Below are 55,553 nucleotides of genomic sequence, written 5' to 3' on the forward strand. Positions count from 1 at the left end.
GCTCACCGGCGACGTCATGACCATGCCGGGCCTGCCGAAGGTGCCCGCCGCCAACAACATCGACGTCGACGCCGACGGCACGATCAGCGGCCTGTTCTAGCCGACTCGCCCGAGCTAGTCGGTGGGGTGCTCGCCTGCGGGCGGCTCCTCGGCACCGCTGCCGCCGTCGGCGCTGGTCGGCTCGGCTGCGTCGCCGGATTCGGGCTCGTCCGCCGTGGAGCCGGCGGTGTGCGCGCACACCGGTTCCTCAAAGACGAAACAGAATTGGTTCTGGGGTTCGCTGGTCCATCGCCACAGGCTTCAGCCGCAACGGGTGGAGCTCGACAGTTGCCAGCCGAACTGTCCAAGCGCGACGCATCGGGACAGCCACTCGACTCCAAGATCGACGCGGTTGGAACCGTTCCCGTGGCCACCTCATCGCAGGAAACCACAGAGCCACCAGACGGGAGTCAGGAAGCTGCTGCGACCTCAGCGACCAACACAGGCATGGCAACCGGCGGTCCAAACTTAGGGGATGACCCCACTGCCCACATTGGGCGCGAACGCGAAGACGACGACGGGTCGCTGTTCTAAAGCGCCTGCTGGGTCAGTTCATTCGCCCTTCGGCCCCCGAGTAGACCTCACTGGCTTCGCACCAGCCCCATTTGAGCGTGCGTGCAGTGACCACCGACTCGACCATCTTCGTCAGCTCTTTTCGGGCATACTCTTCGTCACCACGCAGCTGGCACGCGAACACGCGAACGTTGTCGTCGGTGACTTCTTGGGGTAGCTGGTCCAAATTCTTGGGTCCCACGGTCATTCCCACGCAATAATTTTCGGGGGCACATTTCTCGGCCTGGACAGAGAGCCCGGGCAAGCGCGATTCAAGCTTGGCCGCCAGCGGAAACCGGTCGCCGCCCAACCAGCTAATCGAAGCGATCGTGTTTCCGCGCGACATCCAGCCGGGACTGTGTGAGACCACATTCACGGTGAAGTTGAAACAGGCCCGTTCGAGAAGTTCGGTGTTCGACTGGTCACCAGCGGAATCGGGGGCGGGGTCGCTACCTCGGCCAGACTCATAAGCCTTCACAGCACTACGGAGCCTGTCCAGCTGTCCGCAAACTTCATAACGTAAGTCGTCTGGTGTCAGACGCAACCAGTCATCACCGGGGTCGGCCTGTGCAATGAGCGCGTCGACGTTGGGCTGGTCGTGCCAGATAGCCCGCAGGTTTTCGCGAGCCAGATCGTCGACGTTCGCAGGGCTGGAAGAGAGCCACTGCTGCACGCGCGCGGCCACTTCGTCTGCAGTCTCGCCTGCGGTCAGGAATGGTCGCCCCCAGACGTGAACGGTAGATTCCAGTGCCCCTTGCCGGGGCGCTTTGAGTGCCCAAGCCTTGGCGCGGTGGCGGATGACACGCATCATCATGGCATATTCGGCCCATGGTCGTAGGTCAATTTCTGACGCGTCGCCTAGCACATAGGCCGAACAGACTTCGACGGCTCGAGGATCCAGGATCAGGAAGTTCGTGTCGTATCCCATATGTACCATATTGGCACAATCGGGAGTGGTGTTGAGTAGGTCGAAACGCTTTACTGAGTCATGTCCAGATCGAGCGCACGCGCTGTTCCACGGGTCATTTCGGCAACTGCGACCGTGCCCAGACCCTGCAGGGTGACGTTGCGACGGTTCGCAAAAAGGTGCATCTCGAAGACGCAGTACTCCTTCTCGGATGACCCGACCGCACTCGGCGCACCTCAGGGCCATACCCTGCACGTGCAGCGCCTCCTGCCGCGCACGGGAGCTGGCTTTGTCGTGGTGCTCACCGGCGACGTCATGACCATGCCGGGCCTTCCTAGGGTACCCGCCGCCAACAACATCGACGTCGACACAGACGGTACGATCAGCGGCCTGTTCTAGCGCTAGTCGGTCGGGTGCACGCCCGCGGGCGGCTCCTCGACGCCGCTGGTAGCGCCCGCATCCCCGCAGGTGGGCTCGGCTGCACTGACGGAAACGTCGGCGGTGGACCCCGGCCACCCCGGGTACAGCGGCGGTGTGCCGTCGAATGCGGGGCACAGCTTCTGGAAGGCGCACCAGTTGCAGAGCTTGGAGGTCTTCGGGCGGAAGTTGCCGCTGCGCCCGTCGGCCTCGATCTTGGACCACAGGTCGCCTAAGTCGCGCTCGAAGTACTCGAGTTCCTCGCGGGATGGGGTGAGGAACATCGAGTCCATCACCTTCAGATACATCAGGCGCAGCTGGTGCGGGATGGTGCCGAATAAACGCCAGTACACAAGCGCGTAGAACCGCATCTGGAACTGTGCTTCGGCGGAATAGCGGGGCAGGGGTTTCTTGCCGGTCTTGTAGTCGACGACACGGATTTCCCCGGTCGGGGCGATGTCGACGCGGTCGATGAAGCCGCGCACAGGCACGCCGTTGGGCAGGACGGTGTCGACGTACATTTCCTGCTCGTGCGAGTCGAAGCCTAAGGGGTTTTCCATGTGGAAATAGCCGCGGAGGAGATCACGGGCGTCCACGAACAGTTTGTGTTCATCGGGGATGGGGTCGGTGACGGAGGGGTCGTCGTCGATAAGCTGCGCCCACGCTGGCTTGATCTGCTTGACCGCGGCGGGGAAGGTGCGCTTCTCGCGTGGCCATGCGTGCATTGTCTCGAGGACGGCGTGGACGAGCGTGCCTTTGACCTGCGCCTCTGTTTTCGGTTCGGGGATGCGGTCGATCGCGCGCAGGCGGTATTTCAGCGGGCATTGCTGGTAGTCGTTGGCGCGGGAGGGGGACAGGGCGAGCGGTCGTGGAGTCATATCGGACTACATCCTAGAGTAGGAAGCATGCAGATCAGCGATTTCGCAGAGTTCCTGGCGGCGAGCCCGAGCGCGTTCCACGCGGCGGAAAATGTGCGCGACGCCCTTGTCGCGGCGGGCTTTAGCGAGGACGCGGGTACTGAGGCAGGCGGCCATGTGCTCGTGCAAGGTGGCGCTGTCATCGCGTGGTGGATCCCGGAAAACCCGCGCCCGCGTATGCGCATCATCGGCTCGCACACGGATTCGCCGGGGCTCATGCTCAAGCCTGACCCGGACGTGGTGCGCGAAGGGTTCCGCCAGCTCGCGGTCGAGGTCTACGGCGGGCCGATCCTCAGCTCGTGGTTCGACCGCGAGTTGCGGTTTGCAGGGCGAGTAGCGCTTATCGACGGCTCCACCCACACCGTTTCCACCCCTCCCATCGCCCGCGTCCCTAATCTGGCGATCCACCTCTACCGCGGCGACGCCCCCGAGATCGACCGCCAGGTGCACATGCAGCCGATCATGGGCGTGGACCGTCCAATCCTAGAGATCGTCGCCGAGCAGCTCGGTGTGCCGGCTGAGGATATCGTCGCCCACGAGCTGATCTCTGCTGATGCCCAGAAACCTGAGGTGCTCGGCGACACCTTGGCGGCAGGTCGCATGGACAATCTGAGCAGTGTGCACGCGTCGCTTAAGGCCATGCTGGCCGCGAAAGACGACGCGGAAGACGTGCTCGTTCTCGCCGCCTTCAACCACGAGGAGGTCGGCTCTGCCTCGACGACGGGCGCCGGCGGGCCTTTGCTGGAACGGGTGCTTACCCGTCTCGCACGGGAACTCGGCGACCCGCTCGAGGTGTACGCGAATTCGCTGCTCGTCTCGGCTGACGCGGCGCACGCGGTGCACCCGAATTATCCGGGCAAGCACGACCCGACACACCGTCCGCTGATGAACCGAGGGCCGGTGCTGAAGATCAACGCGAACCAGCGCTACGCCTCGGACGCGGCGACTGAGGCTGCGTGGATTCGGGCGTGCCGGGCGGCCTCGGTGCCGGTGCAGACTTTCGTCGGGCACAATGCTGTGCCGTGCGGCTCGACGATCGGGCCGATTTCAGCGACGCGGCTGGGCATTCCCACCGTCGATGTGGGTGTGCCGTTGCTGTCGATGCATTCGGCGCGTGAGCTGGTGGGCATTCAGGACCAACTATGGTTCACCGACGCGCTTACGGCATACTTTGCTGGCGCATAAGACACAGATCCACGAAACAGGAGAGCGATGTACTCCGGACCATTTCAACCCGGCGACAAAGTCCAGCTGACGGACGCGAAGCGCCGCCACTTCACCATCGAGCTGACCCCGGGCGGGCAATTCCACTCGCATAAAGGCATCGTCAACCACGACGACATCATTGGCGCGGACGAAGGCACCGTGGCCAAGTCGACGCTGGGCGCCGACTTTCTCTGCTTCCGCCACCTGCTCGTGGACCACGTCCTGTCGATGCCGCGCGGCGCTGCTGTGATCTACCCGAAGGACGCCGGGCAGGTGCTCGTGGAGGGTGATATCTTCATGGGCGCGCGCGTCCTCGAAGCGGGAGCTGGTTCGGGCGCGTTGACGATGTCGCTTCTGCGCGCGGTCGGTCCGACGGGCCACGTGTTCTCTTATGAGATCCGCGATGACCACCTGGCGTTCGCCCGCGACAATGTCGCCGATTATTTCGGCGGTGCACCTGATTGGTGGACTCCGAAGCTGGGGGATTTCGAGGAGATCACAGCAGAAGAGCTCGGCGGGCCTGTGGACCGCGTCATTCTCGACATGGTGGAGCCGTGGCAGTTCATCGACACGGTCAAAAACGTGCTCATCCCCGGCGGCGTGTTCATGACGTACGTGACGACGGTGCCTCAGCTGATGAATATCGTCGAGACGATCCGCGAGGCGAAATGCTTCACGGAGCCGCGTTCGTGGGAGACGCTGCTGCGTGAGTGGAAAGTCGAGGGGCTGGCCACGCGCCCGGAGCACCGGATGAACGCGCACACCGCGTTCCTCGTCTGGACGCGCAGGCTTGCCGACGGGGTGACCCCGCCGCGGCCGCAGCGCCGGGCCCGTCGATAAGCTCGGAAGGCATGACCCACCCCGATCCGGCCGAGCTGAAGGCCCAGAACCGCGCACTGTCCGCCCGCAATAAGCAACTCGCCGAGCTGCTGAAGTCGTCGCGGGACAAGCTGAAGGATCTCAATGCTCAGGTGGAGGCGCTGGGGGACCCAGCGTCGACGTACGGCATCTACCTTGGCCCGGCGCGTCGCGGTCAGGAGGCGGAGGTGTTCACCTCTGGCCGTCGCATGCGTCTTCATGTGTCGCCGGCAGTAGAGCCGGGAACGCTGACTCCGGGCGGGCTGGTCCGCCTCGGCGAAGGTTCGGTCGTCGTTGAGGCGTGCGGGTACTCCACGACGGGACAGCTGGCGACGTTATCAGAGCGGATCGGGCACGACCGCGCGATCGTCGCGGACATGCAGGGTGCGGAGCAGGTCGTTCACCTGACACAGAAGCTGCAAGAGAAAGCCCGCGCGGGCGACACTCTGCTCATCGACGCGAAGGCTGGCTACGCCTTCGAGAGGATTCCGAAGACGGAGGTCAACCAGCTCTCCCTCGAGGAAGTCCCGGGTGTCACCTACGACGATATTGGCGGTTTGCGCACCCAGATCGAGACGATCCGCGATTCGGTGGAGCTGCCGTTCACACATCCGGATTTGTACAAGACCTACGACTTGAAGCCACCGAAAGGCGTGCTGTTGTACGGTCCGCCGGGCTGCGGCAAGACGTTGATCGCGAAGGCGGTGGCGAATTCGCTGTCGTCGCGGATCGGGGACGGAGGTGCGGCGCACTTCCTCAACGTCAAAGGCCCGGAGCTGCTCAATAAATACGTCGGCGAGACGGAGCGCCGGATCCGCCTCATCTTCGAGCGCGCCCGCGAGCTTGCAGGGGAGGGGCGCCCGGTGATCATCTTCTTCGACGAGATGGAGTCGATCTTCCGCACGCGTGGCTCGGGTGTCTCCTCCGACATGGAGACGACGGTGGTGCCGCAGTTGCTCACCGAGATCGACGGCGTCGAGGACATCGCGAACGTCATCGTGATCGGTGCGACGAATCGCGAAGAGCTCATCGACCCAGCGATTCTGCGCCCCGGGCGCCTGGACATCAAAATCCGCATCGACCGCCCAGATCGCGCGGAGGCAAAAGAAATCTTCGCGCGTTACCTCACCGACAGCGTCCCAAGCGAGGACAGCACGGAGATGCTTATCGACGCTGCCGTCGATAAGCTCTTTGCTCCCCGCCCCTATGTGAAACTCACGTTGGTGGATGGCTCGGAAGAGACCCTGCATTATGCGGATTTCATCTCGGGCGCGATGATCGCGAATATTGTCGACCGCGCGAAGAAGCTCGCGATCAAAGACGAGATCGATGGGCGTGGCCGCGGCGTGACTGTGGAGCACCTCCGCGCGGCAGTGCGCGCCGAGCAGGACGAAAGCGAAGACATGCCGAATGTCTCTAATCCGGACGAATGGGCCCGAATTACTGGCCGAACAGGAAAGCGTGTTGTCGCAGCTGAAGTGCTGTAGCCAGTGAATTGCCAGAACGTTTTTACGGAAATCAACGATATATTCGTAGACAACACTGTTTCTGACCCCTAACATTGCGAAGCAAGTCGACGGCATTACGGAACCGCGACGTAGAAATTGCACATGAACCCCGGAAAGCGTCCGGGAAACTAGAAGGAGATAGCAATGAAGCTCACTAAGATCAGCACCGGTATTGCCGCAGGTCTGCTGACCGCATCCCTCGCTGTCGCACCGCAGGCGTTCGCGCAGTCTGTGGCCAACGACGAGCTCACCGCCGCAGACGATCAGCAGTCCAGCCTGTCCTCCGACGGTGGCAAGGACGGCGAAGGCAGCAGCAACGGCAAGGACGGCGAAGGCAGCAGCAACGGCAAGGACGGCGAGGGTTCCTCCCTCGACGACAAGCAGAAGAAGATCATCGGCGGTGTCTTCGGTGGCCTGGCTGGCCTGGCACTGCTCGCCGGCATCGTCAACTTCCTGCAGTCCCAGGGTGGCAAGCTCCCGTTCTAAGTCGAACTGCCGCTTCGCATCACCTCCAGCACTTTGCGGAAGTCTGACTCGCTAAGGTGAGCGAAGCTCACGACAAGGCCGTCATCGCGTCCTGACCACAGGGCGTCGAGGCGGCCACTTTCTATGCCTTGGTCCGCCAGCTGGCGTGCAAAGGTATCGCGTGCGGACGGGCTCGGGAAGGTGACGGCGAGGTCGACGCCGTTGGATTCAGCCATCTCGGTGACTGTGGCGCCGTGCCGCAGCAGCTGCGGGATGATCTCGGCGGCAACGATCTCCCGGCGTTTGGCGAGGCGGTTGTGCACTGCTTTCGTGTTCCGGCGCACATGCCCGTTGCGCAGCAAGTGGGCGATGGCCAGCTGCGTGACTGCGGCGACGGGCATGCCCATGACCGCGCGGGTGCGGCGAATGTCCTCCGCCGGGGGCGACGTCGAGGCCACGTAACCGGCAGCGACAGACCTAGTGAGCAGGGTTGAAAATGTTCCCAACGTGACCACATGCGCGCTGGTCTGCAGGGCTGCGAGCGGCGGGACAGGGGAGGTGCGGTAGCGCAGTTCAGCGTTGAAATCGTCTTCAATGATGACCGTGTCAGTTTCGGCGGCCCAGTCAAGGAGGGCGCGCCGCCGCGTAGCGGGCATCGATGCGCCGAGGGGGTACTGGTAGGACGGGGTGACCAGCAGTACATCGAGATCGTTCGGCAGTGTATCGAGATTCACACCGGCGTCGTCGACAGGGCATGGCACTGACGTATGCCCCGTTAGTGGAATGACGTTGCGTAGCCCCGGGTGGCCGGGATCTTCCACGCCGACGCGCAAGCGGTTCCCGCCCGCCACCGCAGTAAGCACAAGGACGAGGCCTTCGCGGGTTCCGCCCGTCACCACGACATCACGCTTATCGACGTTCAATCCCCGCCCCATCCGCAGATGCTCCGCGATCGCTTGGCGCAGCTGTTGTTGACCTGTCGGTTCCGTCACGACGGCGGGGTCCGCGGCCGCTTCGCGCCACGCCTGCCGCCACGCCGCAGGGCGGATGGCTCCGGCATGTCCGGAGGACGGTTTCAGAGAGATCACCGACGGGGAGCTGCGTGGCGGGCGGGGAATTGCTTTGGCGCTCGGTGTTGGCGGGACTGGTTGCGCGGAACGCGAATCAGTATCGGGCAACGACGGGTTCACTCGCGTTGGCGCTCCCTGCGTGGCGGTGAGGTAACCCTCGCTGATGAGCTGGTCGTAGGCCGTGACGATGGTGCCGCGGGACACGCCTGCTTGGCGGGCGAGCACGCGGGTCGACGGAACCTCGTCGCCGGGGCGGAGTGCACCAGAGGAGATGGCGGACCGGATTGAGGCTGCCACTTGGGTGGTGAGGGGGATGGGGAGGGAGCGGGTGACGTCGATAAGCAATGCAACTGGTCCAATAAAATAGCGAACTGCTGGCTCTTGGAATCTACCAGTCGGCGGGCGATGCTGGGGCGCATGACGTTTACAACAGATATGTCCAAGACTGAATTGACCGATTCGTTCCGCGGCGGGGTGATCATGGATGTGGTCACGCCGGAGCAGGCGACCATCGCGGCCGAAGCTGGCGCCGCCGCTGTGATGGCGCTCGAGCGCGTTCCCGCTGATATCCGCGCGCAGGGCGGTGTCGCGCGCATGTCCGATCCGGACTTGATCGAAGGAATCTTGTCCGCGGTCGATGTGCCCGTGATGGCGAAGGCGCGCATCGGCCACACGGTCGAGGCGCAGGTTCTGCAGCACCTGGGCGTTCACTACGTGGATGAATCAGAGGTCCTGAGCCCGGCGGACTACGTCAACCACATCGACAAGAAGGCGTTCGATGTGCCATTCGTGTGCGGCGCGACGAATCTGGGGGAGGCCCTGCGACGCATCAACGAAGGTGCGGCAATGATCCGCTCCAAGGGTGAGGCCGGCACGGGCGATGTGTCGGAGGCGACGAAGCACCTGCGCACCATCACCGCTGAGATCGCCGGACTGCAGGCGAAGTGGAACGGCAACCGCGACGAACTCTACGTCGCCGCCAAGGAACTTCAGGCGCCGTACGAATTGGTCGCGTGGGTCGCAGAGCACGGCCGTCTTCCGGTACCGCTGTTCGTCGCCGGCGGTGTGGCCACTCCGGCGGATGCCGCGCTGATGATGCAACTCGGTGCGGACGGCGTGTTCGTCGGTTCCGGCATCTTCAAGTCTGGCAAGCCAGCCGAGCGCGCGGCCGCCGTCGTGAAGGCGACGAAGAACTACGACGACATCGCGGCAGTCGCGGAAGCTTCGCGCGGCCTGGGCGAAGCCATGGTCGGCATCAACGTCGCTGATCTCCCAGCGCCGCACCGTCTCGCAGAGCGCGGCTGGTAGCGCACCGGAAACTCAGATCAGAGCCTTATTTCGAGGTTGAACGCGAAGGCGAGTGCGGATGCGAGCTGCTTCTCCTGGGTGAAAGAGAGGTAGCCGACGTGGCCTAAAACGTCGTCTCTGGGGACGGTCATCACGTTGTCGGTGTTGGCGACGCTGACATGGTCGAGCCCGTTGGCTTCGTCCAGCACGACCTCGGTGGCCAATCCCCGAATCGTCGACGTGACCGGCAAAACGGTGACAGTGGACAAGCTTCCCACGGCTAGTTGACGCGTGAGAATCACTGCTGGGCGTACCTTATCGAGTCTGACCAGCCTGATCTCGCGGCGTTCGTGGGCGCCGTCCGCGTTAATCGTCAAAGCTGACACGCCCTTTCGCCGCGTTGACGATGAAGTCGATCTCGGGGTCGGGATTCGCGGCAATGGTCTCCAGATCCCGCAGGGTGATGAGGCGGCGGAGTTCGCGCTCGACGGCTCCGTCGACAAGCTCGGCCCGGCTCCGCACCAGGCCGGACTTGACTGCTTCATCCATCGCACTGACTAGCGGCTCGGAAATGCGGAGGGAGATTTGCCTGGTCGGAGTACTCATGTAACAGATCGTATCCCATAATGGGATGCAATGGAACTCCGATCCCTTGAAACGGCGAGGGGATAGGCCACATCAGCTCTTCCGCTAGTAGCTGGAGCGGAGTAGTGTTTGCTCCCGTGAAAAATTCGCCCATTATCGGGCAAATCAGCCCGGCGCGTCTGACTGCCGTGGGCTTCATCGTGCTGATTCTGGCGGGCACATTCCTGCTGACTCTGCCTATCTCGGCGGTGGGCGACCAGTGGACGCCGTTTTTTCCGGCGTTCTTCACCGCGACATCGGCGGTGTCTCTGACGGGATTGATCGTCGAAGACACGGGCACGTACTGGACTCCCTTCGGCCAGGCGGTGGTCCTCCTGCTGATCCAGCTGGGCGGTCTGGGAATCATGTCGCTGGCGTCGCTGTCGGGAATGGTGATCACCGGAAAGGTGAGTTTGCGGTCGCGGCGCACAGGTGCGGCTGAGGGGCGTCCGATGACCAGCGGCGGTGTGAAGCGCACGCTGGTGTTCACACTGCTTTTCACTGTGGCGGCTGAAGCTGTGATCGCCGTGGCGCTGACACTGCGGTTCGCCCTGGAGTATCACCACTCGCTCGGTAGAGCACTGTGGGAGGGCGTGTTCCACGCGGTGTCGGCATTCAATAACGCGGGGTTCAGCACGGAGAGTGAGAATCTCGTGCCGTTTGCGGCCGATGCGTTCATCCTCCTTCCTATCGCGGCGGCTCTCATCGGCGGAGGAATCGGCTATCCGGTGTGGGCGGAGATCGTCAATCGTGTGAGGTACCGCACGACCCGGGCGCGGCGTATTTCGTTGACTGCGCGGCTCACATTCATTGCGACGGCGGTGCTGCTGCTCGCCGGCATGTTCTTAGTGGCCGTGTCTGAGTGGAACGGCGTGCTCGCTGGGATGCCGGTCTGGCAGAAACTCCTCAACGCCTTCTTCACGGGCGCATCGCCGCGCACCGCCGGTTTCAACACGGTTGACTACGGTGATGCCCACCCGATCACCCTCATGGGCACGGACGTGCTCATGTTCATCGGCGGCGGGTCCGCGGGCACCGCAGGCGGTATCAAGGTGACTACGGCTGCGGTGCTCATCGCGGCCGTGGCGTCGGAGTTCAGGGGGCGGGCTGAAACATCCGTCGGTAAGCGGACCGTGCCAGAAGCGGTGGTGCGGCAGGCGTTGGCGCTCGCAGTGGCAGGGCTGGTGGTCGTAGCAGTCGGCGTTGGGGCGATCCGGATGCTCGACCCTGCGTGCACTGCAGACCAGGTCACCTTCGAGGTGCTGTCGGCTTTCGGCACTGCGGGACTGTCCACCGGAATCACGGCGGGCCTGTCGGGCCCGTCCCAGGTCATCTTGTGCTTGATTATGTATCTAGGACGCATTGGTCCGGTGACATTGGTCGCGGCTCTCGCAACGAATGCTGTGAACCGTCGTTTCAGCTACCCAGAAGAAAGGCCTTTCATTGGTTAATCCATTCCGAGCGCCGAAGGGGAGGCGCAGCAATCAGTTGAATATCGCCCCGGTCATGGTGGTCGGCCTCGGCCGGTTCGGTATTTCGCTGGCCTCGGAGCTGACGTCGAACGGAGTGGAGGTCCTCGGCGTCGACTCCAACGCGAAGGTGGTGCGCGAATCTGCCCCGTTTCTCACCGAGGCTGTCGTCGCCGATGCCACGGACGCAGACGCGCTGGTCCAGCTGGGACTTGACGACATCAAGCACGTCGTCCTCGCGGTGGGCAACCAGCTCGAAGCATCGATCCTCACCGCTTCGAACCTGATCGAGTCCGGCGTGCCCGATGTGTGGGCGAAGGCGAATTCGGAGGCGCACGGCCGCATCCTGAAGCAGTTGGGTGTTCACCACGTTGTGCACCCTGAACGGGACACCGGCCGCCGCGTGGCTCACCTGCTCGGAGGCCAGTTCCGGGAGTTCGCGGAGATTGCCCCGGGCTATTCAGTGACGTGCATGAGCGCCCCGGCGGCGCTGGTGGAGCAGCGTAAGCCGTTGGATAGCGTGTGGCGCGACAAGGGGGTGCAGATCATCGCGGTGCGCGGTGCGGACGGGGACTTTCACCCGAGTACGCCCGAGACGGTGATCGCCCCGTCGGACATCATCATCGCGGGCGGTAGCCCTGCAGCCCTTGAAAATCTGACCCGCTAGGCTCGGAAAACATGACGCGTTTCATCGGCACGGAGACGGAATACGGAATCACCACGCCAGACGACCAAGCGCTGAGCCCGATCGTGAGCTCGACGCACGCGGTGGTGGCGTATGCGGCGATGAATACGGCGGCCCGCGCTCGCTGGGACTACCAGGCCGAGCACCCGCTCAAAGACAGTCGAGGTTTCGATTTGAAGCGCTACCACACGGTCCCGGTCGTCGCGCCGAACGCGATCGGGGTGGCGAATGTGGTCACGTCCAACGGGGCGCGGTTCTACGTCGACCATGCACACCCGGAATACTCCTCGCCGGAGGTCGCCGACGCCTACAGCGCGATGGTGTACGACGCGGCGGGGGACCTCATCTTGCGCCAGGCGGCGGAGCGTGTCGCGCAGCTTTATAACGAGGGCGTCAGCGTGCTCGAGGGGCACGATCCGTGCCCGCCGCTGAAGTTCTACAAGAACAACGTCGACGGCAAGGGTGCCTCGTACGGTTCGCACGAGAACTACCAGTACTCGCGGGACACGCCGTTTGAACAGATCGCGGCGGGGCTCATCCCGTTCTTCGTTACCCGGCAGATTTTCGCGGGCGCCGGGCGCGTGGGCATCGGCGAGGAAGGCGAGCAGGACGGCTTCCAGATCTCGCAGCGCGCGGACTATTTCTTCCAGGAGGTCTCGCTGGAGACGACGCTGAACCGCGGCATCATCAACACACGCGACGAGCCGCACGCGGATGCGACGCAGTTCGGCCGCCTGCACGTCATCATCGGTGATGCCAACATGTCGCACTACGCGAATTTCCTGAAAATCGGCACCACGAAGCTCGTCCTCGACGCGATCGAAAACGGCGTTGATTTCAGCGACCTGCGCTTGAAAAACCCGGTCGCCGAGCTCAAGGCCACATCGCGCGACCTCACGCTTAGACACGAGCTTTCGCTTAGCGACGGCCGCTGCCTCACCCCCATCTCACTCCAGCGCGAGTATCTGCGCAGGGTAAGCGGTGGGGAAGGGGAACAGGGGAGCGTCGATAAGCGTGTGCTCGAGCTGTGGGACGAGGTGCTCGGCGACCTTGAGCGCGACCCGTTGTCGACGGCGGACAGGTTGGATTGGACGGCGAAATATGCACTGATCAAGGGGTATGTCGACCGCGGTGTGCCGTGGAGCGCCGCCAAGTTGAAGGCGGTGGATCTGCAGTACGCGGATATTGACCCAGCGAAGTCGCTGTACCACGCGCTCGTGCGTGCCGGACGGATGCGTACGCTGGCGACCGAGGAGGAGATCGCTCACGCCGCGGCGCACCCGCCGGAGAATTCGCGGGCGTATTTCCGCGGACGCGTCGCAGCCGAATTCGGCGAGGACGTGATCGCCTCTAGTTGGCAGGCGATCCAGTTCGAGACTGCGCAGGGCCCGCGGACCGTGGCGTTGAATGCAGTGGACGAATTCACGCGTGAGGAAGTCGGGGAGCTGCTCGACCGTGCGGCGGGCGTGGACGACCTCGTCGCTGCGCTCGTGGACGGAAAGTAGGGTAGAGGCATGGCACAGGATCAGATCAATATTTCCGGCGGCGGCGATAAAGGCGAAAGCGAACCGGGCGACGCGCAGAACGCTGGCCAGGTGAACGTGAACACGACCGGCACCGACGACCTGCTCGACGAGATCGACGCGCTGCTGGACACCAATGCCGAAGAATTCGTCCGCTCCTACGTCCAAAAGGGCGGCCAGTAGTGGCGGTGTATCCGCGCCGCATCATGGGTATCGAGACCGAATTCGGTCTCACCGCCACCCGCGATGGCGCCGCTGTGCTGCGGCCCGAGGAGATCGCGCGGTACCTGTTCCGCCCGGTCGTGGCGCAGTACAAGAGCACGAATGTCTTCACGGACAATGCCGCGCGACTCTACCTCGACGTGGGCGCGCACCCGGAGTACGCCACTGCCGAGTGCGACTCGCTGACGCAGCTGCTCAACCACGATAAGGCCGGTGAGCTGCTCTTCAACGAGCTCGCCGTGCAGGCGCAAGAGGCGCTTGGCACCGAAGGCATCGGCGGGGATGTCTACTTGTTCAAGAACAATGTCGACTCCGCCGGCAATTCCTACGGCACACACGAGAACTACCTGATCAGCCGCGAGCTGTCGCTCAAGCACTTCGGTAAGCGGCTGCTGCCGTTTTTGATCACCCGCCAGCTTCTGTGCGGCGCAGGCATGATCACCAAAGACGGGCAGTTCGCGTTGTCGCAGCGTGCGGACCAAGTCTGGGAAGGTGTCTCGTCGGCGACGACGAGGACGCGGCCGATCATCAATACCCGCGACGAGCCCCACGGCGACTCCAGCCGGTTCCGCCGCATGCACGTCATCGTGGGAGATTCGAATATGGCGGAGCCGACATTCGCGCTCAAGGTGGGGTCGGCGCAGCTGGTCATCGAGATGCTCGAAGCGGACTGGGACGTGCCAGCCTTCGACGTCGCCGATCCGATCGCGCACATCAAGGAGATCGCCCTCGACCCGACCGGCCAGACTCCGCTCGAACTCAAGGACGGTTCCACGGTCACGGCATTGGAGGTCCAGCGCGCCGTGCATGCCGCGGCCGGGAAATGGCTCGAGCAACGCCCCGATGAGGGCACGCCCAACGAAGAATTCGCCCGGGTGGTCGAGCTGTGGGGCCGAGTCCTCGACTGCGTCGAAAGCCAGGATTTCCAACCCGTGGCCGGCGAGATTGACTGGGTGATCAAACGCGACCTGTTGGAGCGCTACCGCGTGCGCCTCGGCGAGGACTGGTCCCACCCGAAGCTCGCGCAGATCGACTTGGCCTACCACGACATCAACCGCGACCGCGGACTGTTCTACCTGCTGCAGCGCAAGGGCCTAGTCAAGCGGTGGACCACCGACGAGGCGATCGCGCAGGCCGAACACACCGCGCCGCAAACAACGCGCGCTGCCATGCGCGCAGAATTCCTGGCGCGTGCCCGCGAGCTCGGCGCCCGCTACACGGTGGACTGGGTGCACCTCAAAGTCGACCGCCCGGAACCGCAGACAGTGGACCTGCAGGATCCATTCGCCACGTCCGACGCGCGCGTCGACGATCTGCTTAGCTATATGGAGACTAACCGCGAGCATTTGAACGACGCGCAGGGAGGGATCCGTGGCTGAGACGCCGGGACAGGCAGATGTGATCGAGAGGCTGACCAACCTCACCTTCGCTTTGCTCGGCTCCGCCAAACCGCGCGAATACGAATGGGTGCGCACCCACGTCGATGGTTATAAGGATCGCACCGATATCGCGCTGACGCGCATGCTCGGCCGCGACGTGCGCTCGCTGCGCCGCGCCGGCGTTCCCGCCCGCATGGAAAACGGCCTTATCTGGGTAGATAAGGACGTCTACGAGCTCCCACCGATCTCATTCACCGACGAGGAAGCATTCGTGCTCGGCCTCGCCGGCGACCTCGGCACGGCAGGAAGCTTGGGCGCCTTCGCCCGTTCCGGATGGACGAAGATCGCCGCGGGAGGCGCGACCCGCACATTCGACGCCCCGCCGATCGCCGCGCTGGACAACGATATTTCGCGGCTCGACGCCGATACCGTCACCGCAGTCACCGCGTGCGTCCGTTCGAATACGCGCATGCGGTTCACCTACCGTCCATCGCCGACCGCGGAGCCCCAGACACGCACGATGGACCCGTGGGGGATCGTCGCCCTGAACAACCGCGCCTATGTCGTTGGATTCGACGTGGAGCGCGGTGCCGAGCGGAGTTTCCGCGCTGTGCGCGTGACCGATATCCGCAAGGTTCAAGCCAGCGATTTCCACCACCCGGACCGCCCGTTGCAGCAGGTCGTCGAAGATTCGTTACGCGGCCCCGTCGTGGACGCCGTGATCCGCGCCGAGGAGGGCACCGCGCATGAGCTCGTCAACGCGGGCACATTGCTTGACGACGGCACCGTAGCGCTTCACAACGTCGAACGCGACTGGCTCGTGCGCACGGCGACAAGCTTTGCACCCGATGCAGTGGTGTTGGAACCAGAAGATGTCCGCGACGATATCGTCGCGCTGCTCCGCGTGGCCGCGGGATGCACAGCAGGAGAGGAGAGCACCAATGGCTGAGGCGAGAAAGGACAGTCCGGAGAAGCTGGCGGCGCTGGTGCGCGCACTGAACCTGATTCCCTACCTGCACAAGCACCCGCAGGCCACTCCGATGGAGATCGCCCGCGACCTCGGTCATTCGCCGGCCGAGGTGATGGACGACCTGCGCCGTCTGCAGATGTCCGGTGTGGGCAGCGGACCCGGTGAGCTGATCGATCTCGCCGCCGAGTGGACCGGTGTCACGGTCATTGACGACCAGGGGCTCAACACCCCTTTGCGCCTCACGCCGACCGAGGCGAATGCGCTGCTTCTCACCCTCGAGTCACTGGAAACCATGCCGGGGCTCGTCGATCAGCGCGCGGTGAATTCGGCGGCGCAAAAATTGCGCGACGTGATGCGCTCTCAAGGCGTGCCCGATGCGGAGCAGCCGCAGACATCCGGACCGGAAGCGATCGTGTCGCAGGCCCTGTCGCAGCGCCGCATGCTGGAGCTCACGTATTACTCCGCGACCTCGGACACGCTGCGCACACGCACCGTATCGCCCATGGGTCTGTTCCACCGCGACGGCAACACCTACCTCTCCGCATTCGAAGGCGGCGACCCGAAGACGTTCCGGTTGGACCGCATCCATGACGCGACGCTTCTCGACGCCCCGTCGACCCCCGCACCCAAGGTCACCTACGACGCCGATGACCCCTTCGGTTTCCGCCAGGCGAACGTGGCAGAGCTGCAGATTGCCACCGAGGCCACGTGGCTGGCGGATTACTGGCAGATCGAGCTTGCCGATACACGCAGCGAGAATGAAACCGAACGCGGCTGGGTGGCTGCGACAATGCCGTACGGCAGCGACGATTGGCTGATCCGGTTCTGCCTGAGCCAAGCTGACCGCGTGCGCGTGGTTTCACCCCCGCATATCGCAGAAGCGCTCGCCGCTGCCGGATCTGCGGGTCTCGAGCGTTATGCTTAAGGCTTAATAGACGCGCCCTCGCGCTCGCCCGAGCAGATTTAAGAACTCCGAAAGGAACTCCAATGAGTGTTGGCCCATGGGAAATTCTCCTCGTCGTCTTCGTCGTCCTGCTTCTCTTCGGCGCGACGAAGCTGCCTGAGCTTGCCCGCTCGGTGGGCCGTTCCGCCCGCATCTTCAAGTCCGAAGTCAACGAGATGCAGAACGACGGCAAGCAGCAGGGCACTGGTGCAGCGACTGCGACGACCGATGCGCCGCAGAACCAGCAGCCGCGCGAGATCACCCAGAACCCGTCTAACCAGGCCCAGCAGAGTGTCGAACAGGGATTCTGGAATCAGCCGCAGAACCAGCAGCAGCCGAACCAGCCGGGCACGAACCCGAACGCCTAAGCGCGCCCCGTGGGACAACAGGTTTCATCAAAGCGTTCGAAGCGGGCGCGGAAGGGCCCCAAGCTGCGGGGAAAGAGGGATCCGCAGGGCATCATGTCGCTCACGGAGCACCTGCAGGAGCTCCGTCGCCGCGTGGTCATCTCGCTCTTAGCGGTCTTTGCTGGCACGATCGTCGGTTTCATCTGGTACCAGTGGGCGCCTGGTCCAGTCATGCCGCTCGGCGAGCTCATCCGCCGTCCGTACTGCTCCCTTCCGCCCGAGCTGCGCGCCGATCTGACCTCGGACGGCTCGTGCCGCCTAATTGCCACGACGCCGTTCGAGATGTTCATGCTGCGCATGAAGGTCGGTTTCCTCGCTGGTCTCGTATTCGCCTCGCCGGTGTGGCTGTACCAGATCTGGGCGTTCATCACCCCGGGCCTGCACAAGAATGAGCGCCGCTGGACCTTGAGTTTCGTCAGCCTTGCCGTCACGCTATTTGTCGCCGGCGCGGTAATCGCGTATTTCATCGTCGACCAGGGGCTGGAGCTCCTTATGTCGATCGGCCAGGAGTACCAGATCGCGGCGTTGTCGGGTCAGCTCTATTACAACTTCGTCTTGGCGCTGATCGTCATCTTCGGTGTGAGCTTTGAGGTGCCGCTGGTGATCATCATGCTCAACCTGGCGGGGTTGTTGCGTTACGACCAAGTCAAGGACAAGCGCCGCATCATCATCGTCGCGCTGTTCATTTTCGCCGCCGTGGCCACCCCGGGCCAGGACCCGTTCTCCATGATCGTGCTCGCGCTGTCGCTGTGTCTGCTCGTTGAATTGGCTTTCCAGTTCTGCCGCATCCACGATAAACGCGCGGGTAGACAGACAAGCGAGTGGGCACAGCTTGACGACGAAGAAGCCTCAGGCCCCATCGACGCGCCCGCCCCGATCGGCGCCGCCTCCGGCCTGGGTACGGCAAGCACGATCGACCGTCCAGCACCGGTTCGCACTGACGCGGAAGCAGGTGACGGAGGCCACGGGTCGACGTCGATAAGCGGGCGCGCTGATACGCCGAACTTCTTCGACGACGTGCTCTGACCTTTAGGTTAGGGTGGTGGGCATGCACCTCGATGAGTTCCGCGCGAGCAAACCGTTTCCCCTCGACGATTTCCAGATCGAGGCGTGCAAGGCCGTCGAGGCTGACCGCGGTGTCCTCGTGTGCGCGCCGACTGGCTCCGGCAAGACCGTCGTCGGCGAATTCGCCGTGTCTCTGGCGCTCTCGCGTGGCACGAAATGCTTTTACACCACACCGATCAAGGCGCTGAGCAACCAGAAGTACCACGACCTCGTCGATGAACACGGCGAGGATGCCGTCGGCCTGCTCACCGGCGATAGCAGCATCAACGGCAATGCCGAGATCGTTGTGATGACCACTGAGGTCCTGCGCAACATGATCTACGCCGAATCGCCCGCGCTGGATCGGCTCTCGCACGTGGTGATGGACGAGATCCACTACCTGGCCGACCGCGACCGCGGCGCCGTGTGGGAGGAAATCATCCTCAACCTCGACGAGTCGGCGCGCATCATCGGCCTGTCGGCGACCGTGTCCAATTCGGAGGAATTCGGCGAATGGCTCGACGAGGTCCGCGGCGAGACTGACGTCATCGTCTCCGAGAAGCGCCCGGTGCCGCTGAACCAGTTCATGATGGTGCAGCGCAAGATCATGCCACTGTTCGAGCCCGGTTCGGACAAGGTGAACCGCGACCTGGAGCACACGATCGAGTGTATCGAGACGGGAGCCGACGAAGGCCGCCGCGATTTCGAGGAAGGCCGCGGCTTCCGCGCCCGTTCGGATGGAGGTCGCCGAAGCGGCGGGAAGCGCCCGCAGGACCGCGTCCGCCCAGTGGGCCGCCCGGAGGTCGTGGAGGCGCTCAAAGGCCGGGACATGCTCCCGGCGATCGTGTTCATCTTCTCCCGCGCTGGCTGCGATGGCGCGCTCTTCCAGTGCCTGCGCTCCCGCAAAGAGCTGACCACTCCGGAGGAAGCAGACCGCATCAAACAGATCGCCGACGAGGGAGTGGAAGGCATTCCCGAAGAAGACCTCGACGTGCTCAATTACCGCCAGCTGCGGACTGCGTGGTCGCGTGGGTTTGCCGCCCACCACGCGGGCATGCTCCCTGCCTTCAAGCACATCGTGGAACAACTCTTCGTGGAAGGTCTCGTCCGCGTCGTCTTCGCCACGGAGACTCTCGCGCTGGGCATCAATATGCCGGCGCGCACAGTCGTGCTCGAGAAGATGGTCAAGTTCAACGGCGATGCTCACGTCGACCTCACGCCGGGTCAGTACACGCAGCTCACCGGTCGTGCGGGCCGCCGCGGCATCGATTCGATCGGCAACGCCGTCGTGCAGTGGGCACCGGCGATGGATCCGCGCCAGGTCGCAGGGCTCGCCTCCACACGCACGTATCCGCTCATCTCGCTGTTCACGCCCGGCTACAACATGGCGATCAATATGCTGCAGATGAACGGCTTCGAAGACTCGATCAGGTTGATCGAGAAATCTTTCGCCCAGTTCCAGACCGACCGCAGCGTCGTCGGGGAAGTGCGGAAGATCGAGAGGCAAAAGGGGAGCGTCGATAAGCTGCGCGCGCAGCTCGATGCTGCCGTGACGGAGCTCGGTTTCGCCGATGCTGACGGGGATATTGCGGCTGAGCTCGTCGATTACACGCGGTTGCGCCGCGACCTCGCCGACGAGGAGAAGCGCGCGAAGAAGAATTCCATCGAGGAGCGGCACAAGGAAATCCAGAAAATTCTGGGCCGACTTCAGGTCGGTGAGGTCATCGCATTGCCATCCAAGCGCCGCCCGGAGCTCGCTGCCGTCGTCGCGCCCGCCGGCAGAAAAGACGATCCGCGCCCGTGGATCACGACCGAACGCGGCTGGTCCGGGCGTATCGACGCCGCGTCGTTCGGCAACGCCCCCGTTGTCGTCGGCCGGATCAAGGTGCCGCGCGATATCGCCCACAAACCGCGACGCCACACCCGGCGCATCGTGCAAGAACTCACCCGCGGCAAGTTCCGCGCGCCGAAGAATTTGAAGGAAAACGCGCGGTCGCGCACGTCGAAAAAGGCGCTTGAGCTTCGCGACGCCATCCGCGCCCACCCCGTCCACTCCTGGCCCGCGGCCGACCGCGAACGGCTCGCGCGTCTCGGTGAGGACCTCGTGCGAGAAGAGCGTGCCCTCGCGAAAGCGCAGGCGAATGTGGACACCCAGACCGACACTCTGGGCCGGATGTTCGAGCGCATCATCGGGTTGCTCACCGAAATGGACTACGTCGAGCTTGTCGACGGCGAGCCGACCGTCACCGAAGAAGGCGAGCGCCTCGCCCGCATTCACAATGTCTCTGACCTGCTTGTCGCGCAGTGCCTGAAGCGTGGCATCTGGGACGAGCTGGATCCTGCGGAGCTGGCCGGTGTGGCCTCCATGTGCGTCTTTGAGAACCGCAAGGCCACCGGCGGCTACCCGGAAGCGGCCACCGATCGGATGGCCGACGCGATGAATGCCACGCAGCGCATCTACGGCGAGTTGGCCAGTGACGAGCAACGTCACCGCCTCCCACCGACGAATATGCCCGACCCGGGTTTCGCCCTCTCACTGCACCAGTGGGCCGCTGGCGCGCCACTTGGCTACGCCCTGGCAGCCGCCGCTGAGTCCGGCGCGGAACTCACGCCCGGCGATTTCGTGCGTTGGTGCCGCCAAGTGATCGACCTGCTCGAACAGATCGTCCAGACCGGCTATTCCGACGAGATCAAGCAGAGCGCCCGCCGCGCAGTCGAGGCGATCCGCCGCGGTGTCGTGGCGATCGGCAACTAGCCACTGAGCTCATCCTCGAGCCGCTGTCTCAACGCTGCGGGAAGGAAATTCACCACCGCGAAGTGGGAGTTGCGCCCGAAGGGGTCGACGATGAGCGATTGCACGCCGACGACCTTTCCGTCTGCGAGCACCGGCCCACCGGAATCGCCCTTGATCGCCGGTGTCCGGTTGAAGATGATGCCGGCTGGCCGCACGAACGAACCCGTCCGGGAAATAGCGACAGGAAGCGGCATGATGAGTCTCCCGTCGCGGGCCTGCATCCGTTTCGCGCGTCCGCCGTACCCGAATGTGACCGTCGGGGTTCCAACCGCCGGCGATGAGCTCAACTTCGGAAATTCCGCCTTGGTGATGTGTGGGAATGGTCGGGTGCGGACAATGGCGATATCTGTACCGTCGACATGCTCGACACTGCGGATGGTGCGAATTCTCGCTCCCGCGCGAACAGCCGCGCCCTCGGCGTTCTCCCGGAAGAAGTGGTTGCAGGTCAACACGATGTCGGGCGCGAGCAGCGTGCCGCTGCAATACGCGCCGCGGGCGGAAATGCGTGCCAACGCGTCGGGAAACATGCTCACGATCGTAGGCGGAGAAGATCTAGCATGAAGGCATGTCCGATCCACACCAGCTAGAGAACTTGCCCACCATCTTCTCGCCCGACGTCTATGCCCGGCGCCTGAGGCGCGTGCAACAGGAAGTGCGTGATCGCGGTCTCGGTGGCGCGGTCATCGGCACCGGACCCGAGTTGGCGTATTTGACTGGATCGTGGACATCATCTCACGAGCGGCTTACCGCGTTAGTGGTGCCGCCGACTGGTCATGCCAAGCTCCTCGCACCAGCGACTGACGCAACAGCCCTGGCCGCGGTAGGAGAGATGCACGGTATCGAGCTGGTCACGTGGCGCGATGGGGACAACCCCTATGCTCTTGCGGAGCGCGCCTGCGGCAGTGGCACGGTGGCAGTGGGCTCGTCGCTCACCGCGGACCACGTCCTGCGCCTGCAGCAGACGTGCGGGGAGGTCGTGCTGGCCACCGACGTGCTCGCCGGCGCATTCATGGTCAAGGGGCCCGAGGAGGTCGACCAGCTTGAATTCGCAGCCCGCGCCATCGATCGTGTTCACGCGGAAGTCCCTCGGTTACTCGAACCCGGGCGCACTGAACGTGACATCGCAGAGGAGCTAGACTCCCTGATTTCGCGCGAGCATTCCAACACGGACTTCATCATCGTCGGATCTGGCCCGAATGGCGCCGATCCGCACCACGATTATTCTGACCGCGTCCTGCGCGTTGGCGATCCAGTGGTGGTGGATCTCGGCGGAACCGTGGGAGCTGGCTACCACTCGGACTGCACCCGCACCTATGTCGTCGGCGGCTTCGACAATGCCGACGCGGAATTCACTCGCGCCTACGACACACTGCGCCGGGCGCAGGCCGATGCCGTGGCAGCCGCACGGCCCGGTATGACGGCGGGCGAGCTCGATGCGGTCGCCCGGGGCCGCATCAACGAAGCTGGTTACGGCGCATACTTCACGCATCGTCTCGGCCACGGTATTGGGCTGTCCCTGCACGAGGAGCCGTTCATCATCGCCCGGAACGAGACTGAACTTGCCCCCGGCATGGCGTTTTCCATCGAGCCCGGAATCTACCTTCCCGGGAAGTGGGGCATGCGCATCGAGGACATCGTCGTGCTCGACACCGACGGTGCGCGCCCATTGAATACAACCGAGAGATAACCGCCACCCGCATATAGTTGGCCACCATGAGCTCGCAGACAAACACGCACGGCACGGTCCTTCTGCTCGGCGGAACCAGCGATATCGGCGGGGAAGCGGCAGAACGCATCTGCCACGGCCGTCACGTGGTGCTGGCGGCACGGAATACGGGGGCGCTGGGGGACGTCGATAAGCGATTGCGCGATGCGGGCGCAACGAGCGTGCGCTCGATTGAATTCGATGCGGCCGATCTCGCAACCCACCGCCTACTCGTGGAACGCGCCGCGGAATCGGGCCCGATCACCGACGCGATCGTCGCCTTCGGAATCCTGGGCGACCAGGCGCGCGCAGAGCACGACGAAGAGCATGCCGCGCACATCGCCGTCATCGACTACGCCGCGCAAGTCAGCATGCTGACAGTGCTTGCCGACGTCATGGACCGCGGCCACATCTTCGCCTTCTCATCCATCGCTGGGTGGCGTGCCCGGCGAGCGAACTATGTGTACGGCTCGACGAAGGCTGGGCTCGACGCATTCTGCCAGGGGCTTGCCGACCGTCTTCACGGCACCGACCTGTCGTTGATCACCGCGCGTCCTGGTTTCGTGATCGGCTCGATGACCAAGGGCATGAAACCAGCGCCATTGTCGGTGACCCCTGATGTGGTCGCTGACGCCGTCGTCGCGGCAATGGGGAAGGGGAGCCGCACCGTGTGGATCCCGCGCGCGCTTCAGCTCCTCGCGTGGGTGATGCGCTGCGTGCCACGCCCGATCTGGCGGCGGATGCCGCGTTAAGCCCGCACCGGCAGGTAGTCTGTGCGCATGCCGATTATCGCGTATTTCCTGATCGAAGCACTCGCGTTCTGGGGAGTGAGCCAGCTGGTTGGCGTCGGCTGGGCGCTCTTCGGAATTTTCGCGCTCATGCTCGTCGGTGCGCTGGCTGCCTCGCCCGCACTGCGCTCCGAACTCGCCCGCGCGCAAGCCGGTAACGGGTCAGTCGGGCAGTTCGCCGGCGGCACCGCGCTCGTCGCTGCTGGCTGGGCGCTGGCGATTCTGCCGGGGTACGTCACCTCCGTCATCGGCTTGCTGCTGCTTCTGCGACCTACGCGCGAGCTCGTCCGCCGGTCCTTGGCGAAATCCCTGCAGAAACGTATCGAAGACTTCGGCGTCCAGGTGTACGACGCCTCCCCGATGAAACGCCGCAGCGCTTCCTACGGCACCTTCGGCGACGGTGCTGACGTCATCGACGCTGAACCTGAACCGTCCGATGAAGACATCTCGAAGTGGTCGGAAAATGCACGCCCTGAAGACTTCGGAGACCCGCAGAAATGACGACCGCTGCACGCACCGATTCACCCAGTTTCTCACCGAGGCTCGCGAAAATCGCCCGTATTCTGCTCGCGGGGCTTGGCGGCGTGGCCGTCTACTTCTCGTATGAGCCCCACGGCCTGGCTTTCATGGGCGTTCTGGGCATCGCGCTGTTCTACCTCGCGCTCGCGCCGTGGCCCGCTATCCGTCATGGCTCTCACCTTCCCGCTAAGTTCGGCGCACTACTCGGTTTCCTCCACGGCTTCTGTGCCTATGTTTTGCTGCTGCCGTGGGTCGGCGAATTCGTCGGGGCGCTGCCGTGGATCGCGCTATCGATCACCCTCGCACTCTGGTCGATCGCGACGGGTCTGTTCGGTGTTCTTGTCGCGCGCTGGCGCTACGGCTTCATCGCCTTCGCCTTCGTCTATTCGGCAGTGGAATTCTTGCTCTCGTCGTTTCCCTTCGGCGGTTTTTCCTGGGTGCGACTGGCGTGGGGTCAGATCAACGGTCCGTTGGCGGACTACGCGCCGTGGGGCGGACCGGCACTCGTGACCTTCATGACCGCGTTGCTCGGCGCGTCCTTCGGCGCCATCCTGCTGTCCTTTGCCGGCGATGAACGGCTGAAGAAGACGCCGGCGACGGCCACGACCGGAATCATCATCGGTCTCAGTCTTCTGGCCGGGCTGGGCGTGAATACTCCCGGCCCCACGACCGACGAGGTGAAAATCGCCGCGGTGCAGGGCAACGTGCCGCGCATGGGATTGGATTTCAACGCGCAGCGACGCGCTGTCCTTGCCAACCACGTCAATGTAACCAAAGACCTCGGCGCGAGCGGGGAGAACCCCGATCTGGTGTTCTGGCCGGAGAACTCATCCGACGTGAACCCGTTCCGGGACAGGGAAGCGCGGGACTTGATTACTGAGGCGGTCGACACTGTCGATGCACCCGTCCTCGTGGGCACCCTAACCAAGGACGAGGTCGGGGACCGCAACACCGCCGTCGTATTCGATCCGGACACCGGCGCCGGGGACATGCACCACAAGCGTTTCTTGCAGCCTTTCGGCGAGTGGATGCCCATGCGGGACTTCTTCCGCATCTTCTCCTCGTATGTCGACATGGCCGGTGATTTCAAGCCGGGCGAAGGCGACGGAACCGTGCGGATGGGCGATCACGTCGTCGGCGTGGCCACCTGCTACGAAGTAGCATTCGACGCCGCCTACCGCGACGCGGTCAAGGCAGGTGCCCAGATTCTGACAACGCCGACGAATAACGCCACATTCGGCTTCACCGACATGACCTACCAGCAGCTGGCGATGAGCCGGATGCGTGCCATCGAGACCGACAGGGCAGTGGTGGTATCAGCCACGTCTGGAGCGTCCGCCATCGTGCATCCCGACGGCACGGTATCCCAGGAGACCGAGATCTTCACCCCTGCCTACTTGGTCGAGGACCTCCCGCTGCGCGATTCCGTCACTTTCGCCGTCCGCTACGGCCAGTTCATCCAGTGGCTACTCGCAGCAGCCGGCATTGCAATCATGCTCGCCGCGAGCGTGGGTGCACGGCGCGGGTATGCTTCTAGCAGGAGCCAGCAGTTGGCGGACACCGCGCAGGCTGACAACGACAATTAAGTGACCCAGACAGGGCGAAGGAAACGGAGACACACTGTGGCAGAGAAATCGACCGATTCGACTCTCGTGATCATCCCGACCTACAACGAGGTGGAGAACCTGCCTCTGATCATCGGTCGTGTGCGCGAGTCGAACCCGGACGTGGACATTCTGGTCGTCGACGACAATTCCCCGGACGGTACCGGCGATAAGGCCGACGAGATGGCCGCTGAGGACAGTCACGTCAACGTTATTCACCGCGAAGAGAAGACGGGCTTGCTAGGCGCCTACACCGCGGGCTTCAACTGGGGGCTCGAGCGCGAATACAACGTCCTGTGCCAGATGGACGCGGATGGCTCGCATGCACCGGAACAGCTGGTGCGCCTGCTGTCAGCAATCGACGAGGGCGCGGACCTGGTCATCGGTTCCCGCTACGTCGACGGCGGTGAGGCCGTCAATTGGCCGAAGAACCGTTACCTGCTGTCGAAGCTCGGCAACCTGTACATCTCCATGGCACTCGGCGACGATGTGGCGGACATGACCGCCGGCTACCGCGCATTCCGCCGTGAGGTTCTCGAGACGATCGACCTGGACACCTTGTCCAAGAAGGGCTACATCTTCCAGGTCGACCTCGCTGACCGCGCCGTCCAGGAAGGCTTCGATGTGCGCGAGGTGCCCATCACCTTCGTCGACCGTGAGCTCGGCGAGTCCAAGCTCGACGCGAGCTTCGCTGGCGAATCCCTGGCTGAGGTCAGCAAGTGGGGCTGGAAGCGTCGTTCCACTCAGCTCTCTGAAGTGGCCAGCGAGCTTGGACGCCTGGGCCGCTACCAGCTCGACGAGCTCGGCGTGAACAAGATTCCTGGCAAGGTCACTCACGCTGCTGGTGTGGCCGGCGATCTGTTTGAAGAAGGTGCCAAGCTTGCCAAGTACGAGCTGCAGCGCTTCATCAACAACCGCCACTAAGCCTGGCTAGTCCTACCCACACGCACGAAAACGCCGGCAGGAAATCTCCTGTCGGCGTTGTGCTTTTCGGGGAAAGGAACGTCTACTTCGCTTTCTCCTGCGCTTCCTTCTGCTCCTTGGCAATGCGAGCTGCGGTACGGCGGCGCTTGCGCAGCTGTTCCAGGCGCTCCTCGAGCAGCTCGTCGAGCTCCTCAAGGCTGCGGCGTTCACGGAGCATGTCCCAGTGGGTGCGGGGCGGCTTCACTGGCTTGGATTCGACGCCTTCGCCCTCGACGAGGGTGCCCACCTGGCCGTTCTTGCACGGCCATTCTTCGGGAATCTCGGCATCGTCGGCGAACGGGATCTCGTAGATCTCGCCGTTCGGGGTGCGGTATTTTGCCATCCTGCGCGGCGCGAGATCGTGGTCACGATCAGTTTCGTAGCTCACTGCGCCCATGCGGCTACCACGTAGCACCCGATCAGCCATGCTGCATCTATCCCTTCGTCGAAAATTCAGTCGCGAGCTTAAAGTATAACGGCCATAATCTCTAACGCGCCGACCGCGTGGTTTGTTCCGCGGAATGGCTGTCGCGCCGCAGCAACGACTTTAAGTGGGGATATGATCGAGAGCGATCATGAACCAGCACACTGACGCTCCGCCGACCTGCCAATACTGCAGCAAGGAGATTCAGCTCACACCGGGACGCGGTCGTCCGCGAAAATATTGCAGCGACTCGTGCAAGCAGCGAGCCTACGAGCAAAGACATCCAGTATCGCCAGGTCAGAGGCCTACGCGGACAATTAGTGGGGAAACCCTGCGGGATAAGCTCTTTGAGCTCCGGTGCGCTGCCGAGGATATTGCTACAGCATCGAGTGAGGGTGCGGAGCACACTGAGATTCAGTCTCTGTGCGACGAGCTGGTTACCATGGCTAAGAAGCTCGAGAGGCTGCAATAAGGCAATCAGAGAGGAATGCTCATGCGCACGCGCAACCAGAAACTCATTGTCATCGGCGGCGTGGCGGTCATCGTCGTACTCGCGTTGTTGGCGTTGGTGCCGCTGTTCATTTCGCTCGTTTCGCACCCAGGTGTGAAGACCGACGGCATTGATGCGGACGGTGCGAAGGCAGCGTCGACCGATGTGGACGGCGAGTGGGTCGTCACGACCAAACCAGGCAAGAACATGACATCGGCCGGGTTCACGTTCTACGAATTGCTGCCGGGCGACGAGCGGACCACATCGGGCTCCACACAAGACGTGGAGGGCGAAATGACCATTGAAGGCGGCTCATTGACTGCCGGTAAGGTGACCGTGAATATGGGCAATATCGTCACGGATAAAGATGTCCGTGACGAAAATGTGCGTAGGAAGATCCTTCACACGGAGGAGTATCCGGAATCCACATTCGTTCTGACGGAGCCTGCCGATGTGTCGCAGCTCCCGGAAGACGGAACTGCCGGCACAGTGACGCTCACTGGAGATCTGACCATTCACGGTAAACCGAACAGCATTACCCAGGAGTTCAACGCGCTGCGGACCGGAGACAATGTGATCGTCCATGCCGATGTGCCGATCAACCGCCTGGACTACGGAGTGGAGACGCCGGAATTCGTCGCGGCAAAGATCGCTGAGGATGGCGAGATCAACATCCGACTGAAACTCGAGAAGAAGAGTTAGCGCTCAGGCGCAGGTTCAAGAAGTGCTTGCTGCCTGCGCATTATCTATATCGGTCCGATAATGTACATTATGTCAAGTAACGTTGAGGGGTGCTTGCCTGCCCCCACACGGTGATGCGTGTGTGCGGATCCGCCTCTCCTATCTCACGCCGCGGCGATGGCGATGCGTGAGGGTCAGCTGAACCACATCGAGCATGCCGGCATGGGCCATGGCTTCACGTAGCGCGAGCTGCCAGATCCAAAGCCTGCGGTACACGGAATCAAAACCGTCGGCTGCGGCCTCGCGCAATTGGCTCTGGAACACAGTGCGTTGGTGCTTCAGCGACAACTCCAGATGATTCGGCGCATGGGTCTGCGCAATGACGCGCAGCCCGCTGCGGGAATCCACGGTCTTCCGGATCTGATCCACGGTCCGATAGTTCAGCGTCGGCCAGATATACGCGCGCAACGATTCCAGCGCAGATTGTGCTGCAGGAGTCATCTTCCCCGTCGCGACCACGGTTTGGAGGGCGGCGCGGCCGGAGCGGGCTAACAGGCCGTCGATAAGCGCGAAATAATGCGCTTGAACGCGCGTGGGCATCGTCTCGAGGTGCTCAGCGGACACGACCGCGTCGTAGCGCACTTTTCGACGATCCATGCCCCGCGGCAGCCCCTCCACGACATTGAGGTGAACGGCGTCCTCTGCCCCGCCGAGCGTCAACCTTTCGCGCAACGTGCGTACGACTGCCGGGTCGGTGACGATCGAATCGACCGTGGCGCGGCGCCCTGCGGCGGCGATGGCCACGGCCCCGCCCGAAGACGGCACCTCGGCTAGGTGCGTGCCGGGATGGACCACCGCGGCGTCGAGAAGCATGCCTACGCTGCGAGCTTGCGCGTCAGCGAGATCGAGTTTCTCTGTCTCGAGCGGCGCGCTGTAGTTAGTCTCCGAAACAAAATAATTCTTCGGCTCCTTGCCGCGCCCTGCGCTCGGCGAATGCGATGGCACGCTCACCCGCTCCATCGTGGGCACGCCCGTTGCGAAATGACCGGCGAAAGCGCTCATGCCGTCACCAGAGAACTTTGCGACGAGCTCCGGCGGCACCTCGCCCCCGCTGAAACGCGCCTCTCGGCCGAGCGTGGTCTTCGGATTGAACCCGACTTCCAGCAACTTGCTCACGACATGCACGAGCGCATCAGGCGTTTCCGTGCGCCACTCTCCTGCCATGTATCCCTCAGCAAGGCCGATCCACCCATTGGCGGCAATCCGGTCGAACAACTCTGCATGATCGACGACGAGATCGGGTTCATTGTCGGGGTTGAGCTCTAATCCCCCGCGTGCGCACGCTCCCGCGAAAGCGGCCTCCGCGCGGCGGGCGCGCCAACCCATGAAACGTCCCGTGGGCACTGACGCGATATTCGGCCACTGCTGAGCATCGACGGTGGCTAAGTGCATGGGGATCGCGGGGTTGTCGGACACGCCGTCTACCATAGACCGACGGCAGCCCGCCTCATGGGAGCCACGGCGCGCGGAGAATAGAAACGGGCGTATGATCTCATGGCGGATAAGCGTGCAATTGCTACAAAGAGGAGTACAGATACATGTCGGATAAGCCCTACCGCCCCGCAGGTAACCGCCACCACGTCGTCATCATCGGTTCCGGCTTCGGCGGGCTTTTCGCAGCTCGCGAGCTAGACGGCGCAGACGTGGACGTCACGTTGATTAGCCGCACCAACTTCCACCTCTTCCCGCCCCTGCTCTACCAGGTGGCCACGGGTCTGCTGTCCACCGGCGAGATCGCTACCTCGACCCGCCAGATCCTGGGCAAGCAGAAGAACACCGACATCGTCCGCGGCGACGTCACCGACATCAACCTTGACTCCAACACCGTCACCTTCGAAGAGGGCGAGTCCACCCGCACCTATGAGTACGACTCCCTCATCGTGGCCGCTGGTGCCGGTCAGTCCTACTTCGGCAACGACCACTTCGCCGAGTTCGCTCCTGGTCTGAAGACTCTGGACAATGCTTTAGAGATCCGCTCCCGCCTCGTCACCGCCTTCGAGCGTGCCGAGATCACAGAGGATCCAGAAGAGCGCGAGCGCCTGCTCACCTTCGTCATCGTCGGCGCAGGTCCGACCGGTGTCGAGCTCGCAGGCCAGGTTGCCGAGATGGCGCACCGCAGCTTCCGCGACGAGTACTCCAACTTCCGCCCGTCCAGCGCCAAGATCATTCTTCTCGACGGTGCGCCCCAGGTGCTTCCGCCGTTCGGCAAGCGTCTCGGCCGCAAGGCACAGCGCGAGCTGGAGAAGATGGGCGTCACGGTCCGCCTCAACGCGATGGTGACCAACATCGACGAGACCACGGTCACCTACAAGGACATGAAGACCGAGGAAGAGACCACGATCGATTCCTACACCAAGATCTGGTCCGCTGGTGTCGCTGCTTCCCCGCTGGGCAAGACCGTCGCCGAGCAGGCCGGCCTCGAAGTCGACCGCGCGGGCAAGGTCCCGGTGAACCCGGACCTCTCCGTCGGCGAGCACCGCAACGTCTTCGTCGTCGGCGACATGATGAACCTGGACAAGCTTCCGGGCGTTGCCCAGGTGGCTATCCAGTCCGGCGAGTACGCCGCGAAGGCGATCAAGGCAGGCGTCGAGGAGAATCAGGAACCGGACCAGCGCGAGGCTTTCGAGTACTTCGATAAAGGCTCCATGGCGATCGTCGGCCGCTTCCACGCCGTTGTGAAGATGGGCAAGGTTGAAATCGCCGGCTTCCTGGGCTGGATCATGTGGCTGCTCGTCCACGTGTCCTTCCTGGTGTCCAAGCGCAACCGCATCGTGTCCATGTTCACGTGGACGCTCAATGCGCTCACCCCGAAGCGGTACAACCTCCCGACCACTCTGCAGCAAATGCATGCGCGCACTGCCCTGCTGAATTTGGGTAAGGTGACTGACAACGACACCGAGAAGTTCTCGGAGTTGCGCGACACCAACGGCGAGAACTAAGCACCTCTTACCTCTCACTCACGGACGGAGCACGTAATGGCGGGCATTGATATTCCCCTTCTGTTATTTATCGGGTTCGTCATTCTCATGGTGCTCACGTTCATTGGTGGGCTGGTGCTCTTAGCGCTCTTGCCCGGGAAATCGAAGGCCGAGCGTCGGCGCGAGCGACAGCGCGCGCGACGCAGGGCCCTTTTCAACCTAGGGTCTGACACGCTGCTCGATTTCTACCGAAAGAAGGGGCCGCGTCTCTGATCCCAGTTGCGTGCTCAGCGGGCAGCAGCTTGATCATTTTCATGCGCTGCACCTGCGACCGTGTCCAAGGCCACGGATCTCGGTGCACGTTTCACCGCGGGCGGGGCGTATGATCTGTTTAGTTCAAAGCCGGGGTGGCTGGGTTCGTCGATAAGCGAATGCCCGCCCACGCTCCGGCTGCCCTGCCGCCGAGAATGTGAAGAAGGGGGTCGCTATGCCGCCGAAACTTCCTCTATCCCGCAATAAAGCCAAGGCGCAGACGAAGCAGGCCCATCGCCCCGTTCCGGTCCCGGTGGAACGTTCTGTCGATTTCTGCCGCGTGTTCGTCGAAGGCAAAGCTTTGCCGGGATCGATGCACTACACCGCAGCGATGGAGCGCGTGAAAGAAGCGGAAAACGGCTACGTGTGGCTGTCGTTGCACGAGCCGAGCGCCGACCAGATGGAGCGGGTCGCACAAGAATTCGGCATCCACGACCTCATCGTGGAGGATGCGGTTGCCGCGCACCAGCGTCCGAAGGTGGAGCGCTATGGCGAACAGCTTTTCTTCGTCATCCGTACTGTCACCTACCGGGACGACGAGGAAGTCTCGGACTTGCGCGAAATCATTTCGACCGGCGAGGTGCAGATGCTCGTCGGCGACGACTTCGTCATCACCATCCGCCATGACACGCAACTGCCGAACCTCACCCAAGAGCTGATCGAGGACCAGGAGATTTCATCGCTCGGTCCAGCCGCGGTCGCGTGGAAAGTCGCTGACCATATCGTGGAGAACTATATGAAGGTCACCACCTTCCTCTCCAGCGACGTCGACGAACTCGAGAACGAGGTCTTCACGCCGCGTCAGCTGATCAACATCGACAAGATCTACATGTACAAACGTGAGGTCTTGGAGATGCGCCACGCCACCGACCCGCTCGGCCCGGCATTGCGCTCCGGCCTGACCTTGAACAAGGACTTGCTGAGCAAACCGATTCGCTCGTACCTGCGCGATGTGCAGGACAACGCGATGATCGTCAGCGATAACGTCTCCGGCTTCGACGAGCGGCTTTCATCGCTTCTCGACGCCTCCGTGGCCAAGGTCTCCATGCAGCAGAACTCTGACATGCGCACGATCTCCGCTGTTGTCGGCATGGCGGCGCTGCCGACCATGATCGCCGGTGTCTACGGCATGAACTTCGAGTACATGCCCGAACTCGCATGGCGGTACGCCTACCCCGTCGTGCTTCTGGTGATGTTCGGTTCGATCCTGGGCATGTACTGGTGGTTCCGGAAGAACCACTGGCTCTAGGGGTGGCTTAAGCGTCCATCACCATTGTGCGGAGCGTGGACACGGCGACGAGTTTGCCGTCGCAACGCATTTCCGTTCGCCACAGTTGAGTGCGTCGGCCGACGTGCACCGGTGTCACTTCAGCCTCAATGACTTCGTCGGTGACGCTTCGGAGCAAATCGGTGCTGTTGTTCATACCCACGACTGGGCCGCCCGCTGCTACGAAGCCCGCGAACGAGCCCATCGTCTCGCCGATGGAGCAGAACACTCCCCCGTTGACCACTCCGGCCGGCTGGTGGTGCTTCGGCGCGGCTTTAACGGTGGCGACCATTTTCTCCGGGCCGAATTCGGTGAATGTCAGGCCGATGAATGAGTCGAATTCGGTGGCGGCGGAATTGAGCATGGCGAGTTCTTCTTCACCAAGCTGGCGGTTTTGCAGGTGTTTCAGATCATTGATGTGCATAGAAACTGACTTTAGCAACGAAACTAGTGCTTAAAGTCACACTTTTCGGAAGCTGATCTGAAAAATCCGGGCACGGGTTGGCTCCCCGGCTGATACTGCGTGCGTATGCTCAAGGACATGACTTCGAATGACTCTTCTTCCGCTAACGCTGCTTCCAACGGTGCCGATGCTGCCGGTCAGGCTCAGATCGGTGTGGTGGGCATGGCCGTAATGGGGTCGAATCTGGCCCGCAATTTCGCTTCCCGCGGCCACACCGTGGCTATTTTCAACCGCTCCCCTGAAAAGACCCGCGCGGTGATGGAGCAGTACGGCGACGAAGGCTCGTTCATTCCGTCCGAGACCATCGAGGACTTCGTGGCTTCCTTGGAGCGTCCGCGTAAGGCCGTGATCATGGTTCAGGCCGGCAAGGCTACTGATGCGGTGATCGACCAGCTGGTCGAAGCTATGGACGACGGTGACATTATCATCGACGGCGGCAACTCCCTGTTCACCGACACGATCCGCCGCGAGAAGGAAGTCGCCGCTAAGGGTCGCCACTTCGTCGGCGCGGGCATTTCCGGCGGCGAGGAAGGTGCACTTCGCGGCCCGTCGATCATGCCAGGTGGACCGAAGGAGTCCTGGGAAACACTCGGTCCCCTGCTCGAGGACATCTCCGCGAAGGTCGACGGCACCCCGTGCGTGACTCACATCGGCCCGGACGGTGCCGGACACTTCGTCAAGATGGTCCACAACGGTATCGAGTACGCCGACATGCAGGTCATCGGCGAGGCCTACCACCTGCTGCGCTACGCCGCTGGCATTGAACCGGCAGAGCTGGCGGAGATCTTCTCCGAGTGGAACCAGGGCGATCTCGACTCCTACCTGATCGAAATCACCGCTGAAGTTCTGCGCCAGGTCGACTCGAAGACTGGCAAGCCGTTCATCGACATCATTGTCGACGCCGCTGGCCAGAAGGGCACCGGTCGCTGGACAGTCAAGGAGGCACTGGATCTCGGCGTGCCCACCTCCGGCATCGGCGAAGCTGTTTTCGCCCGCGCATTGTCGTCGGCGCTCGCCCAGCGCGAGGCAGTCAAGCAAACCGGGCTGCCGTCTGGCGAGACGGCGACGTTGGAGTCCCTCGGTGTGGACAAGGCTCAGTTCGTCGAGGATGTCCGCCGTGCGCTCTACGCCTCCAAGCTCGTCGCCTACGCGCAGGGCTTCGACGAGATCAACGCTGGCTCCAAGGAGTACGGCTGGGGCCTTAAGCCGCAGGATCTGGCGACCATCTGGCGCGGCGGCTGCATTATCCGCGCGAAATTCCTGAACCGCATCACCGAGGCATACAACAACGATCCGGAGTTGCCGTCGCTGCTGCTCGACCCGTACTTCCGCGGCGAGCTGGAAAACGGCCTGATCGATTCCTGGCGCCGTGTGGTCATCACCGCAACGCAGCTGGGTCTGCCGATCCCGGTCTTCGCGTCGAGCCTGTCTTACTACGATTCGCTGCGCTCCGATCGCCTGCCTGCGGCATTGATTCAGGGCCAGCGCGATTTCTTCGGCGCACACACCTACAAGCGCGTCGATATGGAAGGCACCTTCCACACGACGTGGTCGGGCGAGCGCGAGGAAATCACCTACTAAACCGCACACGCCGCGGGGAGATCGGTAGACTCCCCTCGGTGCCTTCTTTTTCTGATTTAGGGTTGCCACAGCCCATCGTGAACATCCTGGACGGCCAGGGCATTACCGTACCTTTTCCCATTCAACAGGCTGCGATCCCTGCTGTGCTCGACGGTCGCGATGTTCTCGGTCGTGGCCCCACTGGCTCCGGCAAGACCTTCACTTTCGGGCTTCCGATGCTCGCGCTCCTCGCCGGCAAACCTTCTCGCCCGGGGCATCCGCGCGGACTGATTCTCGCGCCGACGCGTGAGCTCGCTGCACAGATCCGCCAGCGTCTCGACGAACCGGCAGCTGCCGTGAACCTCCGCGTCATCGAAGTCGTCGGCGGAGTGAACATCAACAACCACATTCGTTCCCTCGCCGCCCCCGTCGACGTTCTCGTGGCCACGCCCGGTCGCGCACAGGACCTCATCGACCAGGGGAAGCTCAGCTTCGACGCAGTCGAGATCACGGCTCTCGACGAAGCCGACCAAATGGCAGACATGGGGTTTTTGCCCCAAGTTCGCAAGCTTCTCGACGCCACGCCCGCTACCGGCCAGCGTCTGCTTTTCTCGGCGACGCTGGATGGCGACGTCGATAAGCTTGTGCGCCGTTACCTCGATGATCCCGTAACGCACTCGACTGCGCCCGCCGCTGCGGCCGTGGATTCAATGGAGCACTATCAGCTTCTTGTCGGCGACCGCGAGGCGCGCAATGCGATCGTTCCGCTTATCGCCGCGCGCGAAGGAAAGACCATCATGTTCATGCGCACGAAGCACGGCGTTGACCGGCAGGTGAAGAAGCTGCGGCGCGTCGGCATCAATGCGCAAGGTCTGCACGGCGACAAGGGCCAAGGAGCGCGCACTCGCGCCATCGAAGGCTTTGCCGACGGTTCCCTGCCCGTGCTCGTTGCCACTGATATCGCCGCACGCGGCATCGACATCAGCGATGTCTCCCTCGTCGTCCACATTGACCCACCTGCTGAACACAAGGCTTACCTGCACCGAGCCGGCCGTACCGCGCGCGCTGGCACCTCCGGAACCGTTGTCACCCTCGTGATGGACGAGCAGCGCAAAGACGTCGACCAGCTCCTGCGCAAAGCCGGCGTGGAAGCAAAGAAAGTCAAGGTTACCGCCGACTCTGCCGAGCTTGCTAAGATCACGGGAGCGCGTGAGCCCAACGGCGAACCGCTCCCCCCGCCGGGCCAGACCACGGCACCCTCGACCTCGCGCAATCGGCGCGGGCGGCAACAACGCAACGCTCACACTCAGAAAAACCGCAACGGCAACGGTGGGCGCCGCCGGAAAAGGAGTTCCAGGCGCAACGAGCCTTAAACACCCATGGACATATTGATCTCCATTCTCGCCCTGATCGGCTTCGTGCTGCTCACGGCATCCACCGGCCTTTTCGTCGCGATCGAATTCGCGATGACGGGCCTTGAACGCTCCACCATCGAGTCTCACGTCCAGGAAAAGGGCGACAAAACCGCGCGCGCTGTGCAGCGCGACCACGGCAATCTCTCGTTCGTGCTCTCCGGCGCGCAGCTCGGCATCACCATCACGACGCTGGCGACAGGTTTTCTCGCTGAGCCCGTCCTCGCGCGATTCTTTGGGCCGCTTCTTGAACTCGTCGGGTTGAGCGAATCAGCTGCGCGCCCCGTCGCCTTAATCCTCGCCCTCATCGTGGCCACGACGCTGTCGATGGTCTTCGGCGAACTCGTACCGAAGAACCTAGCGATCTCCAATCCTTTGCAGACCGCACGCTTCGTGGTTCCGCCGGTCAACGCGTTCAACACCGTGTGTGCGTGGTTCATCAAGGGCCTCAACGCGTCGGCGAACTGGTTTGTGCGCAAACTCGGTATTGAGCCTGCGGACGAATTGGCTTCTGCCCGTTCGGGCCCTGAGTTGGGCGCCATGGTGCGTAGTTCTGCTGAAGCCGGCGGTTTAGACGCTGCGACTGCGAAAATGCTCGACCGCTCGCTCCAATTCGGCGAGACTACGGCGGAAGAGGTCATGTCTCCGCGCTCTACGGTGAACTCTCTCGACGTCGAGGACACCGTCAGCGACCTGATCGCCCTGGCCATCGAGACCGGGCACTCCCGCTTCCCTGTCCGGCGCGGCGACCTCGACGACACCGTCGGGCTCGTGCACATCAAAGACGCTTTCTCGGTGCCTCGCGACGAGCGCGCTACGACCCTGCTCGGGTCTTTGGCGAAGCCGGTGTCTTTCGTGCCAGGCACTCTCGACGGCGATGCCGTGCTCAACCAGGTCCGTTCGGCAGGTTCGCAGATGGTTCTCGTCGCCGACGAATACGGCGGTACCCAAGGCCTTGTCACCATTGAGGATGTCGTCGAGGAGATTCTCGGCGAAGTCTACGACGAGCACGACGACCGCGAATCCGAGCGCGATTTCCACCGCTTCGGCTCTTCCTGGGAGGTCTCTGGTCTCGTCCGCCTCGATGAGCTCGCAGAACGCACCAGCTACCTCGCTCCTGACGGCCCGTACGAGACATTGGGTGGCCTGTTCATGTCGGCCCTTGGCCGTGTGCCCCAGGTTGGCGACACAGTGCTCCTGCCAGTTTCCGATAACGAAGTGCAGGACGATTTCGAGTCCGGTAACGCAGGTCGCTGGCTCGCGCGCGTCTCTGTGATGGAAGGCCGCCGACTGGATAAGGCGATTCTCACGCCTATCTCCGACGAGGATGCTGCGAGGTGGTCCGCATGAGCATTTGGGTAGCTGCACTTCTCATCATCGCGCTGCTTTTGGCCAACGCTTTCTTTGTTGCCATCGAATTCGCGCTGGTGTCTTCCCGCAAGGATCGCCTCGAGTCCATGCTCGCGCAGGGCAAAAAGGGCGCGCGCAGGGCGTTGACAGCGACCGAGAACCTGTCGATTTACCTGGCCGGCGCCCAGTTCGGCATCACCATCGCATCGTTGATCCTGGGTAAGGTCGCCGAACCGGCTATCGCGCACTTCCTCGAGTATCCGTTCACGGAGCTCGGTGTGCCGGAGAACTTGCTGCACCCGATCGCATTCGTGATCGCCCTGCTGATCATCACGGTTCTGCACATCATTTTCGGCGAGATGATCCCGAAGAATATCGCGATCGCCGGCCCCGAAACTCTCGCCGTGTGGCTGACCCCGATGATGGATGTGTGGGTAAAACTCACCCGCCCGTTGATCTATGCGCTCAATGAGCTCGCCCGGTTCACGCTCAAGCTTGTTGGCGTGGAGCAGCGCGATGAGCTTGATTCCACTGTGGACCAAGAGCAGCTGGCGAATATGATCCAAGAATCTCGCCAAGAGGGCTTGCTGGACGCCGAGGAGACGGCCCGGCTCGCCAACGCCTTGTCTACGGAGCACCGCAGCTTCAAGGAAGTGATGATCCCCATCGACCAGGTGGTGACCATCCCCCATTCCCGCGGCGGTATTCCTCTTTCCGCTTTGGAGAAGGCTGTCCAGGAAACGGGGTATTCCCGTTACCCGGTGGAAGGTTCCGCTGGTGCACTGGTCGGGTATATCCACGTCAAGGACGTTTTGGACCTCCTGGAATCCGATGCTGCGAACCCGGTGATTCCACAGAACCGTATCCGCAGGCTCAGCATCGTGGACGGTTCCGGCAGCTTGGACGATGCTCTCACCTCGATGCACCGCCGTTCCGCACACATGGCGCAGGTGCGCGATAACGGCGAGCTGGTCGGTGTGCTGGCGCTCGAGGACCTCATCGAGGAATACGTCGGCACCGTGTCCGACTGGACGCACGAGGACGATTGACCCAGGCTATGCAGCAGCTCACCCGCGCTCAGTGGACCGACCGCATGAAGCGGCACGAGCAGCGTGCGCGCGAATGGATCGATCCTCACCTGCAGCGTCGCTCGCGCGGGGAGAAGCACCCGATCTGGGACTTTCTGTTCGACTATTACTCCATTCGCCCGTCGCGCGTGTTGCGGTGGCATCCAGGGCTGGACGCAACGCTTATCGACGCCACCGATGCACCCCACACCCGCTGGCGCGATTACACGGTCAACCAGGACGGCACTGTCTGCGCTGATGTCGATAGTTTCCTTTCGCACCGCGGTAATGCGATGGACAAAGTGCTCACACTCCTGCGCGCCTCAGAAGATAACCGCGCCCAGTTCGACTGTTTCGGCCTGCACGAGTGGGCCATGGTCTACCGCCAAGAAAACCACCGGCACCCGCTCCCCTTGCGTCTGAGTCAGAGGGAGACCGACGCGGTCGTCGAAAAGCACGATATAAAGTGCACCCACTTCGACGCGTACCGTTTCTTCACTCCGCCCGCGAAGCCGTTGAATCTGACGGTCCTGAACAACACAACGCGTCCGGCCCACGAGCAAGCCGGCTGCCTCCACGTCGGCATGGACCTTTACAAGTGGGCGGCAAAAATGGAGCCACTTGTGCCCGGTGAGCTTCTCCTCGATTGCTTCGAGCTCGCCCGCGATATTCGTCTGCTCGATATGGAGGCCTCACCGTACGATTGCCGCGAACTCGGCTACGGCGTCGTGCCGATTGAGACCCCGGAGGGCAAAGCGGAGTACGTCGCCCGGCAGCGCGGTTTCACCGAACGTGCAAAACCCCTGCGACACCGCCTCGTCGCGATCCTTGAAGCGGTTCTTGAGGGCTAAACTGGCCGGGAAGATGTCTGCTCGAAAGGGGCCTGAGCCATGGGACGGCACTCCACCGGAAAGAATAACTACGCTCTGTCCAAGGAGGTCATAGCGCTCCTTGTGGCCATCGCCCTGGTGATCGCTGCCGTTGTGGCATGGCTGTTCCTCCGGGATAACGGCGAGAACTCTGCCGCCGACGAGCAGGCCGAATGCGTCTCCGGCGATCTCCGCCTCCCCGTTGCCACCGCGAGCAAATCCGTGGGAGAGCAGCTTATCGACGACTACGCCGCCTCCAACCCCGTCGTCCGCGATTATTGCGTGAAACCGGAATATGTCGATTCAATCGAGGAAGCCGCCGTTTATGTCGCACCAGTCTCCCCGGTGACCACCGAAGAACTCTCCGCTGCCGACCGCAGCTCCACCACTAACGACCCCGTCGCTGTCTACGCCTCGCCCGTCGGCACCGCCGCCGCTGAAGCCGCAGCGCCTGCTCTCGAGACTGTCCTCTTCCCCACCGGCGAACAGCCCGAAACGTCCGCTATCGTCGCACAAGCACTCGCCGAGAACGACGAAGCCGCTGCGAAGGCCCTCACCGAGCAGCGGGTCCAAGCCGTTACTTCCGCCGTCGGGGAAATCGATAAGGCTGTGGCCACTACCGAAGACGCCGCACCGGAAGGCTTCACCTTCACTGCTCTCGACGGCAAAGAGCTGGTCTACGCCGCATTCCCTCTGAACACCACCGATGCGGTCAACGAGGAAGAGACCCGCGCTGCTCAGGCGTTTTCCGACTACAGCGGCAAGATGTTCATCGATGCCCACGGCGAAGCCGACACCAATCCGGCAGACGTCAGCGAACCGGTCTGGTCCGCTGCAAATCCCCAGGGTGGAAAACGCATCACCGACCCGCAGGCCGTCGACGCTGACCAAGCCACTGACCAGGACGCTGACGACAGCGCTGCAGCCGGCTCCCCGGGCGAACCGAGCAAAACTCTCTTCCTGCTCGATACATCTGCCGGCATGAGCGAGTTCAACGACCCGGCTGCTGAGGTCATTGACGCTGTCGTCGGCGACATCACCGGCGCCGGTCACGAGGTCGCGCTGTGGAACTACTCCTCACCGCTCACCCCGGGCGTGACCAAGGGTTACCGTGGGAATGTCGCCTTCACCGGTGATGCGGATTCGGTCATCGGCACTGCCCATCGTTTCATCAACGACGGTCAGCCACAGACCCGCGAGGCCGTCGGCGCGGCTGTCGCTTATGCGGAAACGGAGGCGACCACCGACGCACCGGTCCGTATCGTCCTCATCACGTCGGGCTCCGCCGACGCCGCCGACGATTACGCCGTGCAAGCTCTCGACGAGGCCAAGGACAAGGGTGTATCGCTGTCCATCGTCCGAGTCGGCGACGGCGAGACCGACGATGCGCTTGCCGACGCCGCCGAGTTCACCACCGACGCCACCACCCCAGACGACCTCGACGCTGCGATCCGCTCTGCCGCTGGTCTGAAGTAGCCAAAGCAAAAGGGTGCGGCTCCCCCAACTACGGGGAAGCCGCACCCTTAGAAACTAAAGGGAGTACGTGAGGCTCTTAGGAGCTGCGACGACGACGGCGGTCAGCCAGCTCGTCGAGCGCGACAACGTTGTCGCCTTCGTCCTCAGTAGCGCCACCGATGCGCTCGGACGGGAAGGCGGAAATGGTGCCGGTGAGTTCCTTGACGATCTGCGGGACGGCGATGCCGAACACGCCCTGGCCACCGCCGAGGAGGTCGATGATCTCGTCGTTGCTGCGGCACTCGTAAACGGTGGTGCCGTCGGAGACGAGGGTGATCTCGGAGATCTCGTTGATACCGCGGTCACGCAGCTTGTCCACGGCAAGGCGGATATTCTGCAGCGAGATGCCGGTGTCGAGCAAACCCTTGACGATCTTCAGGACCAAGATGTCCTTGAAGGAGTACAGGCGCTGGGAACCCGAGCCTGTGGCGTTGCGGATGGACGGGCGAACCAGGTCAGTGCGCGCCCAGTAGTCGAGCTGGCGGTAGGTGATGCCGGCAACCTGGCAGGCAATCGGCACACGGTAGCCGACCTCGTCGGAGGGCCCAAGGTCGAAGAGGGTCTCCTGAACAGGTGCTCCGGCACCGTCGGCGGCGGTGACGTTATCGATCGTACTCACGTAATTACTCCCATGAAGTTTAGGAAAGAGCCTAATGGTTATTTAAAGGCAAGCATATGCTGCGGTCAAGAGCACGGCGTTCAACACGCCGAAGTTTCAACCTCAACTTTAACTATAGGGTTGGTCTTTCCCACTGTCACCTTGAGTATCACCAGTACTCCCAAACCCCAGATCTTTCTCCTCGACGCCCAATTCGCGCATGAGGTTTTCGAAGTCGAGGTCCGCCTGCTTATCACCGCTCGCAGAATTGCCGCGGCCAGCGTTGTCGCTTCCGCTGTCGCCTGCGAATTCCGACGTGAATTCGATGTCGAAATAGTCCGAGGCATCCTCCGCGCTCAACCACAACGAAGCCTGATTAAGGACGTCCTCTTCTACCTCGAGAGGAATATCGAGCATGAGGGAAAGCACGAGCGCGTCGGTCGGGCGGCAGTCGAATTCGGCGCCGTCTTCCATGGTGACCTGCGCCAAGTACACACCGTTGTAGTAGCTGGTCAGTTCAATCGCAGCGACGCCGGTGGTGGACTGCTCGATGACATCCACCAGCAGATTGTGGGTGTCGGGGCGAGCTGGTTCCCACTCCCCAATCCGGCCGAGCAACTGCGCGCCGCCAACGGGTGAGAGCCAGATCGGCAGGAAACGCCGACGTTCTTTCCACAGTAGGACCGCGCAGAGGAAATTCTCGGGGCCGACGGGAAACACCCCGCACAGAGAAACAGGAACAGTGCTCATGATTGGTTAATTCAGACCGCGGCGAAGCTCGTTCTTCACCAGCGCTGCGTGGAGCGAGACGACCAATGCCGTCATTTGCTGGCTGACCTCGCCGGCTTCTTGCTTGGCGGCAGCCCGACCCGACTTAGCGACGGGATCAGTGACCTGCTCGATCAAGTCTGCCTGACGGCTAGCGGACAGGCGGATGCGCTTCAGGTGACGAGAGTCCAGGCCGTAATCGGTCAACGAGACTGCGGTGGAAACAACGCGGACGTCGTCAAGCGTGAACATGCCTGACGCATCGGGAACGATCAGACCCGCGTCGATGCACTGGGCGACGACCTGCGGGTCGCATTCGGCCTGTTCAGCGATGTCGTCGTCGGTCAGGCGCGTGGCGGCCGGCGCAGCGAATTGCTCTGGGGCAATGAGCGGATCCGCAGTATTCTGGCGGTTCATCACCGCGGTGACCTTGCCGGAGTCCATGGCCTCGAGCTGTTCGCGGATCACCTTCAGCGGGAGATAATTATCGCGCTGCGTGATCAGGATGTAGCGGAGTCGCTCCACATCGGCCTCGGTGAAGCGACGGTACCCGGACTGGGTGCGCTCCGGGCTGATCAGGCCTTCGGACTCGAGGAAGCGGATTTTGGACACGGTGACATCCGGAAACTCCTCGCTGAGGCACTTGATCACCACGCCGATGGACATGGTCTTCGTGCCCGAGCGGGGTGCCTTGCTCGGCTTGGTCTTCCGGATTGCGCTCACAGTGTTCAATTCTGTCTAACTCTGATCAACAATGACTAGTTTCAATCAGTATTTCCCTGAAAAACTTTTGGAATGGGCCAGGCAAATGGCCCCAACTGCTTCTTAGTCCTCGTCGGCGAGGAACACGAGGCGGAATTTGCCGATCTGGATCTCGTCGCCGGTAGAAAGCGTCTGAGAGTTGCGCGGCTCGCGGTTGACGTAGGTGCCGTTGAGGGATCCCACATCGACGACCTCGAACTCGCCGTCATTGCGGCGGAATTCAGCGTGGCGACGGGAGACAGTGACATCGTCGAGGAAGATGTCTGCCTCAGGGTGGCGGCCAGCGGTGGTGATGTCGCGGTCCAGCAGGAAGCGTGCGCCTGCGTTCGGGCCACGCTTGACCACGAGGAGTGCTGCATCTGCAGGCAGGCCATCGGCACCACCGACGTGGTCAGAGGCGGTGCTAGCTCCCGTCTCCATCTCTTTCAGAAGATCCGCACGGAAGACAGAGGTGGTTTCTACCTGTGCCTCCGGTGTACCGGTGTTCTCGCTCATCTCTTCTCCTGACGCTTTCGACGGATACAAGTTCAATTTAAGTCCACGATCATCATACTGACAACTGCCCCCAGCGCGCGGTCGGGACGCGTTTAGACGGGCCACACCATGGTCAACCACGACCGCAGAATCAGCGGAAAATGCTGGCTATCCCGGATATTACGGAGTTTCCTCCGCCGGCGAGCGGGTTGTCGGAGACCATGTAGGTCCACGTCGCGTTCGGGCGCTTCCATCCGGCGTCGGCGAGGTGAGCGCCGGCGTCGTCGATAAGCACTGCGTCGAATGTGTCCACAGCGCGCTCGACGGCACGGTTGGCCAGCTCCTTGAATTCGCGGACGGCGATGCGGTGGAACTCGGTGATCGGCGTCTCGCGCGCGATGGCGCGGAGGTGGATCGATTCGCGCACGTCGTCCATGAGCGCGAGGTGTTCGGACCATTCGTCGTCGAGGTGGAACAGCATGATCTCGCGGGCTGCTTGTTCGAGAACACCCCGGTCGATCCCCTGCCCTTCCATTTCCGCAGCGCGCGCGGGGTTGCGTTCGGCGAGCTCGCGCCAGGCTTGATCGGTATCCAGCAGCGACGCACGACGCTTATCGACGATCTCTCTGTGGTCCGCCAACAACTGGTTGTACTTCCAGGTCTGCGCGTGGATCTCCAGCAGCTGGCCCTCGGTGACGCGCTGGCAGTGCTCGATGAAGTCCTGGACGCGCTTCGATTGGATGAGGCCGTTCTCGTCGGGCTGGGCGCTGACGCGCTCGTCGGCGCCGCCGGCAGTGACGATGTCGTCTTCGAGGGAGACGAAGAAGACGCTGAGTCCCGGATCGCCCTGGCGGCCAGCGCGGCCGCGGAGCTGGTTATCCAGTCGCGCAGTGCGGTGGCGAGCAGTGCCGATGACGGCGAGCCCACCGAGCGCGACGACGGCGTCGCGGTCGGATTCGTCGGCACCGCCGAGGCGGATATCGGTACCGCGTCCCGCCATCTGCGTGGACACAGTCACACGGTCCAGATCGCCCGCTTCGGCGACGATGCGCGCCTCTTCCGCGTCGTTTTTGGCGTTGAGGACATTCACTGTGACACCGCGCTTTTCCAGCGCTTCAGCGAGTGCCTCGGATTCTGCGACATCGTGCGTGCCGACGAGGACCGGCTGGCCCGTGGAGTTAATGTGCGCGATCTCGTCGACGATCGCCGCGAATTTCTCGTCCATCGTGGCGTAAATACGGTCGGCTTCGTCGAAGCGGCGCAGCTCCTTAGCTCGGTCGATGACGGAAACGTGGAGATCGTAGAACTGACGAAGCTGATCCGTCGCCTCCACCGCGGTACCGGTCATGCCGCACACCAGCGGGTAACGACGCATGAGCGCCTGCAGGGTTATCTGGTCGAGAATGCGTCCGCCTTCGGAAACATCCAGCCCTTCCTTGGACTCGACTGCCGCCTGCAGCCCGTCAGGCCAGCGTTGGAGCTCGGCGACGCGACCGCGGGAAGCATCCACGAGGTCGATCTTGCCGTCTTTGACGATGTAGTGAACATCCCGGATCAGCAGCGCCTTGGCGTGGAGAGCGAGGTTCACGCGGACCAGAATGGTGCCGATATTCTCGTCTGAATACAGCGAGTCGATACCCAGAGCACGTTCCACTTTGGACGCACCGTCGTCGGTGAGGAAGACATTCCTGCGGTCCGAATCAATGGTGTAGTCCTTGCCTTCTACAAGGTGCGACACCGCCTCGGTGATCTGTCCGGTGGCCTGCTCCCCCGGTTTGGAGCCGGCGAGGACGAGGGGCACCAAGGCTTCGTCGACAAGCACACTGTCCGCTTCGTCGACGAGCGCGACATCCGCTGCGACCTGGACTGTCTGGTCGCGGTGCGTGATCTGGTTGTCGCGCAGGTGGTCGAAACCGATCTCAGTGACGGGCGCGTAGACGATATCGCTGCGGTAAGCGCGCACGCGGTCGTCGCGCGATGTTGCTTCCGTGACTGAGGCGACCGAGAGACCGAAGAACTCGACGAGCGGACGCATCCAGTCCGCATCGCGTGCCGCGAGGTAGTCGTTGACCGTGATGAGGTGCACACGCTTGCCGGTGAGCGCGAATCCCGTCGCAGCCATCGCACCGACGAGCGTCTTGCCCTCGCCCGTGGCCATCTGGATCACGTCGCCTTCGAGCAAACGCAGCACCGCCTGGTTTTGCACCTCGAACGGCGTCATGCCGAGCGTGCGTGCCGACGCCACCGTCAACACCGCCAGAAACTCCGGCTTCTTCTTGATCTGGCCGTCAGCGACCGTCTCGCGGACCGCTTCGACCAACTCCGCATCGCTGCGCTGCTCATAGTCGGCGATGAGACCGTGCGCTTGCGACACGATCCCCTTCGACTTCTTGTCGTTGCGCTCCGATGAGGAGCCCATCGCCTTCCAGAACCAGTCAAACTTGCCCATGGGGCAACTTTACGTGACCAGCCGATTACATCAATCACTCGGCCGTGCGGTAATCTATCCGACGTTCCGCGTACGGCGTGCCCATGCATGCCCCGCACGATGAACAACGGGCTGTGGCGCAGTTTGGTAGCGCACTACACTGGGGGTGTAGGGGTCGCAGGTTCAAATCCTGTCAGCCCGACAAGCAGCAGGTCAGAGGCTATTCTCGGTTTAGTTTCTGGCCTGTTTTTGTGTATCTCCCCTAGTCAGGGCATGTTTTTAACAGATGTTGCATGCGAAGCCGATTTTGTGCCTGCATTGGCTTTCATGAGGGAGAATTTGGACGTTTATGGCGCGAAATTCTTGGGGCTCAGTACGAACAATGAAGACCGGTAGAGTCCAAGCCCATTACACCGCACCGGACGGAAACAGGTACAAAACAGACTCCACCTTTCAAAAGCAGTTAGCTGCTTACGTATGGCTTGCCAGCGCAAGAAAACAGATCAACCTTGGAACCCGCTTGAGGACATGGCGCAATTGGTAGCGCATCTGTTTTGCAAGCAGAGGGTTAGGTGTTCGAGCCCCCTTACCTCCACTCGAGAAGCTAGTGAGACACTTTGCGCTAGCTTCTGCACGTCCCTGGTCTTCGAAGCCTTAGCTCTTGGCTCGGTAGGTCGCGATGATTACACCTGTCGTGGTGATAGTGGGCTCTCCAACAAGCTCCAGATCCTCCGAAACCGCTCCGTCAGGAAATTGCCGCCACCCCTTGCCGAGCACAAGTGGATGAATCATCAACTGGTATTCATCGATAACTCCGGGCTTAGCCCGCAGCGACTGGATCAGTTTGTTGCTCCCCATGATGAGCAAATCTGGCCCGTCTTGCTGCTTAAGTTCCTCCACGGCCTCGATCACATCGCCCTTAAGCAGAGTCGAATTCTCCCAGATCAACGGCTCTTCAGCGGTGGTAGAAGCGACATACTTGGGTGTGTTATCAAGCACCTCAGTGAAGGGATTCCCAGTTTGCCCGTGCCACGCGTAGTGGAAGTCTTCATAGGTGCGTCGACCAAATAGGAGTTCGGCCCCACTGGCCATCCCCGCCCCCATGGCCGCTCCCTTCACGTCATCGTTGTAGTCTTGCGCCCATCCGCCTCGATCGAAGCCGTTCCGTTCATCTTCGTCGGGCCGTCCAGGGGCTTGCATTACGCCGTCCAAGCTAACGTTGTTAAGCACGATTACTTTGCGCATATTTTCCCTCCTGAAATCATGATTCGAGAATACAGGAGGCCGGCCACTCCTCAAGAGAGCGGACGGCTCGTAACCAGAACTAGCTATCGAGTCTTGCTGGTGAAACCGAGATAGTGCCGTCGAGACGATGAACAACTTCGAGTACTGTCACTTGCGAGTTCTGCGAGTCCAAGCAACGGTGACTACACCAGTGCCGATGTGAATGAGAGCCACGGTGGCGTTTTGAACGATGTTCGCACCTGTGCTTGGCACGTCACCGCTGTCCTTTTCAGCGTGAGCAGGAGCGTCAGAGGACTGACCATCGGAGGGTTCGTCACCAGGTGTTTCCGACCGGTCAGCGTCTGAACCGTCTTTGTCGTCATCCTGGGAATCCCCATTATCGGTGGGGCGCGGTTGCGTTTCCGCGCCACAGTCGATCTCCGTTCTTAGCTGATCAGGTGAGACTGAGGTTCCAAAGTCGGTAGCGATGACGACAGAGAACTCTTGCTCTCCTGTGCGAGTGCCCCAGACCTCGTTCTTCTTGAGCGACACCTGAGCTTGTCCGGGTAGTTGAACACCACTCTCGAACCATCAGTTCCGGCAGCAGGTTCAAAACCTGTCAGCCCGACCATTTTCTCCCGCACTGGAAATCGTGGCGCACGGTTCTGCTAGTGCGGGTTTTCGCTTTTTCAAGCGCCCATGTTTCGAGAACTTCTTTTCGTTCTCGCCCTGTCTCCGACCGATTCGTGATCAGATTCTCAGCGGCCCGAACAGCTGGTGCATCGCACCTTTTCTGTTCGGTTCGTTCATCGCCCGGTACCCTCGCGGGGATCTCCAAAACGGTCTGCCCCGGACGTTGACGACTCGGCCCCGTTTTCGTCTCCACGGAGCGTCATCGTTCGTTCTGTTGTGGTACGTGCACAACATGGCCAGGTTGTTCATGTTGGTTTGTCCGCCCCGCGACCACGGCGTTATGTGGTGCACTTCGCAGTGGTCGGCACCATGCCGGCAATCGGGCACGACACACACCGGCGACACCGCACTCGCAAGCATGCGTTGCTTGTCATTGGCGAATCTTTGGGCACGGTAGGCGTTGACGGGGCCAGCGTGGGCGTCGAAAAGCCCGACGTTCAGCTCCTCGCCGTGGACCCTTTGCAGATATTCGGCGCCGCTCATCGTGGTTCCGTTCGTGAGCGTGAGGACCACGTCATCGCCCTTACCCTCGATAATGTCGACATAGTCCGGCAGCGGGATCAACACGAACGGGCGTGGTGCCTCGCGAGCGACTCCCCCGCCCTTGTACAGCAGATCGATCAACGCGTCATACATCTGCGGGCTTGCAGGTCTCTGCGCGGTGACCTTCTTCCGCAACGCGGTTTCCAGTGCCGCTATGTCGTGCTCGTCACCCACTACCGAAAGTCGCATCTTTCCTTGCTTCGACTTGGAGATCCGCACGGCATTCTTCGGTACCGGTTCTTCCTTAGCCGGGACGATCTCTTTCGTCCTGCGCTCAAGAGTGTCGTATTGCCCGCGGACACCCAGCAATTCGAACCGCAACGCCCATTTTTCGCCATCGTCATCGATATGATTCAGCTTTTTCTCGATCAAGTGGAGCTGATCCGCGGTGAATCCCGCCGCGCGTGCGCACTCCACTGCCTTCCGCTGTTTCGCGGTCCACTTCGTTTTACCGAAGTAGACGTCGTTGACTTTCCCCCACTTCCTGACCATCGCCGGATCCAGGCCAGCATCAAGAGCTTTCTGACGGTCGAACCCCGCCAGAAAGTCCATCGGGCTCGCTAGCCCACTCAGCACCGAATCAAATGAAGTCACGCAACAAACGCTAAACCCATCGCGCAGCACTGCCAACCAGGTAGTTTCCAACCTGTGGAGAACGCGAAATTATCCACAGGGCGATTGGTGGGGTTGTTCGTCGATAAGCGAAAAAGCAACCCGTAACGAGGGAAAACAGATGATCTGAGAGTGGTTCCAAAACCTCGAAATTTTTTCGCGTGTGCGGAAGGGCGACGCGTACTTAGTCGCCCAAAAGGGCGGAGTATGATTAGAGGTGAAAACCCCCTTTATGAGGAAGGATCCGGTCATGGTCACCCGGCCGCAGCAAGGCGCGAGAGTGAACAAGGTGCGCTATGTCGCACCCGATGTGGCCCGAGGGCTGGCGCTGCTCGGCATCGTGATCGCGAATGTGCCGACGAATTGGCTGGCGACGCAGGACGCAGCGCATTCGGGCTTCTTCGGCGGCACTGGGCCTGATCCGGGCATGCTCGACAAGGTGCTGATCGTCTTCCAGGCGATGTTCGTCCACGTGCGCGGATTGTCGATGTTCTCGGTGCTGCTCGGAGTGGGCATCGGCATGATCCTGGGAAGTTTGTGGCGGCGCGGATTCACCAACCGGGCGGCGAAGATGATGATCGCCAAACGCTACTTCTTCTTGTTCTGCTTCGGCTTAGTCCACCTGCTCTTCTTTTTCCCGGGAGACATTCTCACGGCGTATGGCATCTGCGGCATGATCATGGCGCTGTTCATCGGATTCAGCGATAGAACGTTGCGGATCATCGCTGGAGTCATGCTCGGCGCGTGGTGCGTGTGGTGCGTTCTCGGTGCGATGATGATCGTCTTCGACGGCCCCGGTGCCCCGACGATCTCAATGGATATGTTCTATAGCCAGGCCAGCGCTACCTATGTGGATCAGATGCGTCGGGCGCTTGGCATTTTGAAAGAAATGGTGGTGCCCACCATCTTCATCTTCCCGATGATTCTCATTGGCTTCGTGTGGGGACGAGAACGGGTGATGGAGGACGTCGATAGGTACGCGAAGCGGTTGTGGGCCTGGGTGGTCGTGACCGTCCTGGTCGTTGTTTTCGTCGGCATTCCGTTCGGCCTGTCGTCGGTGGGTGTCCTCCCCTACGAGTGGGAGCCCGGTTTCGGGATTCTCAACCAGGCTTTCGGCCGACTGACCGGTCCGGGCATCCTCGCCGCGGTCATGCTGGTGATGCGCCCAATCCAGCGCCGTATCGCGCAAGGTGAAGCGATTCCGGGGTGGCTCAGCGCTTTCAATGCCTTGGGCAAACGCTCGATGACGGGCTACCTCGGGCAGACCATCATCTTGTTCCCCCTCACGGCGATTTTCTTGCTCGGTATCGGGCACGGCTGGCCCATTGCAGCCCAGATGGTGCTCGCCACGGCTGTGTGGCTAGTGACTCTGCTGGTCGCCTGGGTGATGGAGCGTCGAGGCATGCCGGGGCCGTTCGAGAAGCTCCACCGGACCTTGTCGTACGGCAAGAACGGGCTCCCGCAGCACTATGAGCTCACGCCAAAAGAACGCGAGCGCGCGCCGGAGAAGCTCAAGGTCGGCTACAAGCAGAAGATCAACGGCACTTGGCAGCTGGCACTTCCCTAGCCCAAGGTGTCGCGGTAGGAGATACCGAAGAAGTCGAGGATCTGGCGGCTGGCTAGGTCGTCGGTGGTGTTGTCACCCGGGCCCTTATCGCCGTCAGCGCCCGGCCAGATGTGCGTGCTGCCGTCGAGTCGGTAATGGCGTAGCTCGGCGTCGCAGCGGTTCCAGATGAATTCTTCGCCGGGGCGGGAGAATTCCTCGGTCGCCGGCTCAGGGGCGCAGTGGTTGCGCTCGGCGGCTTCTTCCATGACCTCCATGACTGGTTTGTAGTCGGCATCGTGGCGGACCCCGCCGTCGTATTTGATGGTGTTGTCCTTGGTGCCGTGGAAGTCGATCTGCTTGGTAGGAATCGGCGCGCAGCCGTCGAAGACGGTGTTGTAGTAGGCGGCCGAAACAGTGGCGATCCCCGTGAGCTGGTGTGCGCGCTTACAGGCGGTGTAGGCGGCGAATCCCCCGCCGTTGGAGTGCCCGGCGGCAAAAACACGCGAGGGGTTGATCGGGTATTTGTCGATCATTTCTTCGCGCACGGCGTCGAAAAAGTCGAGGTCTTCCTGCCCAGTGGTGACAGCATACGGCGCAGGCGCCCACGCGGTATTGGCGCCCTGCATGTACACCACGACGGCATTGGCTTTATTGAATTCGGTGATCTTGCGCATGGAGTCGTCGGTCATTTTGTAGCCGTGGAAGACGAAGAGCAGCGGCAGGTTTTCGCGGTCTTCAACCTCGGGCGGCGTCGTCACCATGTACTCGCGTTCGCGGTCGCCCACTTTAATTGTCTGAGCGAAGGTGCTGGGGTCGCCGGTGAAATCTCCTTCGGCCTCGGCGATTTCTTCGCGCACTTCGTTGGTGGCGTCGTTGACTTGGAGGTCTTCTTCATTTTCTCCACACGCGCCGAGACCAGCGATCGACAGTAGCGCAACTGCGAGCGCGGCAGCTGGGCGAATGCGACGTTTCACAGGAATGCGAGTCATCTTTCGATCGAGGAGTTTAAAGTGGCGGGGTTTTGGGACCCGCACGCGAACCTACGCCATCGTATTAGCGGAATGTGTTTTTCGCGTGGCGCGCCCGAAGGGTTCACACTGAATTCATCGACTGCGAGCAGGTAGATTTCTTCCCATGAGCACGCACCCGGAGCCACGGCATTTCACACCGAGCGGCAAGGAAGCGCCCGGTTTCGCGGACGCCGCGGCGCGTGAGTTCACCGCTGGTGCTTTCGCTTCCGGCTCGGATGATTATGACGATGTGCGTCCGACGTATCCAGCAGACGTCGCGGCCCTCGTCAGCAACGCACGCACGCTTATCGACGTCGGCGCCGGCACCGGCAAGCTCACCTCCACATTGCTCTCGCCCGGGCGGAAAGTGTGGGCGCTCGACCCGTCTCACAGCATGTTGGATGTTCTGCGGACTCGCTATCCCGCAGTACCGGTCTGGCGAGCGACGGCGGAGGCCACCGGATTGGCGGATGATTCCGTCGACGCTTATGTCAGTGCGCAGACATGGCACTGGGTGGACACGAAACAAGCGAGCGCGGAAGCCGACCGGGTCGTCGCCCGCGGCGGGGCGCTCATGCTGTGTTGGAATACTCTCGACGTCTCCCACCCGTGGGTTCTTCGTCTCTCACGCATCAGCCACTCGGGGGACGTGCACCGGGAGGGTTTCTACCCCACGGTCCACGCACCATGGCAGCTTATCGACGAGCTCCGCATGCGCTGGTTCCAACCCGTCCCCCCCGAGCACCTCTTCGCGCTGGCTCGGACTCGTTCATATTGGCTGAGGGCGAACGAGAAAACTCGAGCTAAAGTCGCCGATAATCTGCGCTGGTATCTCTACGAGCGGCTCGGTTTCGATCAGGGACAGCCGATCCCGCTTCCCTACCGCACTGATGCTTTCTACTATCGGCGGGCTGGCGAGCATTAATCGAGCATGTCGATCCCGAAGAAGCCAAGTATTTCTTCGGTGACATCGATGCTGTACCCGCGTGCCCACACTCCCGCGGGCCATTCGTGGCTCATGCCTTCGACTGGAATGTGCACGGCGCGGGCATGATCGCCATTGCGGCGCTCAAAAGCGTCGGTGACTGCTGTGGCTGCACGAATCAACCCGAGAGAACCCCGGTCCTGCCCGCTGTACGGGACGATATCGTCCCAGGTGCCATGAATATTCAGGTAATCGATGGGTTCCCCGGCTGCGATCTCATCAAGGTCTGTGCGGATGGCCCCAGCGACTGTGGCGACACCGGCGTATTTCTCTGGTGCGCTCACCGCCAAAGCGGTGACGAAGCCGCCACCATTGGAAAAGCCTGCGAGATAGATCCGGTTATGGTCGATGGGATAGGTGGCGGTGAGGTCGGTGGTGATGGCGTCGATAAGCGCTATGTCTTCTTCGAGCGTTGTCACGGCGTATGGCGCGGGACTCCATGCGAGCCCCTGGCCAGTAGGTGCGGCGACGATGGCGTTCGCGGCGCCGAGATTCGTGCCGATGAGAAAGTCGAGGCCGTTGTCGCCTTTGCCGTGGATCGCGAGCACGACCGGTAAGGGCTCGTCGATCGCGACAGGCACGGAGCACTGATACGAGCGCTCGAGTCCGTTGACCGTGATTGTGCGGGCGATCCGGCGGCTGGCGGCCATCTAGCGCCTCCGCGGGTTGCGCTCGCGCACGCGGACAGCGAAGCGGACCGGGGTGCCGTGGTAGCCGAACTGCTCGCGGAATTTGCGCTCCAGGTAGCGGCGGTAACCGCCGTCGAGGAAGCCCGTGGTGAACAGAACGATTGTGGGCGGACGGGTGCTCACCATCGTGGCGAAGAGGACCTTCGGCAGACGGTTATTCTTCATCGGCGGCGGGTTCGCAGCGATCGCCTCGCGCATCCAGTTGTTCAGCTGGCCAGTGGAGATGCGCTTGTCCCAGTTCTCCAGGGCGGTGATCATCTCTTTTTCGAGGCGGTGCAGGCCGCGGCCGGTCTCGGCGGAGATATTGATCTTGGACACCCACGGCAGCTGGTTGAGCTGCAAGTCGAATTCCCGATCAAAATAGTAGCGCCGGTCCTCATCCATGAGGTCCCATTTGTTGAAGGCAATGACCATCGCTTTGCCCGCTTCGAGCACCATGGAGATGACGCGCTGGTCTTGCTCGGTGATCTCCTGGGAGGCGTCGATAAGCACAACGCACACTTCCGCGGCGTCGATCGTGCCGCGCGTGCGCAGCGATGCGTAGTACTCGTGCCCCGTCGCGTTTTTGACCTTCTTGCGCAGGCCTGCGGTGTCGATGAAGCGCCACAGTCGCTCGTCGAGCTGGATCAACTCATCGACCGGGTCGACGGTAGTGCCCGCGACATTATCGACGACCGCGCGCTTCGACTTGGAGAGCTTGTTCAGCAAGCTCGACTTGCCCACATTCGGCTTGCCGACGAGCGCGACACGCCGCGGCCCCTCCGTGATCGAACTGGCTGATTTCGGCGTTTCGGGGAAGACCTTCACGATCTCGTCGAGCACATCGGCACCGCCACGGCCGTGAAGCGCGGAAACCGGCCACGGGTCCCCCAAGCCGAGCGAGTAGAACTCGGCGACATCGCCCCACTGGGACTCGGATTCGAATTTATTGGCCACGAGGAGAATGGGGACGTCGGAACGCTGGAGGTTGCGTGCCATGAACGCGTCTGAATCGGTGACGCCGACGTGCGCGTCGACGACCATGACGATGACATCGGCATCCTCCATGGCTGCCTCCGACTGGTGGGCGATAGACGCGTGAATGCCTTTCGCATCCGGATCCCAGCCGCCGGTGTCCTGCACCCAGAAGCGCTGTCCATTCCAATCGGCGAGGTAGCTCACACGGTCGCGGGTCACGCCGGGGTGGTCCTCGACAACAGCTTCACGACGCCCCAAGAAACGGTTCACCAGAGTGGACTTGCCGACATTCGGGCGACCGACGATCGCGACCGTCGGCAACGCTTCCTCGATGTGGCCGTCGGGGTTGATGCCGAAGGCCTGGCCGATTTCTTCCCACTCTTCATCGGTGTATTCGTTATCGCCTTCTTCGCCTTCTTCGTCGTCGCCGAATTCCGCGGGACCGAATTCTGACTCGTCGAATTCCTCGAGTTCGCCTTCGAAAGCCTCCTCGTACGCCTCATACTCGGAGACGACCTCACCGTCGTAATCGGCGGGATTGAAGTGGGTGTACTCGAATTCGGTCTCGCGCTCCTCGCGCGGTCGATTCTGCTCGCTCATCGCGCGCTCCTTTCAATGAGCGAGATCAGTGCCCCGATGACCTCGTCCTTATCCATGTCGGAGGTGTCGATGATCTCCGCGTCATCCGCCGGACGCAGCGGGCTCGTTGCGCGGGAAGAATCGAGCTCATCGCGGCGGACGACATCAGCCAGAACAGTGTCGTAGTCGACTTCGCGTCCCGCAGCAATGTCCTGGTTGTAGCGGCGCGTGGCACGTACTTCAGGGGAGGCGGTGAGGAAAGCTTTCGCTGGGGCGTCGATAAGCACCACCGTGCCGATATCGCGGCCTTCGACGATCGCGCGGTGCGCTTCGCGTGCGAGCTTGCGCTGCAGCTCCACGAGGTTCGTGCGCACGTCGGGAATGGCGGAGACCGCCGAGACATTCTGCGTGACCTCGCGGCCGCGGATCTCG

General features: G+C 62.3%; 56 protein-coding genes, 1 tRNA gene and 1 pseudogene (1 of these 58 running past the window's edge). 37 read left to right on the forward strand and 21 right to left on the reverse strand.

The window, feature by feature from the left end:
* Positions 1–100 (forward strand): formate--tetrahydrofolate ligase (locus tag J5Y21_RS01040; RefSeq protein WP_210572255.1); only part of this gene is annotated, 100 nt, incomplete at its 5' end.
* 14 nt (positions 101–114) lie between these two features.
* Here J5Y21_RS01040 and J5Y21_RS11750 read toward each other — a convergent pair.
* Positions 115–240: a hypothetical protein gene (locus J5Y21_RS11750; RefSeq protein WP_282597843.1), complete on the reverse strand. Its 126-nt coding sequence runs from the start codon at positions 238–240 to the stop codon at positions 115–117.
* Positions 241–327: 87 nt separating this feature from the next.
* Here J5Y21_RS11750 and J5Y21_RS01045 point away from each other — a divergent pair, with 87 nt between their 5' ends.
* Entirely contained in the window at positions 328–573 is a 246-nt protein-coding gene (locus tag J5Y21_RS01045; protein WP_210571876.1) for a hypothetical protein, read from the forward strand.
* Between the two features lie 13 nt (positions 574–586).
* Here the strand turns inward: J5Y21_RS01045 and J5Y21_RS01050 are convergent, their stop codons facing one another.
* Positions 587–1,519, reverse strand: coding sequence for a hypothetical protein (locus tag J5Y21_RS01050; RefSeq protein WP_210571878.1), 933 nt, complete (start codon positions 1,517–1,519; stop codon positions 587–589).
* A 162-nt stretch (positions 1,520–1,681) separates the two neighbouring features.
* Between J5Y21_RS01050 and J5Y21_RS01055 the strand changes: the two are divergent.
* Positions 1,682–1,897: pseudogene (locus J5Y21_RS01055) on the forward strand (formate--tetrahydrofolate ligase); the annotation flags it as partial.
* A gap of 2 nt (positions 1,898–1,899) precedes the next feature.
* Here the strand turns inward: J5Y21_RS01055 and J5Y21_RS01060 are convergent.
* Positions 1,900–2,793 (reverse strand): RecB family exonuclease, encoded by an 894-nt coding sequence (locus J5Y21_RS01060; RefSeq protein WP_210571880.1) that lies wholly within the window; start codon positions 2,791–2,793, stop codon positions 1,900–1,902.
* 27 nt (positions 2,794–2,820) lie between these two features.
* Here J5Y21_RS01060 and J5Y21_RS01065 point away from each other — a divergent pair, with 27 nt between their 5' ends.
* The 4 genes from J5Y21_RS01065 (at position 2,821) to J5Y21_RS01080 (ending at position 6,890) form a co-directional block, all read left to right on the forward strand.
* On the forward strand, positions 2,821–4,017 hold the full coding sequence (locus J5Y21_RS01065) for a M18 family aminopeptidase (RefSeq protein WP_210571882.1): 1,197 nt from the start codon (positions 2,821–2,823) through the stop codon (positions 4,015–4,017).
* A 27-nt stretch (positions 4,018–4,044) separates the two neighbouring features.
* Complete coding sequence (locus tag J5Y21_RS01070) at positions 4,045–4,878, forward strand: tRNA (adenine-N1)-methyltransferase (RefSeq protein WP_210571883.1); 834 nt, start codon at positions 4,045–4,047, stop codon at positions 4,876–4,878.
* A gap of 11 nt (positions 4,879–4,889) precedes the next feature.
* Positions 4,890–6,383, forward strand: coding sequence for a proteasome ATPase (gene arc, locus J5Y21_RS01075; protein WP_210571886.1), 1,494 nt, complete (start codon positions 4,890–4,892; stop codon positions 6,381–6,383).
* Between the two features lie 165 nt (positions 6,384–6,548).
* Complete coding sequence (locus tag J5Y21_RS01080) at positions 6,549–6,890, forward strand: hypothetical protein (RefSeq protein ID WP_210571888.1); 342 nt, start codon at positions 6,549–6,551, stop codon at positions 6,888–6,890.
* Here J5Y21_RS01080 and J5Y21_RS01085 read toward each other — a convergent pair.
* Positions 6,887–8,236 (reverse strand): PLP-dependent aminotransferase family protein, encoded by a 1,350-nt coding sequence (locus J5Y21_RS01085; RefSeq protein ID WP_349236897.1) that lies wholly within the window; start codon positions 8,234–8,236, stop codon positions 6,887–6,889. The two genes, J5Y21_RS01080 and J5Y21_RS01085, sit on opposite strands and share 4 nt — an antisense overlap.
* 120 nt (positions 8,237–8,356) lie before the next feature.
* On the opposite strand from J5Y21_RS01085, the gene pdxS reads away from it, so the two are divergent.
* Positions 8,357–9,247, forward strand: coding sequence for a pyridoxal 5'-phosphate synthase lyase subunit PdxS (gene pdxS, locus J5Y21_RS01090; RefSeq protein ID WP_210571893.1), 891 nt, complete (start codon positions 8,357–8,359; stop codon positions 9,245–9,247).
* 17 nt (positions 9,248–9,264) lie between these two features.
* On the opposite strand, the gene J5Y21_RS01095 is transcribed toward pdxS, so the two are convergent.
* Both J5Y21_RS01095 and J5Y21_RS01100 read right to left on the reverse strand, forming a co-directional pair.
* Entirely contained in the window at positions 9,265–9,603 is a 339-nt protein-coding gene (locus J5Y21_RS01095; protein ID WP_210571903.1) for a type II toxin-antitoxin system PemK/MazF family toxin, read from the reverse strand.
* Positions 9,593–9,832 carry a hypothetical protein gene (locus J5Y21_RS01100; RefSeq protein WP_210571904.1) on the reverse strand — a complete coding sequence of 80 codons (240 nt, stop codon included), beginning with the start codon at positions 9,830–9,832 and terminating at the stop codon, positions 9,593–9,595. Before J5Y21_RS01100 ends, J5Y21_RS01095 begins: the two co-directional genes overlap by 11 nt.
* A 116-nt stretch (positions 9,833–9,948) precedes the next feature.
* Between J5Y21_RS01100 and J5Y21_RS01105 the strand changes: the two genes are divergently transcribed.
* From J5Y21_RS01105 to J5Y21_RS01150, 10 genes are all read left to right on the forward strand, one after another.
* Positions 9,949–11,301: a potassium transporter TrkG gene (locus J5Y21_RS01105; RefSeq protein ID WP_349236898.1), complete on the forward strand. Its 1,353-nt coding sequence runs from the start codon at positions 9,949–9,951 to the stop codon at positions 11,299–11,301.
* A 37-nt stretch (positions 11,302–11,338) separates the two neighbouring features.
* The gene (locus J5Y21_RS01110; protein WP_349236899.1) at positions 11,339–11,986 is read left to right on the forward strand and encodes a TrkA family potassium uptake protein; all 648 of its coding nucleotides are present in this window, start codon (positions 11,339–11,341) and stop codon (positions 11,984–11,986) included.
* Between the two features lie 11 nt (positions 11,987–11,997).
* On the forward strand, positions 11,998–13,509 hold the full coding sequence (dop, locus tag J5Y21_RS01115; RefSeq protein ID WP_210571905.1) for a depupylase/deamidase Dop: 1,512 nt from the start codon (positions 11,998–12,000) through the stop codon (positions 13,507–13,509).
* Between the two features lie 9 nt (positions 13,510–13,518).
* A complete protein-coding gene (locus J5Y21_RS01120) occupies positions 13,519–13,710 on the forward strand; it encodes a ubiquitin-like protein Pup (protein ID WP_210571907.1) in 192 nt (63 codons plus the stop codon).
* A 23-nt stretch (positions 13,711–13,733) separates the two neighbouring features.
* A complete protein-coding gene (pafA, locus tag J5Y21_RS01125) occupies positions 13,734–15,128 on the forward strand; it encodes a Pup--protein ligase (RefSeq protein ID WP_210572259.1) in 1,395 nt (464 codons plus the stop codon).
* Positions 15,121–16,077, forward strand: coding sequence for a WYL domain-containing protein (locus J5Y21_RS01130; protein ID WP_210571915.1), 957 nt, complete (start codon positions 15,121–15,123; stop codon positions 16,075–16,077). Before pafA ends, J5Y21_RS01130 begins: the two co-directional genes overlap by 8 nt.
* On the forward strand, positions 16,070–17,023 hold the full coding sequence (locus tag J5Y21_RS01135; RefSeq protein WP_210571918.1) for a WYL domain-containing protein: 954 nt from the start codon (positions 16,070–16,072) through the stop codon (positions 17,021–17,023). The genes J5Y21_RS01130 and J5Y21_RS01135 overlap by 8 nt, the downstream gene beginning before the upstream one ends.
* Positions 17,024–17,085: 62 nt before the next feature.
* Positions 17,086–17,409: a Sec-independent protein translocase subunit TatA gene (gene tatA, locus J5Y21_RS01140; RefSeq protein ID WP_210571920.1), complete on the forward strand. Its 324-nt coding sequence runs from the start codon at positions 17,086–17,088 to the stop codon at positions 17,407–17,409.
* Between the two features lie 93 nt (positions 17,410–17,502).
* Positions 17,503–18,474, forward strand: coding sequence for a twin-arginine translocase subunit TatC (gene tatC, locus J5Y21_RS01145; protein WP_210571922.1), 972 nt, complete (start codon positions 17,503–17,505; stop codon positions 18,472–18,474).
* Positions 18,475–18,487: 13 nt separating this feature from the next.
* A complete protein-coding gene (locus J5Y21_RS01150; protein ID WP_210571929.1) occupies positions 18,488–21,247 on the forward strand; it encodes a DEAD/DEAH box helicase in 2,760 nt (919 codons plus the stop codon).
* On the opposite strand, the gene J5Y21_RS01155 is transcribed toward J5Y21_RS01150, so the two are convergent.
* A complete protein-coding gene (locus J5Y21_RS01155) occupies positions 21,244–21,813 on the reverse strand; it encodes a serine protease (RefSeq protein ID WP_210571931.1) in 570 nt (189 codons plus the stop codon). The genes J5Y21_RS01150 and J5Y21_RS01155 overlap by 4 nt on opposite strands.
* Before the next feature lie 38 nt (positions 21,814–21,851).
* Between J5Y21_RS01155 and J5Y21_RS01160 the strand changes: the two genes are divergently transcribed.
* From J5Y21_RS01160 to J5Y21_RS01180, 5 genes are read left to right on the forward strand one after another with little or no spacing between them, the layout of a single operon-like run.
* Positions 21,852–22,973 carry a Xaa-Pro peptidase family protein gene (locus J5Y21_RS01160; protein WP_210571932.1) on the forward strand — a complete coding sequence of 374 codons (1,122 nt, stop codon included), beginning with the start codon at positions 21,852–21,854 and terminating at the stop codon, positions 22,971–22,973.
* A 26-nt stretch (positions 22,974–22,999) separates the two neighbouring features.
* Positions 23,000–23,743 carry an SDR family oxidoreductase gene (locus tag J5Y21_RS01165; protein WP_210571933.1) on the forward strand — a complete coding sequence of 248 codons (744 nt, stop codon included), beginning with the start codon at positions 23,000–23,002 and terminating at the stop codon, positions 23,741–23,743.
* A 27-nt stretch (positions 23,744–23,770) separates the two neighbouring features.
* Complete coding sequence (locus J5Y21_RS01170) at positions 23,771–24,280, forward strand: FxsA family protein (protein WP_210571934.1); 510 nt, start codon at positions 23,771–23,773, stop codon at positions 24,278–24,280.
* Positions 24,277–25,884, forward strand: coding sequence for an apolipoprotein N-acyltransferase (gene lnt, locus J5Y21_RS01175; RefSeq protein WP_210571935.1), 1,608 nt, complete (start codon positions 24,277–24,279; stop codon positions 25,882–25,884). Before J5Y21_RS01170 ends, lnt begins: the two co-directional genes overlap by 4 nt.
* A gap of 36 nt (positions 25,885–25,920) precedes the next feature.
* A complete protein-coding gene (locus J5Y21_RS01180; RefSeq protein ID WP_210571936.1) occupies positions 25,921–26,826 on the forward strand; it encodes a polyprenol monophosphomannose synthase in 906 nt (301 codons plus the stop codon).
* Between the two features lie 82 nt (positions 26,827–26,908).
* On the opposite strand, the gene J5Y21_RS01185 is transcribed toward J5Y21_RS01180, so the two are convergent.
* On the reverse strand, positions 26,909–27,292 hold the full coding sequence (locus J5Y21_RS01185) for an RNA polymerase-binding protein RbpA (protein WP_210571938.1): 384 nt from the start codon (positions 27,290–27,292) through the stop codon (positions 26,909–26,911).
* A gap of 148 nt (positions 27,293–27,440) precedes the next feature.
* Between J5Y21_RS01185 and J5Y21_RS11605 the strand changes: the two genes are divergently transcribed.
* Together J5Y21_RS11605 and J5Y21_RS01190 are read left to right on the forward strand one after the other, a co-directional pair.
* On the forward strand, positions 27,441–27,761 hold the full coding sequence (locus J5Y21_RS11605; protein ID WP_246874832.1) for a hypothetical protein: 321 nt from the start codon (positions 27,441–27,443) through the stop codon (positions 27,759–27,761).
* A 21-nt stretch (positions 27,762–27,782) separates the two neighbouring features.
* On the forward strand, positions 27,783–28,481 hold the full coding sequence (locus tag J5Y21_RS01190; RefSeq protein ID WP_246874833.1) for a YceI family protein: 699 nt from the start codon (positions 27,783–27,785) through the stop codon (positions 28,479–28,481).
* 138 nt (positions 28,482–28,619) lie between these two features.
* Here the strand turns inward: J5Y21_RS01190 and J5Y21_RS01195 are convergent, their stop codons facing one another.
* A complete protein-coding gene (locus J5Y21_RS01195; RefSeq protein WP_349236900.1) occupies positions 28,620–29,936 on the reverse strand; it encodes a class I SAM-dependent methyltransferase in 1,317 nt (438 codons plus the stop codon).
* 122 nt (positions 29,937–30,058) lie between these two features.
* Between J5Y21_RS01195 and J5Y21_RS01200 the strand changes: the two genes are divergently transcribed.
* The 3 genes from J5Y21_RS01200 (at position 30,059) to J5Y21_RS01210 (ending at position 32,999) form a co-directional block, all read left to right on the forward strand.
* A complete protein-coding gene (locus J5Y21_RS01200; protein ID WP_210571942.1) occupies positions 30,059–31,459 on the forward strand; it encodes an NAD(P)/FAD-dependent oxidoreductase in 1,401 nt (466 codons plus the stop codon).
* Between the two features lie 36 nt (positions 31,460–31,495).
* Entirely contained in the window at positions 31,496–31,711 is a 216-nt protein-coding gene (locus J5Y21_RS01205) for a hypothetical protein (protein WP_210571944.1), read from the forward strand.
* 214 nt (positions 31,712–31,925) lie between these two features.
* On the forward strand, positions 31,926–32,999 hold the full coding sequence (locus tag J5Y21_RS01210; protein WP_210571946.1) for a magnesium and cobalt transport protein CorA: 1,074 nt from the start codon (positions 31,926–31,928) through the stop codon (positions 32,997–32,999).
* Between the two features lie 7 nt (positions 33,000–33,006).
* On the opposite strand, the gene J5Y21_RS01215 is transcribed toward J5Y21_RS01210, so the two are convergent.
* Positions 33,007–33,441 (reverse strand): PaaI family thioesterase, encoded by a 435-nt coding sequence (locus J5Y21_RS01215; protein ID WP_210571947.1) that lies wholly within the window; start codon positions 33,439–33,441, stop codon positions 33,007–33,009.
* A 117-nt stretch (positions 33,442–33,558) separates the two neighbouring features.
* Between J5Y21_RS01215 and gndA the strand changes: the two genes are divergently transcribed.
* Genes gndA through J5Y21_RS01245 form a run of 6 tightly spaced genes read left to right on the forward strand, consistent with a single transcriptional unit; the run spans position 33,559 to position 41,214 of the window.
* Positions 33,559–35,061, forward strand: a complete 1,503-nt coding sequence (gndA, locus tag J5Y21_RS01220) for an NADP-dependent phosphogluconate dehydrogenase (protein ID WP_210571949.1) — start codon at positions 33,559–33,561, stop codon at positions 35,059–35,061.
* A gap of 38 nt (positions 35,062–35,099) precedes the next feature.
* On the forward strand, positions 35,100–36,413 hold the full coding sequence (locus J5Y21_RS01225; RefSeq protein ID WP_210571952.1) for a DEAD/DEAH box helicase: 1,314 nt from the start codon (positions 35,100–35,102) through the stop codon (positions 36,411–36,413).
* A gap of 6 nt (positions 36,414–36,419) precedes the next feature.
* On the forward strand, positions 36,420–37,802 hold the full coding sequence (locus J5Y21_RS01230; RefSeq protein WP_210571953.1) for a hemolysin family protein: 1,383 nt from the start codon (positions 36,420–36,422) through the stop codon (positions 37,800–37,802).
* Positions 37,799–38,851 (forward strand): hemolysin family protein, encoded by a 1,053-nt coding sequence (locus tag J5Y21_RS01235; RefSeq protein WP_210571954.1) that lies wholly within the window; start codon positions 37,799–37,801, stop codon positions 38,849–38,851. The genes J5Y21_RS01230 and J5Y21_RS01235 overlap by 4 nt, the downstream gene beginning before the upstream one ends.
* Before the next feature lie 8 nt (positions 38,852–38,859).
* Positions 38,860–39,720, forward strand: a complete 861-nt coding sequence (locus tag J5Y21_RS01240; RefSeq protein ID WP_210571955.1) for a 3-methyladenine DNA glycosylase — start codon at positions 38,860–38,862, stop codon at positions 39,718–39,720.
* 39 nt (positions 39,721–39,759) lie between these two features.
* Complete coding sequence (locus J5Y21_RS01245; protein WP_210571957.1) at positions 39,760–41,214, forward strand: vWA domain-containing protein; 1,455 nt, start codon at positions 39,760–39,762, stop codon at positions 41,212–41,214.
* Between the two features lie 76 nt (positions 41,215–41,290).
* On the opposite strand, the gene J5Y21_RS01250 is transcribed toward J5Y21_RS01245, so the two are convergent.
* The 5 genes from J5Y21_RS01250 to secA2 all read right to left on the reverse strand — a co-directional run bounded on the left by J5Y21_RS01250 (position 41,291) and on the right by secA2 (position 46,304).
* Positions 41,291–41,863 carry a MerR family transcriptional regulator gene (locus tag J5Y21_RS01250; RefSeq protein ID WP_210572264.1) on the reverse strand — a complete coding sequence of 191 codons (573 nt, stop codon included), beginning with the start codon at positions 41,861–41,863 and terminating at the stop codon, positions 41,291–41,293.
* A gap of 117 nt (positions 41,864–41,980) precedes the next feature.
* Complete coding sequence (locus J5Y21_RS01255) at positions 41,981–42,601, reverse strand: bifunctional nuclease family protein (RefSeq protein WP_210571959.1); 621 nt, start codon at positions 42,599–42,601, stop codon at positions 41,981–41,983.
* A 6-nt stretch (positions 42,602–42,607) separates the two neighbouring features.
* The gene (locus J5Y21_RS01260) at positions 42,608–43,342 is read right to left on the reverse strand and encodes a MerR family transcriptional regulator (protein ID WP_349236901.1); all 735 of its coding nucleotides are present in this window, start codon (positions 43,340–43,342) and stop codon (positions 42,608–42,610) included.
* Positions 43,343–43,444: 102 nt separating this feature from the next.
* The gene (odhI, locus tag J5Y21_RS01265; RefSeq protein WP_210571960.1) at positions 43,445–43,876 is read right to left on the reverse strand and encodes an oxoglutarate dehydrogenase inhibitor Odhl; all 432 of its coding nucleotides are present in this window, start codon (positions 43,874–43,876) and stop codon (positions 43,445–43,447) included.
* Between the two features lie 130 nt (positions 43,877–44,006).
* Positions 44,007–46,304, reverse strand: coding sequence for an accessory Sec system translocase SecA2 (gene secA2, locus J5Y21_RS01270; protein WP_210571962.1), 2,298 nt, complete (start codon positions 46,302–46,304; stop codon positions 44,007–44,009).
* A 107-nt stretch (positions 46,305–46,411) separates the two neighbouring features.
* On the opposite strand from secA2, the gene J5Y21_RS01275 reads away from it, so the two are divergent.
* Positions 46,412–46,485, forward strand: a tRNA-Pro gene (locus J5Y21_RS01275).
* Positions 46,486–46,937: 452 nt separating this feature from the next.
* Here the strand turns inward: J5Y21_RS01275 and J5Y21_RS01280 are convergent.
* Positions 46,938–47,528, reverse strand: a complete 591-nt coding sequence (locus tag J5Y21_RS01280) for a dihydrofolate reductase family protein (protein ID WP_210571964.1) — start codon at positions 47,526–47,528, stop codon at positions 46,938–46,940.
* Positions 47,529–48,257: 729 nt separating this feature from the next.
* The gene (locus J5Y21_RS01285) at positions 48,258–49,367 is read right to left on the reverse strand and encodes an HNH endonuclease signature motif containing protein (protein WP_349236907.1); all 1,110 of its coding nucleotides are present in this window, start codon (positions 49,365–49,367) and stop codon (positions 48,258–48,260) included.
* 220 nt (positions 49,368–49,587) lie between these two features.
* On the opposite strand from J5Y21_RS01285, the gene J5Y21_RS01290 reads away from it, so the two are divergent.
* Positions 49,588–50,922, forward strand: coding sequence for a DUF418 domain-containing protein (locus J5Y21_RS01290; protein WP_210571968.1), 1,335 nt, complete (start codon positions 49,588–49,590; stop codon positions 50,920–50,922).
* On the opposite strand, the gene J5Y21_RS01295 is transcribed toward J5Y21_RS01290, so the two are convergent.
* Complete coding sequence (locus tag J5Y21_RS01295) at positions 50,919–51,890, reverse strand: hypothetical protein (protein WP_210571969.1); 972 nt, start codon at positions 51,888–51,890, stop codon at positions 50,919–50,921. The two genes, J5Y21_RS01290 and J5Y21_RS01295, sit on opposite strands and share 4 nt — an antisense overlap.
* 145 nt (positions 51,891–52,035) lie before the next feature.
* Here J5Y21_RS01295 and J5Y21_RS01300 point away from each other — a divergent pair, with 145 nt between their 5' ends.
* The gene (locus tag J5Y21_RS01300; RefSeq protein ID WP_210571971.1) at positions 52,036–52,836 is read left to right on the forward strand and encodes a class I SAM-dependent methyltransferase; all 801 of its coding nucleotides are present in this window, start codon (positions 52,036–52,038) and stop codon (positions 52,834–52,836) included.
* Here the strand turns inward: J5Y21_RS01300 and J5Y21_RS01305 are convergent.
* The 3 genes in view from J5Y21_RS01305 to cmk are tightly spaced (each overlapping or abutting the next) and all read right to left on the reverse strand, a layout consistent with a single transcriptional unit that may run on beyond the window.
* Entirely contained in the window at positions 52,833–53,546 is a 714-nt protein-coding gene (locus J5Y21_RS01305) for a PHB depolymerase family esterase (protein ID WP_210571973.1), read from the reverse strand. The genes J5Y21_RS01300 and J5Y21_RS01305 overlap by 4 nt on opposite strands.
* A complete protein-coding gene (gene der / locus J5Y21_RS01310) occupies positions 53,547–55,142 on the reverse strand; it encodes a ribosome biogenesis GTPase Der (RefSeq protein WP_210571977.1) in 1,596 nt (531 codons plus the stop codon).
* A protein-coding gene (gene cmk, locus J5Y21_RS01315) for a (d)CMP kinase (RefSeq protein WP_210571978.1) crosses the window boundary here: on the reverse strand, positions 55,139–55,553 show its 3' portion. 287 nt of this gene lie beyond the right edge of the window; 415 of the gene's 702 nt are visible here — the last part of the coding sequence; the start codon falls outside the window, past its right edge; its stop codon occupies positions 55,139–55,141. The genes der and cmk overlap by 4 nt, the downstream gene beginning before the upstream one ends.

The organism is Corynebacterium sp. Marseille-P3884, from assembly GCF_017942225.1.
Taxonomy (GTDB): Bacteria; Actinomycetota; Actinomycetes; order Mycobacteriales; family Mycobacteriaceae; genus Corynebacterium.

What these genes read in the sequence shown, in the direction of transcription:
- J5Y21_RS01050 (WP_210571878.1), bottom strand. Translation starts at nt 1,519, where the DNA reads ATGGGATACGACACGAACTTCCTGATCCTGGATCCTCGAGCCGTCGAA.
- J5Y21_RS01060 (WP_210571880.1), bottom strand. Translation starts at nt 2,793, where the DNA reads ATGACTCCACGACCGCTCGCCCTGTCCCCCTCCCGCGCCAACGACTAC.
- J5Y21_RS01065 (WP_210571882.1), top strand. Translation starts at nt 2,821, where the DNA reads ATGCAGATCAGCGATTTCGCAGAGTTCCTGGCGGCGAGCCCGAGCGCG.
- J5Y21_RS01070 (WP_210571883.1), top strand. Translation starts at nt 4,045, where the DNA reads ATGTACTCCGGACCATTTCAACCCGGCGACAAAGTCCAGCTGACGGAC.
- arc (WP_210571886.1), top strand. Translation starts at nt 4,890, where the DNA reads ATGACCCACCCCGATCCGGCCGAGCTGAAGGCCCAGAACCGCGCACTG.
- J5Y21_RS01080 (WP_210571888.1), top strand. Translation starts at nt 6,549, where the DNA reads ATGAAGCTCACTAAGATCAGCACCGGTATTGCCGCAGGTCTGCTGACC.
- pdxS (WP_210571893.1), top strand. Translation starts at nt 8,357, where the DNA reads ATGACGTTTACAACAGATATGTCCAAGACTGAATTGACCGATTCGTTC.
- J5Y21_RS01100 (WP_210571904.1), bottom strand. Translation starts at nt 9,832, where the DNA reads ATGAGTACTCCGACCAGGCAAATCTCCCTCCGCATTTCCGAGCCGCTA.
- dop (WP_210571905.1), top strand. Translation starts at nt 11,998, where the DNA reads ATGACGCGTTTCATCGGCACGGAGACGGAATACGGAATCACCACGCCA.
- J5Y21_RS01120 (WP_210571907.1), top strand. Translation starts at nt 13,519, where the DNA reads ATGGCACAGGATCAGATCAATATTTCCGGCGGCGGCGATAAAGGCGAA.
- pafA (WP_210572259.1), top strand. Translation starts at nt 13,734, where the DNA reads ATGGGTATCGAGACCGAATTCGGTCTCACCGCCACCCGCGATGGCGCC.
- J5Y21_RS01135 (WP_210571918.1), top strand. Translation starts at nt 16,070, where the DNA reads ATGGCTGAGGCGAGAAAGGACAGTCCGGAGAAGCTGGCGGCGCTGGTG.
- tatA (WP_210571920.1), top strand. Translation starts at nt 17,086, where the DNA reads ATGAGTGTTGGCCCATGGGAAATTCTCCTCGTCGTCTTCGTCGTCCTG.
- tatC (WP_210571922.1), top strand. Translation starts at nt 17,503, where the DNA reads ATGTCGCTCACGGAGCACCTGCAGGAGCTCCGTCGCCGCGTGGTCATC.
- J5Y21_RS01155 (WP_210571931.1), bottom strand. Translation starts at nt 21,813, where the DNA reads ATGTTTCCCGACGCGTTGGCACGCATTTCCGCCCGCGGCGCGTATTGC.
- J5Y21_RS01160 (WP_210571932.1), top strand. Translation starts at nt 21,852, where the DNA reads ATGTCCGATCCACACCAGCTAGAGAACTTGCCCACCATCTTCTCGCCC.
- J5Y21_RS01165 (WP_210571933.1), top strand. Translation starts at nt 23,000, where the DNA reads ATGAGCTCGCAGACAAACACGCACGGCACGGTCCTTCTGCTCGGCGGA.
- J5Y21_RS01170 (WP_210571934.1), top strand. Translation starts at nt 23,771, where the DNA reads ATGCCGATTATCGCGTATTTCCTGATCGAAGCACTCGCGTTCTGGGGA.
- lnt (WP_210571935.1), top strand. Translation starts at nt 24,277, where the DNA reads ATGACGACCGCTGCACGCACCGATTCACCCAGTTTCTCACCGAGGCTC.
- J5Y21_RS01185 (WP_210571938.1), bottom strand. Translation starts at nt 27,292, where the DNA reads ATGGCTGATCGGGTGCTACGTGGTAGCCGCATGGGCGCAGTGAGCTAC.
- J5Y21_RS11605 (WP_246874832.1), top strand. Translation starts at nt 27,441, where the DNA reads ATGAACCAGCACACTGACGCTCCGCCGACCTGCCAATACTGCAGCAAG.
- J5Y21_RS01190 (WP_246874833.1), top strand. Translation starts at nt 27,783, where the DNA reads ATGCGCACGCGCAACCAGAAACTCATTGTCATCGGCGGCGTGGCGGTC.
- J5Y21_RS01200 (WP_210571942.1), top strand. Translation starts at nt 30,059, where the DNA reads ATGTCGGATAAGCCCTACCGCCCCGCAGGTAACCGCCACCACGTCGTC.
- J5Y21_RS01205 (WP_210571944.1), top strand. Translation starts at nt 31,496, where the DNA reads ATGGCGGGCATTGATATTCCCCTTCTGTTATTTATCGGGTTCGTCATT.
- J5Y21_RS01210 (WP_210571946.1), top strand. Translation starts at nt 31,926, where the DNA reads ATGCCGCCGAAACTTCCTCTATCCCGCAATAAAGCCAAGGCGCAGACG.
- J5Y21_RS01215 (WP_210571947.1), bottom strand. Translation starts at nt 33,441, where the DNA reads ATGCACATCAATGATCTGAAACACCTGCAAAACCGCCAGCTTGGTGAA.
- gndA (WP_210571949.1), top strand. Translation starts at nt 33,559, where the DNA reads ATGACTTCGAATGACTCTTCTTCCGCTAACGCTGCTTCCAACGGTGCC.
- J5Y21_RS01230 (WP_210571953.1), top strand. Translation starts at nt 36,420, where the DNA reads ATGGACATATTGATCTCCATTCTCGCCCTGATCGGCTTCGTGCTGCTC.
- J5Y21_RS01235 (WP_210571954.1), top strand. Translation starts at nt 37,799, where the DNA reads ATGAGCATTTGGGTAGCTGCACTTCTCATCATCGCGCTGCTTTTGGCC.
- J5Y21_RS01240 (WP_210571955.1), top strand. Translation starts at nt 38,860, where the DNA reads ATGCAGCAGCTCACCCGCGCTCAGTGGACCGACCGCATGAAGCGGCAC.
- J5Y21_RS01245 (WP_210571957.1), top strand. Translation starts at nt 39,760, where the DNA reads ATGGGACGGCACTCCACCGGAAAGAATAACTACGCTCTGTCCAAGGAG.
- J5Y21_RS01255 (WP_210571959.1), bottom strand. Translation starts at nt 42,601, where the DNA reads ATGAGCACTGTTCCTGTTTCTCTGTGCGGGGTGTTTCCCGTCGGCCCC.
- odhI (WP_210571960.1), bottom strand. Translation starts at nt 43,876, where the DNA reads ATGAGCGAGAACACCGGTACACCGGAGGCACAGGTAGAAACCACCTCT.
- secA2 (WP_210571962.1), bottom strand. Translation starts at nt 46,304, where the DNA reads ATGGGCAAGTTTGACTGGTTCTGGAAGGCGATGGGCTCCTCATCGGAG.
- J5Y21_RS01280 (WP_210571964.1), bottom strand. Translation starts at nt 47,528, where the DNA reads ATGCGCAAAGTAATCGTGCTTAACAACGTTAGCTTGGACGGCGTAATG.
- J5Y21_RS01290 (WP_210571968.1), top strand. Translation starts at nt 49,588, where the DNA reads ATGAGGAAGGATCCGGTCATGGTCACCCGGCCGCAGCAAGGCGCGAGA.
- J5Y21_RS01295 (WP_210571969.1), bottom strand. Translation starts at nt 51,890, where the DNA reads ATGACTCGCATTCCTGTGAAACGTCGCATTCGCCCAGCTGCCGCGCTC.
- J5Y21_RS01300 (WP_210571971.1), top strand. Translation starts at nt 52,036, where the DNA reads ATGAGCACGCACCCGGAGCCACGGCATTTCACACCGAGCGGCAAGGAA.
- J5Y21_RS01305 (WP_210571973.1), bottom strand. Translation starts at nt 53,546, where the DNA reads ATGGCCGCCAGCCGCCGGATCGCCCGCACAATCACGGTCAACGGACTC.
- der (WP_210571977.1), bottom strand. Translation starts at nt 55,142, where the DNA reads ATGAGCGAGCAGAATCGACCGCGCGAGGAGCGCGAGACCGAATTCGAG.